The 56,050-nt window shown below is 61.2% G+C and carries 59 protein-coding genes and 1 pseudogene (2 of these 60 only partly in view); 17 read left to right on the top strand and 43 right to left on the bottom strand.

Going from position 1 to position 56,050, the window contains the following annotated elements:
- A protein-coding gene (locus tag BST28156_RS08610) for a hypothetical protein (protein ID WP_146123011.1) crosses the window boundary here: on the bottom strand, window positions 1-210 show its 5' portion. The gene continues 957 nt to the left of window position 1, outside the view; the window shows 210 of its 1,167 coding nt (coding positions 1-210); the start codon lies at window positions 208-210; its stop codon lies beyond the left edge, outside the window.
- 878 nt (window positions 211-1,088) lie between these two features.
- Here BST28156_RS08610 and BST28156_RS35165 point away from each other — a divergent pair.
- The 4 genes and pseudogenes from BST28156_RS35165 to BST28156_RS08585 all read left to right on the top strand — a co-directional run.
- Window positions 1,089-1,827 (top strand): annotated as a pseudogene (locus BST28156_RS35165) (error-prone DNA polymerase); the annotation flags it as partial.
- A gap of 60 nt (window positions 1,828-1,887) precedes the next feature.
- Window positions 1,888-2,187 carry an H-NS histone family protein gene (locus BST28156_RS08595; protein WP_038442147.1) on the top strand — a complete coding sequence of 100 codons (300 nt, stop codon included), beginning with the start codon at window positions 1,888-1,890 and terminating at the stop codon, window positions 2,185-2,187.
- A 102-nt stretch (window positions 2,188-2,289) separates the two neighbouring features.
- The gene (locus BST28156_RS08590) at window positions 2,290-2,682 is read left to right on the top strand and encodes a DUF2471 family protein (protein ID WP_038442145.1); all 393 of its coding nucleotides are present in this window, start codon (window positions 2,290-2,292) and stop codon (window positions 2,680-2,682) included.
- 149 nt (window positions 2,683-2,831) lie between these two features.
- Entirely contained in the window at window positions 2,832-3,761 is a 930-nt protein-coding gene (locus BST28156_RS08585) for a tyrosine-type recombinase/integrase (protein ID WP_038442142.1), read from the top strand.
- 110 nt (window positions 3,762-3,871) lie between these two features.
- Here the strand turns inward: BST28156_RS08585 and BST28156_RS08580 are convergent, their stop codons facing one another.
- The 10 genes from BST28156_RS08580 to BST28156_RS08535 form a co-directional block, all read right to left on the bottom strand.
- Window positions 3,872-4,132 (bottom strand): hypothetical protein, encoded by a 261-nt coding sequence (locus BST28156_RS08580; RefSeq protein WP_155633387.1) that lies wholly within the window; start codon window positions 4,130-4,132, stop codon window positions 3,872-3,874.
- A gap of 302 nt (window positions 4,133-4,434) precedes the next feature.
- Window positions 4,435-6,237 (bottom strand): phosphoadenosine phosphosulfate reductase domain-containing protein, encoded by a 1,803-nt coding sequence (locus BST28156_RS08575; protein WP_060095014.1) that lies wholly within the window; start codon window positions 6,235-6,237, stop codon window positions 4,435-4,437.
- Window positions 6,238-6,307: 70 nt separating this feature from the next.
- Window positions 6,308-6,871: a phospholipase D family nuclease gene (locus BST28156_RS08570; RefSeq protein WP_038442131.1), complete on the bottom strand. Its 564-nt coding sequence runs from the start codon at window positions 6,869-6,871 to the stop codon at window positions 6,308-6,310.
- A 290-nt stretch (window positions 6,872-7,161) separates the two neighbouring features.
- Window positions 7,162-7,338, bottom strand: coding sequence for a hypothetical protein (locus BST28156_RS08565; RefSeq protein WP_167541817.1), 177 nt, complete (start codon window positions 7,336-7,338; stop codon window positions 7,162-7,164).
- Window positions 7,339-7,417: 79 nt separating this feature from the next.
- Window positions 7,418-9,739 (bottom strand): nuclease SbcCD subunit C, encoded by a 2,322-nt coding sequence (locus tag BST28156_RS08560; protein WP_038442127.1) that lies wholly within the window; start codon window positions 9,737-9,739, stop codon window positions 7,418-7,420.
- Entirely contained in the window at window positions 9,727-10,248 is a 522-nt protein-coding gene (locus BST28156_RS08555; protein ID WP_038442125.1) for a hypothetical protein, read from the bottom strand. The genes BST28156_RS08560 and BST28156_RS08555 overlap by 13 nt, the downstream gene beginning before the upstream one ends.
- A gap of 192 nt (window positions 10,249-10,440) precedes the next feature.
- Window positions 10,441-11,811 carry a metallophosphoesterase family protein gene (locus BST28156_RS08550; RefSeq protein ID WP_038442124.1) on the bottom strand — a complete coding sequence of 457 codons (1,371 nt, stop codon included), beginning with the start codon at window positions 11,809-11,811 and terminating at the stop codon, window positions 10,441-10,443.
- Between the two features lie 79 nt (window positions 11,812-11,890).
- On the bottom strand, window positions 11,891-12,379 hold the full coding sequence (ybiA, locus tag BST28156_RS08545) for a riboflavin biosynthesis intermediates N-glycosidase (RefSeq protein WP_038442122.1): 489 nt from the start codon (window positions 12,377-12,379) through the stop codon (window positions 11,891-11,893).
- Window positions 12,380-12,547: 168 nt separating this feature from the next.
- The gene (locus tag BST28156_RS08540) at window positions 12,548-13,822 is read right to left on the bottom strand and encodes a recombination directionality factor (protein WP_060095012.1); all 1,275 of its coding nucleotides are present in this window, start codon (window positions 13,820-13,822) and stop codon (window positions 12,548-12,550) included.
- Complete coding sequence (locus BST28156_RS08535; RefSeq protein WP_038442113.1) at window positions 13,819-14,085, bottom strand: DUF7696 family protein; 267 nt, start codon at window positions 14,083-14,085, stop codon at window positions 13,819-13,821. The genes BST28156_RS08540 and BST28156_RS08535 overlap by 4 nt, the downstream gene beginning before the upstream one ends.
- Window positions 14,086-14,700: 615 nt before the next feature.
- Here BST28156_RS08535 and BST28156_RS08530 point away from each other — a divergent pair.
- The 6 genes from BST28156_RS08530 (at window position 14,701) to BST28156_RS08505 (ending at window position 17,870) form a co-directional block, all read left to right on the top strand.
- On the top strand, window positions 14,701-15,312 hold the full coding sequence (locus BST28156_RS08530) for a hypothetical protein (RefSeq protein WP_038442111.1): 612 nt from the start codon (window positions 14,701-14,703) through the stop codon (window positions 15,310-15,312).
- 120 nt (window positions 15,313-15,432) lie between these two features.
- Complete coding sequence (locus tag BST28156_RS08525; RefSeq protein WP_144245472.1) at window positions 15,433-16,242, top strand: hypothetical protein; 810 nt, start codon at window positions 15,433-15,435, stop codon at window positions 16,240-16,242.
- A 10-nt stretch (window positions 16,243-16,252) separates the two neighbouring features.
- Window positions 16,253-16,660, top strand: coding sequence for a bactofilin family protein (locus BST28156_RS08520; protein WP_038442109.1), 408 nt, complete (start codon window positions 16,253-16,255; stop codon window positions 16,658-16,660).
- Window positions 16,657-17,013, top strand: coding sequence for a hypothetical protein (locus BST28156_RS08515; RefSeq protein WP_146121646.1), 357 nt, complete (start codon window positions 16,657-16,659; stop codon window positions 17,011-17,013). The genes BST28156_RS08520 and BST28156_RS08515 overlap by 4 nt, the downstream gene beginning before the upstream one ends.
- A gap of 49 nt (window positions 17,014-17,062) precedes the next feature.
- Window positions 17,063-17,566 (top strand): immunoglobulin domain-containing protein, encoded by a 504-nt coding sequence (locus BST28156_RS08510; protein ID WP_038442108.1) that lies wholly within the window; start codon window positions 17,063-17,065, stop codon window positions 17,564-17,566.
- A gap of 109 nt (window positions 17,567-17,675) precedes the next feature.
- Window positions 17,676-17,870 carry a hypothetical protein gene (locus BST28156_RS08505; RefSeq protein WP_146121647.1) on the top strand — a complete coding sequence of 65 codons (195 nt, stop codon included), beginning with the start codon at window positions 17,676-17,678 and terminating at the stop codon, window positions 17,868-17,870.
- 32 nt (window positions 17,871-17,902) lie between these two features.
- Here the strand turns inward: BST28156_RS08505 and BST28156_RS08500 are convergent, their stop codons facing one another.
- The 31 genes from BST28156_RS08500 to BST28156_RS08355 form a co-directional block, all read right to left on the bottom strand.
- On the bottom strand, window positions 17,903-19,624 hold the full coding sequence (locus tag BST28156_RS08500; RefSeq protein WP_038442106.1) for an ATP-dependent helicase: 1,722 nt from the start codon (window positions 19,622-19,624) through the stop codon (window positions 17,903-17,905).
- A gap of 17 nt (window positions 19,625-19,641) precedes the next feature.
- Window positions 19,642-20,535 (bottom strand): hypothetical protein, encoded by an 894-nt coding sequence (locus tag BST28156_RS08495; protein ID WP_012218015.1) that lies wholly within the window; start codon window positions 20,533-20,535, stop codon window positions 19,642-19,644.
- A gap of 354 nt (window positions 20,536-20,889) precedes the next feature.
- A complete protein-coding gene (locus tag BST28156_RS08490) occupies window positions 20,890-21,495 on the bottom strand; it encodes an IncC plasmid conjugative DNA transfer DtrJ family protein (RefSeq protein ID WP_012218014.1) in 606 nt (201 codons plus the stop codon).
- A gap of 209 nt (window positions 21,496-21,704) precedes the next feature.
- Complete coding sequence (locus BST28156_RS08485) at window positions 21,705-22,220, bottom strand: hypothetical protein (RefSeq protein WP_012218012.1); 516 nt, start codon at window positions 22,218-22,220, stop codon at window positions 21,705-21,707.
- A 10-nt stretch (window positions 22,221-22,230) separates the two neighbouring features.
- Entirely contained in the window at window positions 22,231-24,099 is a 1,869-nt protein-coding gene (gene traD, locus BST28156_RS08480) for a conjugative transfer system coupling protein TraD (RefSeq protein ID WP_012218011.1), read from the bottom strand.
- A complete protein-coding gene (locus BST28156_RS08475; protein WP_012218010.1) occupies window positions 24,096-25,436 on the bottom strand; it encodes a TraI domain-containing protein in 1,341 nt (446 codons plus the stop codon). The genes traD and BST28156_RS08475 overlap by 4 nt, the downstream gene beginning before the upstream one ends.
- Window positions 25,436-26,446 carry a type IV secretion system protein gene (locus BST28156_RS08470; protein ID WP_012218009.1) on the bottom strand — a complete coding sequence of 337 codons (1,011 nt, stop codon included), beginning with the start codon at window positions 26,444-26,446 and terminating at the stop codon, window positions 25,436-25,438. The genes BST28156_RS08475 and BST28156_RS08470 overlap by 1 nt, the downstream gene beginning before the upstream one ends.
- Window positions 26,443-27,183 carry a type VI secretion protein gene (locus BST28156_RS08465; protein WP_012464924.1) on the bottom strand — a complete coding sequence of 247 codons (741 nt, stop codon included), beginning with the start codon at window positions 27,181-27,183 and terminating at the stop codon, window positions 26,443-26,445. The genes BST28156_RS08470 and BST28156_RS08465 overlap by 4 nt, the downstream gene beginning before the upstream one ends.
- Before the next feature lie 232 nt (window positions 27,184-27,415).
- Entirely contained in the window at window positions 27,416-29,893 is a 2,478-nt protein-coding gene (locus BST28156_RS08460) for a VirB4 family type IV secretion system protein (RefSeq protein WP_012218007.1), read from the bottom strand.
- Window positions 29,890-30,201: a VirB3 family type IV secretion system protein gene (locus BST28156_RS08455; RefSeq protein WP_080512404.1), complete on the bottom strand. Its 312-nt coding sequence runs from the start codon at window positions 30,199-30,201 to the stop codon at window positions 29,890-29,892. Before BST28156_RS08455 ends, BST28156_RS08460 begins: the two co-directional genes overlap by 4 nt.
- The gene (locus BST28156_RS08450; RefSeq protein ID WP_012218005.1) at window positions 30,194-30,574 is read right to left on the bottom strand and encodes a hypothetical protein; all 381 of its coding nucleotides are present in this window, start codon (window positions 30,572-30,574) and stop codon (window positions 30,194-30,196) included. The genes BST28156_RS08455 and BST28156_RS08450 overlap by 8 nt, the downstream gene beginning before the upstream one ends.
- 18 nt (window positions 30,575-30,592) lie before the next feature.
- A complete protein-coding gene (locus tag BST28156_RS08445; protein ID WP_012218004.1) occupies window positions 30,593-31,639 on the bottom strand; it encodes a TadA family conjugal transfer-associated ATPase in 1,047 nt (348 codons plus the stop codon).
- Between the two features lie 274 nt (window positions 31,640-31,913).
- Complete coding sequence (locus tag BST28156_RS08440) at window positions 31,914-33,122, bottom strand: vWA domain-containing protein (RefSeq protein WP_012218003.1); 1,209 nt, start codon at window positions 33,120-33,122, stop codon at window positions 31,914-31,916.
- Window positions 33,123-33,129: 7 nt separating this feature from the next.
- A complete protein-coding gene (locus tag BST28156_RS08435; protein WP_012218002.1) occupies window positions 33,130-34,059 on the bottom strand; it encodes a hypothetical protein in 930 nt (309 codons plus the stop codon).
- A 103-nt stretch (window positions 34,060-34,162) separates the two neighbouring features.
- The gene (locus BST28156_RS08430) at window positions 34,163-35,188 is read right to left on the bottom strand and encodes an ATP-binding protein (protein ID WP_012218001.1); all 1,026 of its coding nucleotides are present in this window, start codon (window positions 35,186-35,188) and stop codon (window positions 34,163-34,165) included.
- Between the two features lie 117 nt (window positions 35,189-35,305).
- On the bottom strand, window positions 35,306-35,557 hold the full coding sequence (locus tag BST28156_RS08425) for a DUF3717 domain-containing protein (protein WP_012218000.1): 252 nt from the start codon (window positions 35,555-35,557) through the stop codon (window positions 35,306-35,308).
- Between the two features lie 254 nt (window positions 35,558-35,811).
- Entirely contained in the window at window positions 35,812-36,279 is a 468-nt protein-coding gene (locus tag BST28156_RS08420) for a hypothetical protein (protein WP_012217999.1), read from the bottom strand.
- 14 nt (window positions 36,280-36,293) lie between these two features.
- On the bottom strand, window positions 36,294-37,814 hold the full coding sequence (locus tag BST28156_RS08415) for a hypothetical protein (protein WP_012217998.1): 1,521 nt from the start codon (window positions 37,812-37,814) through the stop codon (window positions 36,294-36,296).
- A 76-nt stretch (window positions 37,815-37,890) separates the two neighbouring features.
- The gene (locus tag BST28156_RS08410; RefSeq protein ID WP_012217997.1) at window positions 37,891-38,286 is read right to left on the bottom strand and encodes a hypothetical protein; all 396 of its coding nucleotides are present in this window, start codon (window positions 38,284-38,286) and stop codon (window positions 37,891-37,893) included.
- A gap of 215 nt (window positions 38,287-38,501) precedes the next feature.
- Complete coding sequence (locus tag BST28156_RS08405; RefSeq protein WP_012217996.1) at window positions 38,502-38,975, bottom strand: hypothetical protein; 474 nt, start codon at window positions 38,973-38,975, stop codon at window positions 38,502-38,504.
- Between the two features lie 9 nt (window positions 38,976-38,984).
- A complete protein-coding gene (locus tag BST28156_RS08400) occupies window positions 38,985-39,377 on the bottom strand; it encodes a hypothetical protein (RefSeq protein WP_012217995.1) in 393 nt (130 codons plus the stop codon).
- Window positions 39,378-39,463: 86 nt separating this feature from the next.
- Window positions 39,464-39,925, bottom strand: coding sequence for an outer membrane lipoprotein (locus BST28156_RS08395; RefSeq protein ID WP_012217994.1), 462 nt, complete (start codon window positions 39,923-39,925; stop codon window positions 39,464-39,466).
- Window positions 39,926-40,193: 268 nt separating this feature from the next.
- On the bottom strand, window positions 40,194-41,021 hold the full coding sequence (locus tag BST28156_RS08390; protein ID WP_012217993.1) for a PRTRC system ThiF family protein: 828 nt from the start codon (window positions 41,019-41,021) through the stop codon (window positions 40,194-40,196).
- On the bottom strand, window positions 41,021-41,656 hold the full coding sequence (locus BST28156_RS08385) for a PRTRC system protein A (RefSeq protein WP_012217992.1): 636 nt from the start codon (window positions 41,654-41,656) through the stop codon (window positions 41,021-41,023). Before BST28156_RS08385 ends, BST28156_RS08390 begins: the two co-directional genes overlap by 1 nt.
- Complete coding sequence (locus tag BST28156_RS08380) at window positions 41,653-42,381, bottom strand: PRTRC system protein B (RefSeq protein ID WP_012217991.1); 729 nt, start codon at window positions 42,379-42,381, stop codon at window positions 41,653-41,655. Before BST28156_RS08380 ends, BST28156_RS08385 begins: the two co-directional genes overlap by 4 nt.
- Window positions 42,382-42,393: 12 nt before the next feature.
- Entirely contained in the window at window positions 42,394-43,383 is a 990-nt protein-coding gene (locus BST28156_RS08375) for a PRTRC system protein F (RefSeq protein WP_230942993.1), read from the bottom strand.
- Window positions 43,384-43,424: 41 nt separating this feature from the next.
- Entirely contained in the window at window positions 43,425-43,643 is a 219-nt protein-coding gene (locus tag BST28156_RS34700; RefSeq protein ID WP_172965547.1) for a hypothetical protein, read from the bottom strand.
- Window positions 43,636-43,854: a PRTRC system protein C gene (locus tag BST28156_RS08370; protein WP_012217989.1), complete on the bottom strand. Its 219-nt coding sequence runs from the start codon at window positions 43,852-43,854 to the stop codon at window positions 43,636-43,638. The genes BST28156_RS34700 and BST28156_RS08370 overlap by 8 nt, the downstream gene beginning before the upstream one ends.
- An 11-nt stretch (window positions 43,855-43,865) precedes the next feature.
- Window positions 43,866-44,303: a PRTRC system protein E gene (locus BST28156_RS08365; RefSeq protein ID WP_012217988.1), complete on the bottom strand. Its 438-nt coding sequence runs from the start codon at window positions 44,301-44,303 to the stop codon at window positions 43,866-43,868.
- Window positions 44,304-44,378: 75 nt separating this feature from the next.
- Entirely contained in the window at window positions 44,379-46,058 is a 1,680-nt protein-coding gene (locus BST28156_RS08360) for a PRTRC system ParB family protein (protein ID WP_012217987.1), read from the bottom strand.
- 273 nt (window positions 46,059-46,331) lie between these two features.
- Window positions 46,332-47,333 (bottom strand): N-6 DNA methylase, encoded by a 1,002-nt coding sequence (locus BST28156_RS08355; RefSeq protein WP_012217986.1) that lies wholly within the window; start codon window positions 47,331-47,333, stop codon window positions 46,332-46,334.
- A 476-nt stretch (window positions 47,334-47,809) separates the two neighbouring features.
- Between BST28156_RS08355 and BST28156_RS08350 the strand changes: the two genes are divergently transcribed.
- The 6 genes from BST28156_RS08350 (at window position 47,810) to BST28156_RS08325 (ending at window position 52,295) form a co-directional block, all read left to right on the top strand.
- Window positions 47,810-48,265 carry a hypothetical protein gene (locus tag BST28156_RS08350; protein ID WP_044582786.1) on the top strand — a complete coding sequence of 152 codons (456 nt, stop codon included), beginning with the start codon at window positions 47,810-47,812 and terminating at the stop codon, window positions 48,263-48,265.
- Window positions 48,266-48,616: 351 nt separating this feature from the next.
- On the top strand, window positions 48,617-49,129 hold the full coding sequence (locus BST28156_RS08345; RefSeq protein WP_105796414.1) for a hypothetical protein: 513 nt from the start codon (window positions 48,617-48,619) through the stop codon (window positions 49,127-49,129).
- Window positions 49,126-50,358, top strand: coding sequence for a DUF1173 family protein (locus BST28156_RS08340; RefSeq protein WP_012217983.1), 1,233 nt, complete (start codon window positions 49,126-49,128; stop codon window positions 50,356-50,358). The genes BST28156_RS08345 and BST28156_RS08340 overlap by 4 nt, the downstream gene beginning before the upstream one ends.
- A gap of 68 nt (window positions 50,359-50,426) precedes the next feature.
- Window positions 50,427-50,846 carry a hypothetical protein gene (locus BST28156_RS08335; RefSeq protein WP_012217982.1) on the top strand — a complete coding sequence of 140 codons (420 nt, stop codon included), beginning with the start codon at window positions 50,427-50,429 and terminating at the stop codon, window positions 50,844-50,846.
- Window positions 50,847-50,956: 110 nt separating this feature from the next.
- Window positions 50,957-51,628: a Lar family restriction alleviation protein gene (locus BST28156_RS08330; protein WP_012217981.1), complete on the top strand. Its 672-nt coding sequence runs from the start codon at window positions 50,957-50,959 to the stop codon at window positions 51,626-51,628.
- Between the two features lie 85 nt (window positions 51,629-51,713).
- On the top strand, window positions 51,714-52,295 hold the full coding sequence (locus BST28156_RS08325) for a cold shock domain-containing protein (protein ID WP_012217980.1): 582 nt from the start codon (window positions 51,714-51,716) through the stop codon (window positions 52,293-52,295).
- Window positions 52,296-52,498: 203 nt separating this feature from the next.
- On the opposite strand, the gene BST28156_RS08320 is transcribed toward BST28156_RS08325, so the two are convergent.
- Window positions 52,499-53,629, bottom strand: coding sequence for a helix-turn-helix domain-containing protein (locus tag BST28156_RS08320; protein ID WP_012217978.1), 1,131 nt, complete (start codon window positions 53,627-53,629; stop codon window positions 52,499-52,501).
- 1,421 nt (window positions 53,630-55,050) lie between these two features.
- On the opposite strand from BST28156_RS08320, the gene BST28156_RS08315 reads away from it, so the two are divergent.
- Window positions 55,051-56,050, top strand: the 5' portion of a protein-coding gene (locus BST28156_RS08315) for a PRTRC system protein D (protein WP_012217976.1). The gene runs 5 nt beyond the window's last position; the window shows 1,000 of its 1,005 coding nt (coding positions 1-1,000); its start codon is at window positions 55,051-55,053; its stop codon lies beyond the right edge, outside the window.

Below are 56,050 nucleotides of genomic sequence, written 5' to 3'. Positions count from 1 at the left end.
CGCTGCGCCTCGATTGACCGTGGGTGAAAGTACTACTCGCCTGCGAGATTGCTCCCACTCCTCGCCCGAAATCGGGAACAAGTCAGCGGCATTTCTCCCAGGTCCCTTCATGTTGGCGAGAGCCGAGAGGCGTTCTGCCGAATACGTGATAGCGGGCTTCCCACTCGAGAAGGTGACCGGTTGTCCCACCCCGGTGGAAGATGGTTCCATGCCTACGTAGTGCTTCCCGGCCTTCGCAGTTGGTTGCACACCCAACATCCTTTGGGCTGGCGACTTTTGCGCGATCGGCGGCAAGGCAGATTGCATTGGCTCAGCGACGCTATGAGACCCGGTTACCATTAGACCGCTCAGGAGGACGAAACCGACGGAATTATGAAAAACGACGCGCGGCAACCTGGACATAGCATCCCCTAGATAAAAATTCATTACTTCGGATTGCAAAATAGCTAGATTCGACGCATGCAATACGTGCACTGCGTGGTGACGCAATCAGACGCTATGGGGATGTGGTGGAGACAGACGTACGGTTACCCGATGCGTCGTAGTTGTAGATAACCGTTGTGGTACTCGAGCCGTTATTGAATACGGCCTTCGTTAAACGCCCCAGTGGGTCGTATGTGTAGCTGATCGACCCGGAGCTTGCGACAGCACTGACGCCGATCAGCGCCAGAGTCAAAGTTCCTCGGATGAAAGAGTGCGCTACTCCCCTGCCCTGGCGATGGCCAAGCTGGAATTTCGGACGACGCATGTTGCCCCCGGATGCACCTGTTGTACTAATTTGTCACAAAGTGCACAAGGCAAAAGAAAGACCGTCTCCCTACGCCTGTTTTGCACCTCGGCTCTCAAGGCTCATATTCTGAAACATTTTGAAATAAACATATCAAAGCATAGCGTCTCCCGATACTTTGGGTATACGCGTACACATGGTGACTTCGATCGGCATCAATTCCATTAGCGCTCCCATGAGCCCTCGGAGTCGGCGTCCACGAGTGGCGCAGCCTCCGATTGAATTTTCTAGACCCCAAGCTGCTGCAGGAGGCGCCAATCCGCGGTGCGTAGGCGCTGCCCGTCGAAGTCAACGTGAGCAGCGCCTTGGCATCCCGAGGCTGCCAGGCATGCGCGAGGCTGTCGCAAGCATAGAGTTCGCACCCGCAGTGCGGCCATTCGTCGACGTCGCCGATCTGGCGCGCGGTGCGGCCTGATCGGCACGGCCTGTAGGTGCTCGCGCGCGAACGCAATTCGCTCACTCGCCCGCGGCAACCGGTGTGCCGCGCTTTGGCTGGCGGCCGCCGCAGTGCCCGACCGGGTTCTGCTCCGCGGCACCGAGCGCAGCGACGCGGTGCCGGCGCTGCCGCAGACCTCACAAGGCAACGAGATCGTGACTGACTACAACGCGATGGGCTTCACGCTCGGTCGGCGCCCGCTGGCCCTGCTGCGCGATCGGCTGGCGGTCGATGGCCTCCAATCGGCCGCGCAGCTGGCGACATTGCCCAGCGGCCAACTGGCCCACGCTTTGCGGACTGATCGCTGTGCGCCAGCGTCCTGGCACGGCCAACGGCGTGCTGTTCATGACGCTCGAGGACGAGACGGGCCAGGTGAACGTGATCTTGTGCCCGGGCCTCCTGGAGAAGTTTCGGAAGGAGGCGCTCGGCGCAGCGCTGCTCGCGGTCTACGGCCTATGGCAGGCAGAAGGCAAGGTGCGGCACCTGATCGCGCGAATTGCTCGGGGCGCTTCCAACATCCGCGAGAGAGTTCTGCCGAGTGATTACGGTTACCAATGGACTCGCTCGCGTGGAAGGTTCGATGTACTTCGATACGCTAACTTGATTTCACGATTCGCTCGCTAAGCTGGGCGATATTACTTCCCCAACCGCGATCGGAGAGATTATGTCGACCTACCAGGAGCTGCTCGCCCAACGTACCGCCCTCGAAGCGGAGATCGATCCGGCGAAAGGCGCGGCACGGGCAAATGCGTTGACCAACGTCCGCCAGCTCGTCAGCGAATTCAATATCAACTCACGTGAAATCTACGGTGTACATCGGAAGAGCACGCGCCGCCGCCCCAATCCGAAGTATCGCGATCCCGAAACCGGCGCAACATGGAGTGGCCGCGGGCGCCCGCCGGCGTGGATCGAAGACAAAGACCGTGTGCCCTTCGAAATCGACCAGCATGTCGCCCGCTCTTGAACTGCGCGTCAGCGCTCGATACATTCACGGTGCATTCCTCAAGCGTGTCGAGTGCGAATTTAGCGCGGCAGCTTGCTGTCCCCTCTCGTTGTTGTCTGCGATATGAATCTTGCCCCAACCAGTGGTCGCCCTGACTCGGACGTAGACCCGGTCTGGTACGCGCACGCGCTCGCCCTCGCCACCGAAGATTTGCGACGCGTCGCGACTTTGCTGACCAAACGCTACATCAGCGCGGGCCTCGCTCACGCGATTAGCTGGCCGCTATTGCTCGAGATCGAAGAGCAGGCGTTTTCCGATCTGGCCTTTCAAAGCCGCAACGATCCAGCGATCGTCGCCGCGCTCCCGCGGATCGGACCGGCTACGATGCCGGGCGTCGATTTCAGTGGCCTCATCGACTGGAACCATACCGAACCGTCGCTGCCGATCGTCTATCAGTGCGTCCGAGCGCTTCTGGTCGGTGTGTCCATTTCCGGGAACGGGCGGAACTCGGTGTGAACAGCGTGCTCGGTGCGCTAAACACGTCGATTGCCGGCTCCTGCATGCAAGCCCGGGTACACGATCGTCCGTCCCCTTTGGAGACGAGTAACGCGAATCGTAGATTCGCGTTATGCTTGGGGTAACCAATATTCAGTATATAAGATCGAATGGACGAACCGACTCTCTGGCTGTCGGCACCGACCGAGGCCTATCAGCAATGGCAGCGCACGGAAGCCGCAGGCGCCGATCGGCGCGCATTCTCGCCGCGGTCGATCGTCCAGCACGAAGCGATGTTCGAACGCTTCATGCGTCACCTCGCCGCCGCTCAGCTGTCGCTGGCCACCTTCGGGCCGGACCATCTCGAATCCTTCTTCGCCGATCTCGATCGCCGATGCAAACCCGGCACAACGACACGCCTGCGATACGAGAAACTCCTCGACCGACTCGGCCGACATCTCGTCGACATCGGCGTGCGGAAGTCCAACCCAGCGGCCGCCTATGCCCTGACGCAAACGTGGCCCGACGACGAACCCGTCCCGGTGTACCTGCCCGAGGCCGACGATTTTCGACTGCAGACGTCGATCCGGTCCATTGACGGGCTGGACGATCGCGCGTTGCGAAACCGCGCCATCGTTGCTTTGTTGCTCTCGACTGGCGTTACCGCGCAAGAAATCCGACAGGCGGCCGCCGTCGACCTTGACCTGTCGCCAGCGCGGCCGCACCTCCTTGTACCGAAGCGCGGTCCCCGCGAAGCGCGTCGGGTCAACGTCAGCGAGTTCGCCAAGCCGGCGCTCGCGCGGTGGCTCAGCCGCTCGGCGACCGCCCATAGTCCCCTACTGTTCCCATCTCCCCGTGCGGCCGGCCCGATGACGGACGAGATGCTAGGCCGAATCGTTCGCGACGAGCTTCTAGCGGTGGATATTCGTGTTCCCGATATGAGCCCGCGGACCCTACGAAACACATTCGCTCGACGCCAGCTGCTCGCCGGCAGAAGCAATGACGACGTCATGCGGATGCTTGGCCTGACTAGCCAGCGGACGGTGATCCGCATTCGGACGACCATACCGACCGGGTCGCAAGATGCCCTCAAGACTTGACTTCCCCGCAGCCTCGATAGCCTGAAGAAGCCAGCACGTTCGCTGGCTTCTTTCTTATTGGGGTATTAGATATGGACTACGTAACGAAATACGCGGACCTGGTCTGCTTCTCACACGGTCGCATATTCATCTGCCGGTACCGGTTCCTGACGCTTGCCGCGAATCCGAAGCAGCTCATCATCCAAGTCGAGAGCTACGCCGACCGAAGGGATCCTCTGATCGCCGATCACATTGTCCGCGATGGAATCCTCAATCGTATCGCCGACCGCGATCTGGTCGGCATCCCGTTCGACATGTTGTGCGTCGTATTGAGCAACGCTGGCCAACACAGCGTCGTTTTCGTCGAAGCCGACCTTGAGGACTACATTCATCGCGGCCATCCTTACCAGCGAACACCGGAGCGCGCTGCAAGGGGCCGTCATATCGAGCGAATCTCAATCGATTCACGGCATCTGGTGGTCGGGAAAGCACGCCTGCAAACCACGCACGCGACGCCAACCCCAGCGTCCGATGACCTCGTGCCAATTTTGAACCTGCCTGCGAGCGCGTAGCATGTTGACTACCGAATAAGCACAACTTGGCGCGCGGCTTGCGCGCCAACAACACCGGCGGCCCCAAAAAATATAAGCCCGACACATGAGTGTCGGGCTTTGTGGAAGATCGCTGCTTTCCTTCAGGCAGCCGGTGAGAACAAATCGACCGGCGCCAGGTTCAGCATCGTCAGGTGCTCTGAGTTCGAGATCGCGCGGTCAACGAGAAATCGATCCAGCTCCGTCGCCGTCAGGTTATGACGCTCGGCGAGATGGGCGAAATACTGCCCTCGCTTGGCCATCTCCTGATACCGTCCGGCCATCCCGCCAGGTAACCTAACGAAGCCTTCGTTCAACCAGAACCGAGCGGATTCCATACCACCGTGTTGCTGGGCCTTCACGGACCAGCCGGCGTCGAAGCTGCAGGTCACGAACGCGCAGGCCGCCTCACTGTCCACCTCGAACTGATCGCTCTCTTCGAAATAGACAATCTGCTCCCCTGATTTCGTGCGTGCATATCGGCCGAGCCGATCCGGATAGAGGTAGCGATTCCACTGTTCTGCGCCGTAGTCACGAAGGCCATCTGTCGGCACCTCGGCGTCGTACGAGCCTACGAAGAACCACCCGTGATGAGGGATGTCAACCTTCGGCAACGGCTCGAGCACCGGAACGTGGTAGCGTCGGCCGAGGCGATGCACGTCAAACCAGACCGACAGCGCCGGGAAAGCATGCGGTGCATAGTGGTGCATAGAGAGATAGAAATCGATCGCCACTAACTGCGCCGGTGTGATCATTTCGAACTGCACCTCGCTGAGAGCCCGATTCTCCGGCGTGTCTGGTATCTCGCCCGCAGCCAATGCGCCCTCATGCTGCTCGGCACGTTCTACCTCGAGCACGTCGAGCGTGAGCAGGTACTGCAGCAATCGGAGCCGTTCCCGATACGATAGGACATCAGGCTTGACCGCCAAGTACCCGGCATCGCTCAGCTTCCTGCCGACGAGCTCTCGGCGACTGAGGTCCCACTGCACCGCAACCAGATAGTTCCGGAAGCGATTCAGCCCTTCCAGATGCTGGTGGGCCGGCTCCTTCACCATCGACTCCATAGAGCGATCCCGGTCACCGGACACGCAGCAGAACGCGCAGCCGAAGCGGGAGCCGCACGCGGCACGCGCGCCGCCGTCGCCAAGAATCACGCCGCACGTCCCCTCATTTCCGGCGCGGTAGAGATCCGACAGGCGCCGAATCGACGCGGTGGAAATCGGCGAGGGAAACGGGCGGTGCGCTTCGTCAGCGAAGAGCGAGAGCATTGTCCAAACACAGTCGGTGGACCACTCGGCAATCGGCGCAAATGTGAGAAATCCGTCCGCGTTCCGGACAGGTCTCAACGCATTCTCGTCTCGGGCCGCCATGGCCGTTGCGCGACTACCGCTTTCACCGAATCTGTTGCCGAGGATAGTGACCACCTCCCTACTGCCGCCCGCGGCCGCCGAGCGCTCGAGCCCCGCCCTCAAGCGGTTCTGCGGATCGACCTTCCAGTCGGCCGCACACGCACGTATGCGCTTCCCGTTCTTCACCCCGTTTTCCGGGGTTCGGGGAAGCGTGCCGCGGCCGATCGTAGCGACGACAAACTGGGATGCCAAGGATGGTTTCGCCACGTGCACCTCCACCGGCCCGCCGGCATCGGCGTATGCGTCTCGAATCTCGTCGAGCATGACCTGGAGGTGCCAATGCATGCTTGGATTTTCGATTGTCGTGTCGGCGCTTGTCACGAAGTGCTTGCGCGCCACTTCCGCGCCGGCGCGGCGCACTGCCTCTAACATAAGGATCGCCGTGCAGGTCGAGTCCTTGCCGCCGCTCAGCGCGCTCGAAAGTGTGTACCCCTGTCGGATCAGCACAGCGAGCGCGTCGATTGCCGACTCAATCTTCACGAGAATTTCAGAAACCATGTACTGCTCCAGTAGCGCAGAACAGCCCCACGCGGGATCTGCCCCGCGTGGGTTATGAGGAAAATTGCAATCAGGGCGTGCGGTACAGATAGCCGCGAGCCGACACCGCATCCCAGTTTTTCAGGTACGCATCGGCGACACGCGTGTCGCCGCGCACCACCACAACGTTCTCCGCGTTGTACTTGGCCGCTTGCTGCGAATAGTTGTAGCTCCCAGTCTGGACGGTCGCGCCGTCGACAACAACGTACTTCGAATGCTGCGCAGGGAAAACGCTCACGGTCCGGACCGGAACGCCGGCGTACGTGAGTGCTCCCGACGCCGAACGAGCTCGTCCGCTACGGTCCTCCGAGAGGTTGCTGCGCGCGTCGACTGTGACCGCTACGTCAACTCCGCGGTGCTTCGCGGCAATAAGCGCACGCGTCACCGCCGGAGCGGTGAATGAGTACGCCAGAACGCGAATCGACTGGTGCGCTTCCCCGATCGTACGAAGCACGAGGTCCTCTGCTCCGCCATCGGGCGAAAAACCCACTTCGACGCTCGGTGGGGTCTGCGCTTGCGCTCGCCCAGAGAACACGATCGCAATGCAACAGCACAGGGACGCCAGAACCAATGCCCAACAGATTTGCTTCTTCATCAGAGCCTCCTATCGTCGATACGGAAAAGGCCCCGATCTCTTTCGAGAAGGGGGCCAGAAGTTTAGAGATTTAGATGCAGGGCTTACGCTGCCCCGCGGGAAAAGTACGGAACTTGCCATCCTTGCAGATGACCGCGTCCGTTTTCATGGGCGACCGCGTAGTCGCCGCGGTCTGTGTCGTCACCGCATAGCGGTAAGTCGGCGCAGTCGGTTGGCCGCCACCGTGCATCGCGATCAACAGCATCACCAGGTTCGTTATCCCGTTCACCGAGCATTCCTCCGTCGATGATTCAGGATGCAGCGACAGCCGTAGCCGCCACCGTCACCCACTGCCCATTTACCAGCACATCGCGCAGCCGCGAGCCGTTCAGCTCGTAGACGTGCTCCGTACCCATGCGAATAGGTTTCGGACGAATCGAGACCGTGAGGCTTCGAACACGATCAGCAGATGTCGGCTTCATTTTCATTGCGTTCCTCGAAAAAGAAAAAGGCGAGGAACGCCCCTGCGGGGAACGTTCCCCGCCTGGGTTGAAAATGTGTACTGCACTACCTCGCGAGCGCGGCCACGTCGATGACCGCATCAGCCTCGGCAATCAGGTCCGGCGTTTGCGAAATAAAGAACTCCCGCGCATAGCCGCCCTGACGCAGAACCTCGCGCTTCATACGCATGAACTGCACCTTGCGGTCGAGATCTAGCGGTCCATCCGACTCGTCGCTGAAGAGCGTCTCGTACGGTTGTCCCGCATTACCCGCGATGTACAGAGCGACGCCACGTGTCAGGCATTCGTTGATCCACACCTTCTGACCACCGGACATCACGCCGACCGCCTTGCTGCTGTCGCTTTCTGCGTCATGCACGAGGATTTCAAACCCCTCGCGCGTTTCGCCACTGGCCAACGTGCGTTGCGTCTGGATCTCGACCGTGAACCGCGTGCCGTAGCACGCAAGCAGCAGGTCATTTACCGTCTGCGTCAGCGCCGGGCCCGCGTCGTCGATCGTCAGCGCGATCACGCCATCATTGCCGAGCCCTTTCGCCAACAGCTTCCACTTCGCGATCTCGTCCGAGATCCGCTCCGCGAGTGCCTGCGTCGCCGAGAAGCCCTCGAGCTCGCGCTCGAGCGCCACAAGCGATGCTTCACCAGTAGCCTGACGCCGGATCAAGGCCTCGATCGTGGCATCCAGGCTCGTGCAGACCTCACGTTGAGCGACCAATAGGCGATCGACGTCCGCAATTGCTTGCGCCACGTCGACTGAAGCCAGACGCGACACCTCCGCATCGACCTCTCGCAACAAGCCATTGAGCCGCGTCGCCTCCGTCTCCCGACGTTTCGACGCCTCGACTCGCTCGACTTCGAGCGATTCCAGTTCGGCCTGGCCCTGTTTCATCGCGACTTCGGCTGCGTCTAGCAACGGCTTGCGCGCGGCGAGCTCCGTTGCACGTTGAAGCGCCTGCCGGTTCGCCGTGACTTCCGCATTGACGCGTTGCAGTTCGGCACGTTTCGCCGACATCGCCTCGACAGCCGGCGAGAGCTGGTCCAGCTCCGCCTTGTGGCTGCGGTAGCGGGTCCGAAGATCATTTAACGAGATGGTCTGGACAACCACCTGCTGTGCGGCGCTCCTCGCCTGCGCAAGCAATGGGCACGTCGTGTGAATGTCCAGACCGGCACACGGCACCGATCCGATTACCGACGATTGCTCCGTCAGGCTCTTAATCAGATCTGCCTTCGTCGTTCCCTCCGATTGCAGGCTGGAGAGCGTCGATCCGACCGTCGCTGCGCGAAGCCGCTTCGCATCGAGTTCGTCGATCGCGCGCTGCAACGGTTCGATTTGAGCCTCGACCTTGCCGAGACGAAGCTGAGCCTCATCGCGATCCACCGCAGCGCGAAGAATGGACTCACGTTGCCGAACAACCGCTTCATGGCCGGCGATCGTGTTACGGATCGTCGTCACACGCTGCAAGAGCCGTTGCTGCTCCGTTTGCCCATCACGCTCCAGCGCACGAAGCGAAGTCTGCAGCTCAGTGCGACGCGTGCCCAGTTCTCCGAGGCGCGCCGCCGCACCAGCGTTTTCGCTTTGCTTGGCAACGAGCACGGCACGCTGCTGCGTGAGCGTCGCAATCTCGGCCTGGACAGTCGTGCGCTTTTCGCGCGCGGCCCCGATCTGGGAAGCATCGTCGGCGATTGCCTTGCGAGTCTGATCGACGCGCTCACGCTTTCCAGAAAATGCCGTGAGATCCTGCTGCACGACGGCGAGTTGCCGACTGAGCACTTTCGCAACATCTGCCGCCTTCGTCGACATGGCACGGAGGTGATCGATCTTCAGCAGCTCGGCGAGCAATGCCTTAATCTCGCTCGCACCGTATGACGCGAGCGGCCGGCGGTTTTGCGCTGAGAACACGCTCGTGAAGAACGATTCGAGTGAACCGCAGATCGCATCGACGCATCGATCGTAGGTTTCGCCCTTGCCGTCCGACACGGTTCCGTCGGGCAGCGATACGGGCCGCCACTCGCCATCGATCGAGCGATAGAACAGGAAGTAGTCCGCCTTGCCGGTCTTGCCTGGCTTGCGGAATGTGAAGGTGGACCGATAGCGCAAGCCGTCGTGCTCCCAGTCGAATTCCTTGCGCGCCTGCACGCCGTAGATGTGATCCCAGTAGGAGAACGCATCCACCGAAAGCTTCGACGCGCGCGACGGCATGATCCGGTACGGGTGCAGGTTGTCCATGATGGTCGTCTTGCCGGCACCATTCGGCCCCGTCAACGCGATCAACCCTTTGGGCAGGGAATCCAAGTCAAGTTCGACGCTGTCGCGCTTCATCCCGTCTCGGACCCCAGTGAACCCTTCAAGCAACAGTCTCAGTGGTCGCATGACAGGATCTCCGCGAGCGAGATGGGCTGCAGATAGTCGTCGGGCAGAAACGGCACATCTTCGTCGTCGATCGTCAGCGTCGGCTCGGGCCGAGTAGCCGGCTTGCCCAACGTGCCTTCGACGGCGGCCTGCACCGTTCCACAAACTCGGCGAAACGTGTCCGACGTCTGCTTGAGCAAAGAGTCCCAATCCGAGCAACCTGTGAGGATGCGCAGCTCGCGACCCGACCACTGGCCTGAATAGCCCGAGTCGAATGACCAGAGCAGGTTCTGCAACTCAACGCCCGGTGTGACCACGATCTCGGCCTCGTCGGCGTCGACGACGTGCGTCAATACCAGCATGCCGTCGCGCTGTGCAATGACCGCGCCTCGTCGGGCGCCAAATGGTTGGTGAAAGAGCGCTGCCGTGCATCCGCCGTAATCGACGAGAAGCTTCTGCAGCGATTTGGCGTCGGTCGACGCGTTGAAGGATCGGGTCCAACGGACACCCGCAGGATAGAGACCAAACATGAGCACACTCCAGTTTGAGACGGAGTGAGCCCATGCCGGGAACACGCCCCGTCAGGGTAGAAAGAAAATGGATGCAGCGATGCTGCGTTCGATGCGCCGACAGGCGCGGGGTGAACCTCGTTTCGATAGCCGCGCGGGCTATCGGAACACGGCTTGTGTTCGAATTGGACGGAAAACCGTCGGTCGGCGGGACTAGCCCGCAAACAGGTCATCGGTGAGCCACGACGGCTCATCGGCAGCTCTCGGTGCATCGGACACTGCCGTGGCCGCAGTTGCGGCGTACGGTAGAACCGATGCAGCGGCCGACGGGCACGGATCTTCGCCTGCCGGCGCGCTGCCGTCGGCTAACCGCGCCAAAATCGAATCGGCGATCGCATCCGGGTCGCCGGTCTCGAGCATTTGCAGCCGATCAACCAGCGGCTCAGCGTCGACATCGGTCAGCTCACACCAACGAGTCAACTTCGCTTCAGCCGTCGGTGCAGTGCTGATCCCTGATGCGCGGCTGCGAATCACCGGAAGTACGCGCGGCTCGAGCTTCACGGCCGCCGCCGTCGAGAACATCGCTTCGATAGCCTTCCGATCGACGAGCTGCTTATGCTCTTCGTCGATCTGCCAGCGAATGCGCACGAACTTCCCGGCCGACGCCGCCGCGAGTGCTTGCAGCTCGGACGTGTCGGGCGGCCCGTCGAACGCAACAGAAACCATCTCGCGCGATGGTGTCGGGATCAGGACGGCCCGCGCATCCGACGCGGAGACCTCCCACGACAGGTAGCCTTTGTCGCCAAGCTCGCCGTAATGGAAACGTCCGATCGATCCCGGATATCCCACGACGCGCCCCTCGCGCTCCCATGTCTGGAACTTGTGGATGTGGCCGAGCATGAACGCCGAGCATTCCGCAGCAAACAGCCCGCCGAGACTGAATTCGTGATCGAACCCAGCCATCGTGACGCCGTGCTCAGTCTCACACCCGTTGACTGTCCCGTGCGATACACCAACCGTCGGGACGCCCGCCGCGCGGAATTTCGCATTTGTCCGGCCGGCAGCCGCCAAGAATTCCGCGAGCGTATCTGGCAGCTCCGTAGAAGCTACCAGTGCGCCCACGCGCAGCGCCAGATCGGCTTTGTTCATCGTCGGCAGGCAGGTGAAGACCACCTCGGGCTCGCATTCCATGTGATGCCGGATCTCGTCTTCATCGAAAACCGCACCGCGCGAAAACCAGAAGTTTCCGTCGTAGAGTGCGACCTGACAGATCCGATCCGCTATGGCCACTGGATACCGCGCGCCCATCAGCGCGAAGTTGTCCAGGGTCCCCGGCGGCTCGTGCGAGAACGTACCCTGCAGCATAAGCACTGGCATCGCTTGCGCGAGTCGGTGCACCTGTCTGGCCAGCGCGTTCAGCGCCGGGGCGTGGGCATCGAGATGGTGGTCTGTCGAGTCACCGCTAATCACCGCCACAACAGCCTCGCGCACGATGGCGTCACCCACCGCATGCGAGAAACACCGGTCGACCTCGTCGAGGTTTCCCGGCGAATAATGCAGGTCAGAAAAGTGCGCGATCTTCATCGACGCCTCCAGAAAAAGAAATGGCCGCCCAAGGGCAGCCAGAGATAGGTCGCGCCGGCATCCAGCGCACGAAGGGAAATTACGACGACTGAGACAGCACGTCGCGGACGCGCATGAGCGCCTTGCCGAGCAGGTTTAGCCCCCGCCAGGCCGACGGATCCCCAATGCGCGGATCGTGTTCGCCGAGCCCGATGCCCCAGATCCGGTCATACGGGCTCGCCTCGACCAGAATCGAAGTCCCGGTCGTTAGCAGCGCGTTTGCGAAGGCTTCGTTCCGTCGAAACTTCTCACGGCAGCCGACAAACATGATGGATTCGCGGACCTGCACCCAACGGACTTCGTCGAATCCGCACACCGAACGACCGAGGCGCTTCTGCTCCCGAGGTGATGCAGAGGCGAGAATCGCTGCGGCAGTCGCGTGATCGTCGAAAAGCATCGCCTTCGCGTACATCATGAACTGCTCGACACAGTTGAACGTCGCTTCGTGATACGTGAAGCTGCTTGGATGCCAATTGCTGAATACGTCAGCGGCGCCGAAAAACGCCGTGATGTTGCCGATCCGGCGCATAGGTTCCTCCGAGGGAATGGATCAAGAGATGGCCGCTCGCGCGGACGATTTCGATGCGTGGGACACGCGGTCGAAAGCACTTGAGCAAATCGGTTTGCTGAAGGACTCTCAGGATCGCGACGTAGAATAAGGACACCGGCCCCGAGGGGCCGGTGAAAGGGGTGTCATCTATGCGTTGTGGAAAGATTCGACCGCAGCGCCAATTTCGGCTTGAAGTGCGGCCGGATCGTCTAGCGCCGTCGTCAGTCGCGCGATCATCTTGTCGACGTCGGCAGGCCGCTCTGTCCAGCCGCGTCCGAATCGAAAGTGACCGTAGATGCGAAACGCCTTTCGCTGCTCTTCTTCACCGAAGCGAAGACGCTGCAGCAGATCCTGCATGCGGTGGCGCTTTTCTTCCATCGACTCGGCCGGGCCGTCAGCGGTCTCGACCTGATCAACGTGCCCGGCAGTGCTTTCGCCTTCTGCAGGGTGAAGCTGAATCACCGTGCCGCCAAGGTCGCTTTGCGTAGCAGTTTCCGACTCCTCAACCGCCAACCGCGTGTCCTCAGCGCCGTCGAGCAGTGCGCCGATGTCGATGTCCGCGTCGAGGACGGTCAGCATCTGCGGCTGCCGGACCGGTTCGCCCTGCTCGTTGATCCGCGTGATATCGAACTCGCGCTTCGAGATCCAAAATCGGGTGCCGGTCAGCTTGCCGCGGGCCAGCTGAACCGTCTTCATCGCCGCGTACGCCTTCTGCAGGACGTAGATCGAGTTGGTCGGCAATTCGATCAAGCCCAAGCCCTTGATATCGGGAATCGCGAAGACGAAGTGCGCGCCGAGATTGCACTGGCGGCCTTGATATTGCGGGCATTGCTCCGGGTTGCAGATTCCATCAGGGATCGCGTCATCCTGGCGGAAAATCACGTCTCGACCGCCGAAGTGCCGAAATGCGCGCTGTGCGCGCGGATCGCGCTCGACCTTCGCGTACGTCTTGCAGTATCGGAGGCCATCGCGCCCATACTCCGAGAAGTACTTGCGACCGCTGGTGCCCCACGCAGCCATCTCGTTGGGGATGTTCTGCATCCAGTCGTTGAATGCGAACAACACCGGGAATCGGTATAGCCTGAGACCCTGCCCCCGATCCTCGCCGTAGAGGCGAAGGATTTCGTCAGCGACATCCGGGTTGTTGAAATCCGAGCGTCGGCAGGTGAAGTAGTCGGTGTTGCGCGGCGCCAGCGCATTCCGGAGCCGGCAACGGGATTCGATCGCCTTACCGATCGTCTCGAACGAGTCGCCGGCGGCCACCATCGCATCGTACATCGCGACCGCGTCCTGATTGGCCCGGGCGGCTGCCGTCAGGACTTTGATGCCGGGCCGAATCTTCCCGATCACGGGCGGGCGCATCGCCCGCTCTTCGACGACGCTGCGCACCGGAGCGCCGACCAAACTGACAACTGCATTCATGAAGGTTTCCTCGCAAGTTTGAAGATCGCTTGGGTGCGCAACGCATCCGCCGATTGCTCGAGCGCGTTGGCAGCCGCCTCTCCGCGGCGGTGGGCGATACTGGAAAGAAAAATCCGGCGGTCCGAGTCGGTGAACATCGCGACCTGCGCCACTTCGCAACGCTCCCGCCAAGCGGGTGACGTGGTGTCGGCGGCAGACCTTTCCTCGGCGATCGTTTGACAGATCACGTCGGCAATCCGGGAATTGAGACGATTGGGAAGCACATGTACCTCCGGGGAGAAAAAGGACGAAAAAAAAGCGCGTTCCTCGGCAGAGGAACGCGCTTCGTGGATTCGGTGAAATGACCCAAGCACCACGTCCCTTCCGGGGACGTGGTGCTCAGGGAGCCACTCGGCTCATATAGAGGACGTTAGGTCGTCCTCGCGCAGCATGGTCACGCTGCGCTACAGCCCATTTTCGGAAGTGCCATTCCGACGCAGGTTCACGGCTCAGTCGACTACAGTCGTTCTACCCAGACAGAGGCCTGGAGAGAGACACCCGTTGTCCGGGCTCGAACGACGTCGCGGCGCAAATGAATGCGGCCAGCAACGAGTTTTATGACTGAAATGGGGAGCGCGGGCGAGGCGCTCATCAGAAAGGAATTCCACACTGGTTGTCAACCAGTCGGAGCATGCCCATTGGCACGGCTTGTACAAAAAATGGACTTCGGCCAGCGAAGTCAAGGTCGATGCGTCAGGGACGCGAGAAGTAGAGTCAGTATCGCGAATATCCCGATCGCGAATCCCCGAAAAGCTCACAAAAACAGCCACGCTTTTGCCGGCACGCACATCGGGTGCCTCGCTCAGAATCATCGATGAGAGAGACCACCCGAAAAAATCATGTCTGCCGTTCTCGAACCACCGCACGAAGGGCGCGGGCAATCTGACACGCCCGCGCAAAACGCTACACCCGCGGCCGATCCGGCCGTGCGCCTCGCCACATCGACCGGATTGAAGCCGATCCAGCGCCTGACGAGCGATAGCCGTATCGACAAGATCGTGCCGGACTCCGACGCCGTCACGATTCTGCACTACAGCTCCGTCTTTGCCCGCACGTTCATCCGAAGCGACTACAACTTCTGCGCAGCCAAGATCTCGGTCGCCCGCGGCGGCAAAGTCCGTGCACTCGAGATCGCGTTGAGAGATGCCGCGGACTGGATGCGCAAAGCCACGGCCTGGGTCGAACGACACAACGCACGCGCCCTGACGTTCCCGTCCGAACAGATCGAGCTCAAGGTGACGCGCCCGCTTGCCGGCCTGCTGGTCCGCTGCTTGACCCAGTACGACCGCCTATTTACGGCATCGATGGAGGCGCAGCTTGCTGAGAAGATCACGCCACAGGACCGCGCGAACATCCTGAAAAACGCCGAAGGCCGGATCTTGCACGTCAGAACCGTGTGCATCCCGGACAACGATCGGTACGACGGCGACGGCACCATTCGCGACCGATAACGTCGATTCCGAGGAAGTCCCGACCGGATCTTGACCTTGACGTCCGGCGGATAAGCTCGTCTCGAGCCTGTCGCATATGCGTAGCCTGTCGCGACATTCCGATCAAACACGGAGCACATTGTGGACATTCGAGAGATCCAGGCACTACATGCCCAATACTCGTCGCAACCGGTCGTCATCGACATCAATAGCCACGTCCGGGCGCTGCCTGCTCCTGAGCGACAGAAATCGGCGCGTGAGCGCGTCACCGCTCGACTCTCTTCTGCCAGTCGAAAACTCGGCCGGCCGGCAGCCATCGTCCTTGCTGTCGCAGCGGGCGCAGGACTCGCGGGAATCAGCGCGGCGAAGCTCTGGCACGCCCTCCATCCGCCGCAGGCCGCTGCGCACATTGAGCAGTCACCCGCACAAGCGGCAGCCACACCGCCGGCACCTGCCGCTGCATCGACGCCATCTTCGCCCCAACGGCAGCTCACCAGTGCGGACTTTGTCGAACCGCCCGATCGCCCGCCGGCGACCACGCCACGAGTCGACACACAAGCGCTCCGGACCGGCGGCTCCAGTGCATCGATGGCACCGGCAAATGCCGCGACGCCGGCGGCCGCGACTGATCTGGAAAAGGCCGCTGCATCGCCAATTCGAGCCGAGCGCGCGGCTTCGAACCAAGCCGCCGGCCAGCAACAAGCCGCCGACGCCCAGGGCGCGCTGCAGACGTGGCCCGCAATGTCGTCAGCGCCCATCGCGACGCGTCCCGCAGTGCAGCCGGCTGAACGGCCGAAACCCACATCGCATCGGATCCACCGTGCACCCGCGCATCCGCGTCAGGAAGCGAGCAACACCGAAGCCGTGCAAACGAATTCCGAGCCGGTCAAGCCCGAACACGCCCCGAAACCCGCGACGTCTGCCAAAACTGGCGATGTTCAATTGTTCTGAAAGGCTTCCCATGAAAGCACAACCGATCAACGTGACGATCCTAGCGGCCGGTCTGGTCGTCGAAGGCACCATGATTCTCGACCACGGCCTGAGCGTCTTTGCCATCGCGAACGGCGACATCGTTTCCACCGCCGGCCTGCTACACATCGGCGCCGGCGGCGTCGTTAAAGGGCAGGTGCAGGGCGAGCTCGTCCGAATTGACGGCACAGTGGAGGGTGACGTACATGCTCGCGACACACTCGAAATCAACGGCCGCGTTAACGGTAACGTCTTCTATTGCGGGACGATTCGGCTCGGTCCGAAAGCTTCGCTCAATGGCCAACTCAAGCGCGTTGCGCGAGAGATGGTCATCGAAGCACCAACGGTCGGCGCGCCACTCGCCGACAATACCAACATCACTGCACTCCAAACATCATGAATAAACCTCGCAGAAGTTTCGGTGCAATTGTCCGGCAATGCGTGCCTATGGCAATCAGCATCTCGACGATTGCGGCATCCACCACGCTTGCGTACAGCGGTCTCGCATCATTGCGGGGTTCGCCTGGCAATCTCACGACGGAATTTATCGGGACTATCGTCCATTCCTTTGCTTACTTTTTTGCGCATGGCGATGAGCGAGGCGCAAGCATCTGGCTACTTCGAGCGCCAATCGCACTCGTCACCTATCTCTTTATCTGCACGATTCCGCTCATCATCGGGTGCGTAGCAATGGATGCGTGGAGCCTTCGAGATGAAAAGACCCTAGAGAACGACGCAAACACGGCGCCGTAGAACCCCAAATCCAAGATATCCCGCAACGCAACCACACGAGGATAGCCTCTTGAAAAAACCGCTCATAACCATTGCTGCGCTGCTGGTCGCTGCGCACGCGATAGCAAGCAATGACGACCAGCCGATCGTCGCCATCACGTGGGCAAAGGATGGGCAACCCCTTGTTGTTGGCAGCCATCGCTTCGTCGATTCTACCGGTGCGCTCGTGCCGTTTGCGGCAACGATGCAGCAGCGGTTCCCCTACTCCACCTGTACCCTTGAAGGGAGTCAGCCGACGTACCAATCGAAGCAACTGGCTATCGGCCGCACGCTGATCCTGGAGCCACAGCGAACACCGCGCGGAACGATCCATCTGGATATTCAAGCCGAAGATACTGCGGTGCGCACGGTCAAAACGACGGATCACGGTACCTGTCGCTCGATGTCTCCGGTCACAGACGCGCTGTCTCTCACCAGCTTGCCGGTTGACCTTCCGGCAGAAGGCGCGATTACGGTTTCCTTCCCGGACGCGCACTACTCCTTGACACTGCGGTTCGAGAGGGATGCGCAGTAGCACCGCGGCACTCGAGCCGATGACAACCACCGTGCCCGGTTTGGTGGCACCGCCTACGGCAGAGACTCTTCCTTTAACCTACCCTACGCCTACTCCGACACAACTTCAGATGAAACCGTCGCTTTTCCTTGCCCTTTCACTGTTGGCATGCGCCGTGGGACTCGGGCTCACAGGCCTGATGATCAGCCAAGGTGATTCGCGCCTGGCGTCGATTCTCCCTGCGCGCCTTTTCTATGGCGGTGCCTGCATCGCATTCTTGGGTGCTTTGGTCTCCTTTTTCGCTTCGACAAACAAGGGCAATTGACAGTTCTTTGCTCCCGTCCGGAAACGGCCGTATCAAGCGGCCGATTTCTCGTCTACACCCGACTCAAGCACGAACCGCGAAACTGGATTCTTCTTAATCGACGAAATAGTAAGGCTGTCTCGCGCGCGCGTCATTGCGACATAAAACAGACGCCGCTCCTCGGATTCGGGGCTCTTCTCGTCAGGCACAACGCCCTCCTCCGATCGGCTTATCCAGACGTGGTCGTACTCGAGCCCCTTCGAACTGTGCATCGTCGTCAGGACGAGCACACCGTCGCCCGGCTTGTTGTTGTCACGCTTCAGGAATTCGATGCGTTCGGTAAAGGAGCCATTCAACCGGCTCACCACGTCGTAAATGCACTGGATCGCACGAATCGCGACGTCACCCTTGGCATACGTCATCATCCATTCGTAGACGCCCTCCAGCGCGAGCGAGTGGAACGATCGTTGGCACAACGCCTGCCACTCGCCCAACCGCTTCATGAAGGCCCGGTACGCAGTCGCGGTGTCCTCGCGCAGCCCGAGGCCGACCAGTTCCTGCCTCTGCATCTGGACAAAGGCAGTGTCCATGCGCTTGTGCAACGCGCTGAGATCATAGGAGCTCATGCCCATGTAGCCCAGGACGGCATCGATGCCGTTCTGCTTGTGGCCCTCGACAACTTGCAGCAGGTTGCACATCAGCGCGCCCTGCGGCTTGTTGAGCACCGATCCGCCCGACGCCCGGTAATACGGCACGCCGTGTGATCGACACACTGACTCGATCGGATCGAGGATCCGGTTGGTACGCGCAAGAATTGCGCAACTCGCGCCGGCAGACAGTTTCGGGCGAAGGGCTTCGACAGCGGCCACCGCGTCGGCATACTCGTCGTCAAAGCGCAGGGCCGCGACCGCGCCGCCGGCGCCGCGATCCGCATGGAGGATCTTCGGCATCCGATCGACGTTGTTCTGGATCACCCGGTCGGCGGCCGCCAGAATCTCCGCGCGGCATCGATAGTTGCTCCCGAGCACCACGCGTTGGGCCCCGAACGTGCTCTCGAAGCTCTCCATCCCCCGGAACCCCAATGCGGCCCGGAACCCGTAAATGCTCTGGTCGTCGTCACCTACTACCGTGACGTTTGTGCCGGCGCGCGCGTGCAGCTCGACCCACCGGAACTGCAGGGGATCGGTATCCTGGAACTCGTCGACGAGCAGATCCGTGAACCGATAGGGCTTGATGTCCCCGCTCTGCATTCGCTCGACCGAGAGACGCAGCATGTCCTGGAAGTCGATCTTGCCGTTGCGTTCGAGCGCGTCCTGGTAGGCAGCGTACAGCGTGGCCTCTGCCGAGCCCTCATCGGCTCGACCGAAGTTCGTCTTGATCCGCTCAATAATCGGTACAGCTTCCTCAACCTTCCAGTCGTACCCGAGCTCGGCAAGCACGCGGCCAAGCATCCCAAGGCGATCCCCTTCCGACGCGATATCCGGCCGGCCTCGGCCAGGCCGTTGCAGCTGCTTGTACGCGAGCGAGTGGAAAGTGCCGGCGATCAGCCGGCGTTTAGCATCCGCCGGCGCCAGCGCGAGAATGCGCTCGCGAAGTTCGACGGCCGCATCCTTGCTGAAGGTGACGGCGCCCACCACTGCCGTGGGATCCTGCAGCAAGAACGCAGCCTTCGTTGCACTCATCTTTGTCTTGCCCGCGCCTGGGCACGCGATTGCGAGGCAATGGCGGCGCAGAAGTGCCACCTCGCGCTGTTGGGGGTTCAACTCGTCGAGCATGGCAGCGAACTTCCAGATCAGTTGCCGCGAACGGTGTTCATCAGCTTCAGGTGGGTCGTGTAGCCGCGCAGGCCGACCGGGTGGAACTTGCGGAGGAAGCGCGCGGTTTCGTCGTCGACGTCGGACTGATCGCGGACTCCGTTCCAGACGAGGAAGTCGAAGTGATCCATCACCTGGTCGAATTTCAGGATCACGGACAGCAGGCGCATTGAGAACCGCGAGTAAGCCTCGACCTCGATATCGAGCGAAGGCTTCGTCACAGTGGGCTCGAATACCGTTTCGCCGCGCTCGCGCATCTCGGCCTCCGTTTTTTCCCGGAAGCCCTTTGCGACGTCGAGCTGCTCGTTGACGTAGCCTTCGAGCTGGTCGAGCTGCTTCTCGAACCACGTGCTGACGATTCCCTGCTCGTTCGCACCGTAAGTCGCACGGCCGAACCGCTGCATGTTGATCGTCATCCGGTTCAGATACGGCCACCACTGCTCGAAGAGCGGCTTCAGACGAGTGTGTTTCATCGTGACGCGGGCGGTCACGACTGCGGCGCCCGACAGCTGCTTGTTCATCAGTTCCCGACCGATCTCGCGTCGGCGTTGGACGATGCGCGCGCGCTGCTCCGGCGGCAGATCCCGGAACAGCGTGCGCGTGCGCGCCACCTCCTCCAGCTTGGTCACGGCCTCTTCGGCGCTGATCAGCCCTTCTCGCTGGAGAATGCCGGCCGATCGCTCCATCTCGTCAAGCTCTCGCTCGACGTCGCCATCGTCCGCGCCATCCGTCGTCGGGCGCCTGTCGGTCGCGGCCGAATCGCCCGTCGCTGCAAGGACAGTTTCGCCTTCCAACACGTTTGCGGCCGCGTGGACCGGTGCCACGTCCGCCGTATCGGTGCCGACGTGCGCTTCTTCGTTGATCGTGCTCATATGGATCCTTTCTGGTTGACTAACCGCACGTGCGGCTTGCGTCTATTCTTGCGGCCCTATGTCGCGATACACGTCCGAAACGTGAACGATTTCGCGCGGCTTTCGCACCGCCGCGCAGACACGGGGCAAAAAAAAGCCCCCTCCGGGGAGAAGGGGGCAAGGCTGAAAGCTCTACGGGGAGTCGAGCTTTCCGAGGACCGTAGACCATGACTCATTTTGATCCGATTGACGCAGCGAGCATCATCAAAATGTCGTCAATTTCGATAGGCTTTTCTCGGTTAGGAGACAATGCAGCGATCAACCGGTTGTGGGCCTAAAACCAGAAAGCTATACAAAAAGCCGCAGCTTTCCCGGTCATTGATACGTCGAGGCCGCCTTCCAAAGCAGCGCCCCCAAGCACGCGGCGATAGCAAGCCAGTATGGCGCGATGAGTGGAAGCGGTGCGATCAGGACGGTGAAGGTGACGCCGAACACCAGCAAAATCCCGTGGCCGGCCAAGTGGAACGACAGGGGGCTGACGTATCCGGCCGCCGCGGCCCTTACCTTGCGACGCACCGTCCCGTCGGTGAACATTGCGATGCCGAACACCAGCATACCCAGCAGCCAGTACTTCATCACCGTGATCCGATAGACCATCCGGTACACGAGACGCCAGAAATTGTGCACCCACCGGCTGGCGAAGTTCGCCACCCCACCATCCTCAATTTGGGTTTCGCCGCTAGACGCCATCGACGCCTGCACCAGACCGGTCGCGACGAAGTAGTGCTTGAACGTGCGATTCGTTGTGTCAATGGCGTCCGCGGTCCGGACCTCGCCGAGGCTGCTCGCCACAGATGCCGCCTCCGCGTCAGGGATATCGAACAGTGACGGGTCGGGTGCTGCCGGCATGAGCGCAACGGAGAGCAAGGGCACGAAGAAAAACCACATTTTGATGTGCCCGACAAACCGGCTACCTGCCATAAATTCCCCCGACAAACGTGCCGACCAGATAGATCGGCAACGCGACTAGCCCGGATAGCCCTACGTAAAAATGGACCGGCCGGCGCCCTACGAATGTCGCTAGGGCGTATGCCATCGCATGCCTGCCCTGTCGAAATTCTGCCGGCGGCGGCGCCGACGGATCGTCCTGCGCGGCCGCGGTGGACATCACGCGCCGCACGGTCTGATCGTCAAGCCGCGTCAGCGTCCGAATCAGAATATGTGTGAGCAACATCGTATTCCTCGAAGTACAGTCTGAACGTCTCGCCGGTCAGCGCGCGAGCGGCCAGCTGGAATGCCGCCGACTTCTGGCTTATGTTCTCCGGACAGCGCTCGTCCACCATCTCCGGAGCCAGCTTGAACCGCGATTCGAACGCCGTGACCGACTCGAACATCGGCGACCAGACGTGGCAACGATCGCCATCGCGCACGACAAAGCGGCGCGCATACAGCATGTGGGCAGACCCGAACAAGCCTTGCATGAACGCGACATGCGGATCGCCGGTCTTGCGCACGCGCTTGAACGCAGCAAGGCCGTCCACGAACATCTCCTTGACGAGCGGCTCCGCCTTCCCGATGAAGTGCTCACCGACAAACTCTGCGACACGCGTGCATACAAGCTCGAGCTCGGGCGCAAGGGTGAACACCGGGGTAAGGTGGGCGGAAAGTTTGTGCTCGCGAATGATTTTTTTGAATACGGCAGACATGCTTGGTTGTTTAGCCTGTAAGAATTGGAATACGTCCTTGGTACACCGCGCCGCCCGAGATCCGCATGAAGTACTGGAGATTCGGAAGGGTCTGTATCAGACGCGTCGGAATCAACGGCACTGCCTCCAGCTGCTGCGATCGCGTCACCGAACCGGTGAACTCCCCGACGTGGCCTTCGCTGGCCTTGCTCGTACTGCTCGAAACGATCAGGTTGCGAATCGCGGTATCTCCCACTTTCTTCGAGAACCACTCAGCCGTGTCGGTGTCTTCCAAGCGTAAGATGATCTGGTTGTTCAGGTTCCCCAAAACCTGAAGCATTTTTGCGGCATTCCCCAGCTTGGCTTCCAGGTCGGCGCGCGTCTGGAACGCAACGAACGCCTTGAAGCCGGCGCCACGGCCCTTGTTCAGGATCTGGATCACTTGCTCATTGATCGCCTCGGCGATCTCGTCGATGATCAGCACCACCTCGGGTGCTTTGTCGTAGAAGTTGTATATCGAGCCGCACACCGCCGACACGTCCGCCAGAATCATCGACGCGATCGCCTTCGCGACGATACTGTTGGATAGCGAATCGAGGCCGATGTGGAGCACCGCCTTTTGGCGAATGACTTTTTCGATCGTCCAGATCTCGCGTTCGTCCTCGAAGTCGTCGACCTTAGGCGCAAGCATCAGGCCGGTTTCACCCGTCGCCAGCATTTGGAGCAGCGGCAACGCCGACGCGATGATCCGCATGTAGTGCTCGCGGTCGTGCACGTGAGTGGCGATCAGCCCGTCGATCGCTTCGTGCCCGCGGTCGTTCGCCCCAAAGCGCGCCTGATAGAGCGAAATCATCGCGTCGACGCGCGTAGAACCAGGCTTGTTCGCGAACTTGACGGTATCGGCGGCGACGAGTTCTTCCCATTCGGCCATTCCGCTCTCGATGAAGAAGCGCTTGAGCGCCTTCTCCAGCAGCGGATCAATGCCGAGCTGTGCGTACTTCAGGATCGACCGAAGATTCGGCTTGTCGCCGATGTACAGTTCACCGTTCACCGATCGGCTGATGAACAGGTACGCGAAATCCCGGAACGGCCCTTCCTCCATCAGCTGCGCGATGCGGCTCGGAATTTCGGACGGCTGCGACCAGCTATCGAGCGGTTCGAGGCGAATCGACTCGGAAGGCTTGGCCTGATTGAAATAGAGGAACTTTCGACCGGTTCGCTGCGCTTCGCGCTCGGCGCGCGCCTTCCACTCTTTGTCGTTCTTCGGGTCGATGTCGATCAGCACGTCACCGCAGTGGATGACCTGCGTCGAGATGACTTCGTATGTGCGCGTCTTCCCCGAGCCGGTCGTGCCGCCCACCGCGGTATGGCCGCCCATCGCCTTGTAATGAAACGGAACGAAGCCTTTGGCCGGCTCTAGACCGTGAATCCACGAGGCGCCCTGCGGCGTCCGGTCCCGGATACTGTCCTTCGGCGCAAAGAGGTTCTCGATCATCTCCTCGAACGCACGGCCGGCCTTCGTCTTGGGCAACCACTTCGGCAGCCCAGGGATCTCGGTCGTCGGCATCCGCAAAATGTCATGAGCCATCTGGCAGTGCTTTTGCGTCCATTCGAAGCCAGTGCCGAGATACATTGCATTTACTTCGGCACGCATGCGGTTCTGAATGGCGAGCAACGTCGGCACGGCCAGCGTCGTCAGCCATTTCGTCGACAGGCCCATCCTGAACTTGAGCGCGCGCCAAGTCTGCCCCGAACGGATCGCGAACGACACGAGCGCGAACAGCGTGAAGGCCCAGCCGTACGGCATGCCCGAGAGCGGCAACGCGAGCAGCGCAATCAGCCAGCCGAATGCCGCGCGAACCTCGTAGATCGGCCGAAAGTGGTTGATGTAGCCTCTCATGCATCGCGCCCCTGGATCAGTTCACCGATGCGCGGTGCTAGCGTAACCTCGGTAGGCTCGTTCGCGAGGAGAAGGTTGCGTCGGCGCATATGCTCGATCAGCGTGTCGCTCGCTACGCCGTAGCCACCAATTGTGCGCTTCGAGACCACCAAGCCCTTTTCGGCCCACCGCACCTTGACTTTGCCGCCGGCGACGTCCTGCTGCAGTGCTACGAAGAAGTCGGAGATCATGCGCGGAGCGCCTTTCAGGATTTCGTCGAAGCGGTCCTCCGCCGGCGTAACGATGGCCCCCGGTCGCTCTTGGCGAATCTCGGCCGGATTAACCACCGCCGCCGGCGGAAGCTCAAGCGCCATCTGCCTTTGGTCAGGTGCCTTCGGCGCCGCATTCGCTGCCGCTGATAGAGCCGCCCGCGAAGACCCGTCGATTCCTGCAGTAGCGAGCGGCAACGGCGGGCTGGGAATCGAAGTCCCGACGCGGGCATCAGTCGCTGGCGCCGGAGCTGCAGTCTCGGGTTCCGCCGCCGCCGCCGGCGTCGGCGCCGCGGCAAGAGAAGTTGCTGAGGATGCTGCCGGATCGAGTTTGGGCTCCAATTCGGCGGCCACATGGATAGCCGACGGAACAGCAAACGTCACGGGCTCAAACACGGCTCGCTGCGCCTTCCGATCAAAATCCGCTGCGGTCGCGATTGCCTGCCGCACGACCTTATGCGTCAAGGTTTCCACGCCTTGGGGGCTCTGGGTCGGATTGATCGCACCGAATATCTCGGCCTGCACCTCCGCGTCCAGACCCGACAGCAACTCGGGACCGACGAGCGCATGTGCCAACATGCCCGTGCGCATTCGCTCGACAGGAAGCGGGGTCGATCGCCGCGTCATGCGATAGCGCGCGCCACCGAGCCAGGGGCCGACCGCGCCGTGGACGGAAGGGTTCCAGACCTGGCAGTCCGTCGTTCGCTCCACGTCGAAATGTCGATACGGTTCGTCAAGGCCCGAACAGATGGCGGCGAGAAACACGCCATAGTTGTACTGCGGCTCGACGCGACGCCGGCGCTCCGATGGCAAGTTCGTTCCGAATTTCAAGCCGCCCGATAGGCGCATTGCGTAGAACGCCGTTTCCACCGTCCAGCGGAACGCGCCGGCCGGCTCTCGATACAGCTCCGGACTGAGCGGAATAGACGAGTACCAGTCCGCACACCGCAGAATCACCGACATCCATTTCCGCTCGAACTCGTGCCGGGAAGATTCGTTCGCACACTGAGCGATAAGATCAATACGACGTTCGTTCCGGAGCACCAGTTCCGCGACGTCGGCCGCCTCAAAGAGCACCGTGGCCACCATTACGCCAACCCCTTGGTCGCCATCTTCGTCAGGCTCTTGAACGCCGAGCCGCTCGCGCTTGCCCCACCCCCGAACATCGACGCAAACTTCGGAATTTCAAATGCGAGGATCAGCACGAAGATTGACATGTCCAGCGTGAGCGACCCGGCATACGGCGTCGTCAGTCCCTTCGATATCGTGTCCCCGAACGACTTCGCGATGGTTGTGGTCATCAGACGCTGAAGAATTGCGGCGACGACCATATACATGCCTGCGCTGATCGTGTAATCGAGCCAGCTCTTGAACCATCCTCGCGTGAACTCCGACATGCCGAGTGCGAATGCAATCTTGCCCATCACGATCGCGACGGCCATTTGAATCGTGCCCAACGAGACATAGAAGAGAAACACGAGGGCCGCCAGCATCAGGAACAACCATGCGAATAGCAGCGGTGCAAGGTTGATCAACAGCGCGATGTAGTTCCACCAATGCTCTGCCTTCAGTGCTTCGATGACCGAGTCATAGATCGCGCCGGCCGACTTCACCATCGCCATCGGCAACGAATCCGCGTCGGTTCCTGAAATCGCGATCGCCATCTCGTTAAACCACTTGTAGAACCCGGGCGCCCATCTGTCGTACGCAATGTAGATCGCCGCAAAGATGCCCAGTATCGCGAGGTCTTCGAACAAACTCTGCCAGGCGGCGATTGGATCCTTGGTCGCACCGAACCTAAGCGACGCCAGCACGACCGTCGTGACCGATAGCCCGAACGCCATCTTGTTGGATTCCTTGTCGAGCGTCCTGGAGAGTTCGACAGCGAGATCGATCAGATCCTTCATGATCTGCCCGATCGTATCGATCGCGGCGCTGGCACCCTTCGCGACCTCACCGTTCACGTAGCTCGAGCTCCAGCCAGATGACATCGCCTCCGACAAGCCGTCGAGTAGCGCCGCACGGGCCACGATCGGAAGCGCAAGCGCGAGCAAGATTAGCCCGCCACGGAGCAACACGCGGAACGCGCTATTCCTCATTGCTGACCGACGCCGTAGGCGGCCCGTTCGGCCTGTTGTTTCGAGATAAATTTCTGGGCGTCGCCTGCCTTTTCTTTATCTTCCTCGGCCTGTTGGGCGTCCTTCTGGGCGTCCTTTTGCGCCTTCGCGGCACTGAGCTGGAGGATGTCCGCGTTCTGGCTTGTGACGATATCGAGGTAATGCGTCGTGATCTCGGCCGTTGCCTGTTGCGTTGGCGACATCGACAACTGCGATTGCAGTTCCTGACGGCGCTGCGCCATGTCGTTGGTGTGCTGCATGATGTTCGAACCCATCTGGAATAAATTCCGCGCGACCTTATCGTTCTGCTCGAACAGCGTGTTCATGTCGGCGAACCACTGCGCGTTCGACTTTCCGGACCGGCTGATCAAGCCCTGAACCTGGTTCACCCACTCACCGCCCTTCTTCAGATCGCCGTATAGGCCGTTGAGCGTTCCGACGAGATTTTTGACCTTGTTGATATCGCCCGTAATCTGGTCGTACGCGGCTTTCCATGCCGCCGGATTCAGGTTCGTCGCCTGCAGAAGTTGATTCGCCATCATCTGGTACTGATAGATGATGTTCGTGTTTTGGTAGATTTCCCCTTGAACCGCCTTGGCAGCGGTGATCACGTTTTGCGCAAAGTTCGTCGGATCAAAAACGATCATCGCGGAGGCATGCTGCGCAACGAACAGGGATGCCGCGAAGGCTGCGGCGCGGAGGGTCGGCAGAAGTTTCATCGTGAGGCCTTTCAGTCGAGGTTGCGACGTGCCGCGCGCGCGGCAAACAGCGTTTGTGTTCCGTCGGACGGGCGTTTGCGACGAGCGGCATAGCGAAGGCCGCCCCACTGGAAGATGAACCCGTGCGGGTGTATCGGTGGCGGTCTTCTTGATCTCGTCTTCCGTCAGGCCGGGCGCGCCGCGATACAGAGACTGCAGCGTCGAAATCGTAGTAGGCTTCATCGGGTTCCCATCAGTCGAGAGTCGCCATTTCAGCGAGATAGTCTTCGCGCCAAGTCGGCGAGCCGCTGGCGAGGTGCTTGTCGAGAGTCCGCTGCGCCGCGCCATCGGCGCGCAATATCGCGAGTGCTTCCTTCGGGAATTTCGCCTGCAGCATCCGGGAGTGATCCGGCGTAACCCACAGATAGTCGCGGTTGGGAACGCCATCGCTGATCATGTCGATCTGGTCGTCCGTCAGGCCAAACACATCGCGATAGAGGCGTTTGTTGTTCCGAGCGTCCCGGTTCGGGAGGAAGAAGAAGTTCGGGATGTTCTCCTTCATGATCTCGAAGTTCGGAACCCGTTCTAGCTGGCTCAGCGACTGAGTCGCCATCACTAGCGTCCCGTTCAAACCCCGGATCGTCACGACCCACATCTCCAGCCGTGCATAGAAGCGCGGATACCGGAAGAAGAACCCGCACTCCTCAACCTCAATGATCGTGACGCGCTTGCCGTCGAGCCACTGCGAGATCCGATAGAACGCGTAGTCCATAAACAGCGCCGCAGCGACCGGGTAGCTTTCGAACAATTCCCCCATCTCGATTGCCAGATCGTCAGACAGCGAGAACGCGTCCTCGACGTGGTCGAAGAACCGACCGTTCTTTTCACCTTTCGTCCAGATCTGCAAGCGGTCCCGTAGCTCGGCAGGCAGTAGCGGGGCCAGGAAAGAGAGCGTCCAGTACTCGGGACCATAGCCCTGCGCGAGCGTGACAACGCGTTCGTAGATCGTCCGCTCCTGTTGCGGGGTGCACCGGAAATCCTCACCGTCGCCCTCGATTGCCATCTGCACCCACCCCGACACGTAGGTGTAGTGCCGAGGATCGGCCAACAGAGACAGCGGGTTGACCTGCGTCGCAGCTGCAAACTTGCCGGTGACGTCGACGAACTTGCCATTGGCAAACACGGTCGGAATGCGCGTTGAACGGTTCTTGTCGAACTTGATGCGGCGCGGCCGGAAGCGTCCAGTTTGGGAAACGAGAAAGTTGAGAAAGATCGTCTTGCCGGCACCGATCGGACCGACGATCAGCGCGTGCGACTTTCCACTCGGATCGTGCAACGAGACCCGCTGCAGCGTTCGGTGCCGGGTCGGGAGAAGCGTCAAAGGGCCGATTCTCTCGCCAAGCTGCTGCGTGAGCCATGGATTAACGTCGCTGCCTTCCGCAACGCCGCGCACCGGCGCGATGTCCGAGACTACTGGCGTCTCGACGAACTGCAGGCGCTTTTGTTGATCCCAGCGCCCGGGGAGCGTCGATGCCCACGCTGCCGGCAAGTTGCGCTTCTCGACCAGTACACCGAATCCAGCGTTGCCGATGCGGCCGACAATCTCCCGCGCGTTGTCGTCACACTCGGTGACCGTGTCTCCATATACGACTACCGAGATGTTCACGAAGCCATACTGCTGGCCATCAGCGATCAGGCGAGCGAGCGCGTTTTCGGCCTCCTCTGCCAGGATCTCGCGCCCCTTCTCGTTCTCCATGTTTTCCTTCTTCTCGTCCTTCGAGAAGAACCCCTTCAGGATCTTCATTGGACTGAACGCAGCGACCTTATAGAACTTGCGCATCTTCTCGATGAACGCCTGTGCCTTGCTGGTCGAGAGGAAGCGAAACATGACGCACACGTCTAGCTCCGCGTCGACGTCAGTCAGGACGTCAAGTGCGGCCTCCTGGAAGCCCATCCACTCTTTCACCGAGATGATCTTTGCGTACCGTGTCCCATAGGCGGACTCGAACATGATGTGCTCGGCGCCGTACGTCACGAAGGTTTCGGTCAGATGGGTGTCGAGCATCGTCACGGGATACCGCACGCGCCGCGGGGGAACCGACGGATTGGCGGTCTGGTGAAGGAACGCCAAGGCGCTCTGCAGCTGGAGCCGCTTCATTTTGAGGCGCGCTACGCCGCCTTTGAACGCGTCCAGGATGCCTTCGAAGCGCTTGATATCCGACGTGATGCGTTCCATGTCGAACACGAACGCACTACGCGCAAGGACCATATCTTTGACGGTCTCGAGCAACGCGATCGGGACCGATTTTCCGCCCACCGTCATGTGGTACGCGACTTTTTCGAAGAGCTTGTTGATGCCGGTTTCAGGCGTATATGCGAGCGCGAGAGAGTGAGTATTGCGGAAGTACTTTCCGCTCCCGATACTCTTCTGGTTGATCGCATCGACGTGCCGATCCATTTCCGACGCGAACTTGCCGCCGATTTCTCCCCTTACTCGGCGGTGCGATACGCGCCACCAGGCGGTGATCCGGTGGTCGAAATTTTTGCAAGCATGGTCGAGATTGTCTCGGGCGGCCGAGATTTCGTCGGAATTGGGGCTGTCGGCGTCCACGCCCTCGAACGAGTACAGGGTCAGCAATGACCCGTCCTTGTCCAGAATAATTTCGGGCGTCACCATCGTCGCCCACGGGGCGATTTCCTGAACCGCTCGACGCTTCGGGTTGGCGCTCACAACGGAAGCTCCTGATCAAATCCATACGGCCGCCGGAATCGGGCGGCAACATCCGCTGTCGCAAGTGGCTCGTGAACGTCGGGGTACCGGTTGTAGACGACCAGCACCTCGCGCCACCACGGATCGCTCGACGACAGCCAACGAAGCACCCAATGGACGACGATTCCCACGACGAGGAAGGTCGGCGACATGCTGGTGTAGCAAAGCAATGTGGTCAGGGTTCCGTTGGCGATCGCGAGACCGCGGTCCGCGCCCCCCATTTGGCGGGGCAGGGAAAGCGACCGGCTGACCTTTTTCGGTTCACGCACAGGTGTAGTTGATCTTCAACTGGTTTTTGACGATTGGAATCGCGCACGCGGCGAGACCGATCCCGACGATCACGGAGGAAAGGAATTTCCCGATATTGCTTTCCGAATTCGCGATCGCGACCGCACCGACAATGATCAGCACCACGCCAATCGCCATGAGCCACGGGCCGCTGACGTAGGCCTGGATCAGACAAATGATGGCGGTCGCGCTACCCAGGTCGCTGAGGTCGACGGCTTTCGCGGCCGGTGCTGCGAACGTCAGCGCCAGCGCGATCAGCGTGGAGAGCCGGTGGCCACGCCCGAAGTAGTAGTGCGCGGTGTGCCGGACCTTTTTCCGGACCAGCGAACGCAACGATTGGAGGTGCTTCTTCATTGGATAAACCCCGTGTGGTTAAAAAACGCGTTCGAGAACGTAGTCCCCGTCTTTGAAGCCCTTGATCGCCAGTACTTCCGACACATGGCGCAGCTCCCCTGATCGGCGCAGGTGAATGACGTAGTGGAAACAGTCGGCGATTGCCTTGCGCATGTCGGTGAGCTCCCACCGGCTGCCGCGCGGGATGCCCAACATCGCGAGGCTCTCGAGGCGGCTCAGGCCGCCGCGCGCATCATTCGAGTGAATCGAACCCATTCCGCCGTCATGGCCGGTGCTGAGCGCCTGGATGAAGTCGAACGCTTCTCCGCCGCGGACTTCGCCGACGATGATTCTGTCGGGACGGAACCGAAGGCAAAGCGCCACCAGAACCTGCGTTGTCACGCCCTTGTCGGGGTTCGACAGAAGTCGGACCCGGTTCGGAAGGTCGACCTTCAGCTCCATCGTGTCTTCGATCGTGATGACCCGCTCCTCACTGGGAATCAGACCATTCAGCGCGTTGAGGAACGTAGTCTTGCCGGTCGATGTACCGCCGGCGACGAGCACATTGGCGCGCTGCTGAACCATCGTGGTGAACGCCTCGGCGAGCGCTTCATCCGCGACGCCGGGTGGGAAGATAGGCCGCTCAATGCTTCGCTTCGCGTGGACCAAGGAGAAGGCGCCCATGCGCGCGTAATCCTTGATCGAAAGATTGGTCTCGCGGTGCCGCCGGATCGCGAGCGCATCTCCGTCGATTGCCGTCGGCTTCATGACGGTTGCGATCCGCAGATTCTTGTGGCCGCCGTTGATAATCCCCTGGGCCGTACCAGCGTGCGCGGATTTCTCAACCGAGGCCGCGAGCGAATGAATGGCACCTGTCAGCGTCGCCGGATTGAATTCGATTTCGAGGCGGCGCATCACCCCCCGCTCCTCGACCCAGATGTTGTTCGCCGAGTTGATCATGACTTCGGCGACATTTGGTGAATCGAGGTACGGCTTGATGAGCTTCAGCGACTCGAAGAACAGCTGTACCGCGTTCTCTTCGAGTCGCGCGACCTTCAGAAAGGGATTTTCGGCAATTTCAGACATGCAGCTATTGTTCAAGCTCGCACGTCCGGTAGTCGCCCGAAAGAATGGCAAAATTGAACAGCTTTCGCGCGGCCGTGGAAACCCGCGCCGCCCCGGTCGGTTTGCGGTTTTCCGAACAACCGGTTGTGGCCGCATCCCCGAAATGCTCAAGAAAATCGTATAGCTTTCTCCCCTCTCGGACACGCAGACTCGTGGCATGCGCCCGCGATGGACAAAAAAAAGCCCGGTCACAAGGACCGGGCGGGTTTCAGAAATGGCTCCGACACGCGGCCGCTCAGCACACGACTTCGATCGTCTCGCCGAACGGCGCGCGTCGCGCGCGCTTCAGCGGTGTCGTGGACGCCCAAAGGACCGGGTATGCCGGCTCTTCGGATGGAAACGTGCCGTCCATGTCGGTCAAATACACGAGAAACGCCGGTTCGATGTCCTCACGCGCGAGCCATCGAAATGGATCGACAAACGAAGTGCCACCGCCGCCTTTCAACGGCGCGAGCTCGACCGGATCATCCGACTCGAATACCTGAACCTGGGTCACCCGCTCATCGCAATCCATCACGATCAAGCGCCGCGGGCGCACCGCCTCGGAGACAGCGAGAATCTCGGCCGCGAACTGGGCCTGCGTTTCATCCCAGACCGAGCCGCTGGCATCGCGTACGAACACCGCGTCGCCCACTGCCGGCTCGTTCAGCGACGGCAGATACATCCCGAGATGCAGATAGCGACGATTCGGCTGCGCCCACGTGTAGTCGGTCGGTGCCGCGTCCTGCGCAAAGCGATGCAGGAGCGAACGCCAGTCGACCACGGCCGCCGCGGATTGCTCCACAGCAGCCTGTAACGCGCCGCCGAGCTTGCCGCACGCCTGCGCTGCTTTGGCCGCCTGCAGCACGGCCACTTTCCACTCGGCTTCCTTTGCCGGCTTGTCGGGTCCCGCGTACTGCCGGACTTCCCCGCAGGAAGGCGCTGGTTCGGCCGCAAGGTCATCCCCCGAACCTGATGGTCGGCCATTCGGAGAGCCCGCAGATCTGCCCGGCTTGCTGCCCGGCCGCGGAGCGGAAAGCTGACTACCGGCATGTTGCTTTGCCGCCTGCCGCTTCTCATGCATGCGAATCCCGTACACCTCCTCGGCCGACATCCCTTGGAAGCGACTATCGATGAGCGCGCCAGGTGGCAGTTGCATCCCAGCGCCCTCCACGATCAGGTTGACGACGTAGTCGCACGCTTCATTCCAGCCTTCGGGATCACGAGGACCCTGACGCCAACAATGTCCGCCGGCGACGTGCCATACCTCATGCGCAAGCACCGCGCGGATCTGCAGATCCGTCAAGCCCGCTGCATACACCGGGTTGTAGCCGAGCGACTCACCGTCCGTCCAGAACGTCTTGCAACCCGGATCCTCGCGGACTTTGAGCCGTAGGGCCAACGCGCCAATGAACGGGTGATCGAGGACCAGAGCCGTACGCTGCTTCGCGATGCGTGCGTCCATGGCGACCTCATGCGGCTGCGAGGAACGACACGGCAGTCGCCGGCGGCGCCGTAACCTGGTCGGTCAGCGGCACGGCCGGCGCGCCGCCCATGAAGGCCGCCATCAGCCCCTCGATTTCGGTGGCCTTACTGGCCACCTGTGAACGCAGGACGCTCGACTCTTTGAGTTCCGCGCCGTTGTGTGCGGCGAGGTGCCGCTTCGCCTCCGAGAGGATGTGCGCGAGCTTCGGGTCGTCGCTGAAATTCAGCTTCGGGAGCAGGTCGCACAACTCCCGCACATGGTTCGCGACGTCGAGTCGAACGTTGCCGGATGCGTACAGCCGAGACGCCATCGTCGAAACGGCCTCGTAGAGCCGGCCGACCAGGTCTTTGTTCGCGGTCTGGATCGACGCCATCGCGTGCGCGTCGACCTCCGTGCGCAAAGTCGTCAGTACATCGGTCGGCAGATCGACACCGAACTGGCTGGCGTCCGGGAACGGGAGCACCGACAGCTTGACCCCGAACTTGCCCTTCAGCTCCGCCAAGCTCGGATAGTCGGCCTCGTTGTACAGGGTGTGCATCTCCGCCCTCGCCTGCTCCTTCAGGTCGAGGTAGTTCGTCAGGAAGACCGACACTGCGAGATCGAACTCGTCCTTCATTGCGCGCAACCGGTCGGCCAACTCCATGTAAACCATGGTGGGCAGCAACCGCACGCCCAACTGGTCGTACTTCAACGTCCGGCCGTAGTAGTGGGAGCGGATCCGGCTGCCGATCGACAGCACTTCGGCATAGCTCGGTGCATGCTCGGGCAACAGGCGCTTGTTGAAGCGCCCGATGCCGCGTGCGCTGTGGCTTTTCTCCACCTCCTCCGTGACTTTCCCGTCGTAGCGACGGGCAACCCACGTAGAAATCGTGAGGGACGACAACATGACCTTGGACTGCAGCTCGGTGATGTTCATGAATAGCTCCAGATAATCAGAAAAATGTCGGGACGAAAAAAAGCCACGGACCGGAATCGGCCGTGGCAACAGGGAAAAGCACTACAGAGTTTTTGGAACGCGGTCACTCGCCGCGAATGATCTTGCCAATCTCCCCGCCTTGGGCGCGAATGAACGCGTGGTGGTTTGCCAGGTCGGGCCTGCGGGCCGTGGCATCACGTACGAGCAGTGCCGTAAACTCACGGCGACCAGCATCAACGAGGCGATCCGCATATTGCAGCACGCGCTCGAAATTGCCGTCGCTCGCCTTGTGTGCGAGCGCCGCGGTGAGCGCATAAAGAATGCTCGGCTCGTCGGGGATGACGCCCAGATCGGGATTCAGGAGAATCGCGTCGACCGATGGGAGAGCCCGATAAATCGCGAGAAAGCTGAGCAGCTCGGCGCCGGCGCCTTCACCGACTGTCGCATTGATTGCGTCGGGCAAGAGATCGGCCGGAACAGCCGACATGGTCTTGGCGAGAAACCCCCATTTCCGGGGACTTGCCGACGCAACGATGTCGCGGCCGCTACGCTCCTCCCAGAGCAGGTCCGGCCGGAAGCGAAGGAACGCGATCAGCTCGGGAGGCACGTCTTGCTGAACCGCCCAAGTCGTCCAGTCGTCCACGGTCGCTTCGAGCTCGACGACCGCGGCAAACCGCGAGATCAGAGGATCGAGGATCCCGCTTACAGCGGCGTTGTCACCGCGGCGATTCGTAGCCGCGACGAATGTGACGAAATCCGGCAATTGGTGCTCGCCGATTCGACGTGCGAGCAACAGTTGCATCTTGGCCGCCTGCACTGCCGGCGATGCCTGCCCGAGATCGTCGAAGAACCAGACCAGCGGACGTGTCGCTGACAGCGCGCGCTCGAGGTCGCCGAAAGGCAGGAATCGAGCATGCTGGCCGTCGGCCGACGGGAACGGCAAGCCCTTCGAGTCGGTCGGGTCTTCGACAACGGGATGGCTGATCAGGAGATCGTGGCCGGCCGCCTCCGTGGCGGATTCGACGATGTCCGATTTGCCAATACCCGGCCGGCCAGTGATTAACACCGGAAGACGCCTCGGGATATAGGCGGAGAGCAGCTTGGCAAGGCGTGCGGGAGAGAGTTTCATGGGGTTCCTGAAATGAAAGAGCCCACGGAATCGCGCCCGACAGGGCGAGATCCTGCGGGGCAATTGAAGATGCCGCGATGCGGCGAGTCGATGCGTCTTGGGACGCCAGGTGACGTATTACGTACGTGCGCCGAGCAACGCCGCGGCCTGCGTCGCCGTCAGCGACGATCGCGGGACGCTGGTTGAGCAGCTCACAATCATGACTCCGTATACGTCCGCGAGAACGCGCGCCTCGGCGCAGAGAACGAGCAGCTCATCGGGCCCGGTCGGCGCCGGCGAACGGTTGCGCCACACGTTGATGGCCGCCTCAATCTCGGCGATCGAGACAGCATCAGGTGGCACGGGTGCCGAAGAATCAGGTTGGTTCATGGGTGCCTCGGAAGTGTCGCCCCATGAACGACGCCCTGCAGGACGTGGTCCCCTGGGGCTGAAAAGGGCCGCATTGCGGCAGGTTCGATGCGTCCAGGACGCGGTGAGTAAAGCCAGTGTAGGAGCCACCACCCTACGGACAGGGCAGAAAGATCGAAAAAATCGAGGACCTTTGAATCCGGCACACGGAGAATCGACGAAAAAAAACCGGCGCACGATGCGCCGGTTGTTCGATATCAGGTGGTTACCCAGCTTCATGTCCCAAAAAGCAGATCGCCTTGGGAACACAACCTTCGGGCAAGCCTTGCACGAAGCGCGTCGTCCTCCTCCCGTATCCGACGCCGGCGCTCCTCACCGACGCCGTTGTGCTTCTCGACGACATAGATGAAGTAGGTCGGCTTTGCCGGACCGCGCCAACTTCGCCATTCGGCCATGATGCGTGCACGGATCTCGGGATCACAGGCAAAATAAGACGCCCGCCCGGCGCGCCAGTGACGCGCATCCAGATCGCGCATCATCTGCTCGTCTTCGCGAGCCCGCATTATTCGCCGGACCTTCTCGGCCTCGATGTTCGTCTCTGGCGCCGGCACAAGCTGGTCAGCGAACAACGGGCAGTCCCGCTCGAGTTTCTGCGCGACCCGCTTGTGCCGATTCAGAAAAGCGAGCTCCTTACGGCGCGTCCAGACGTAGTCTTCGTAACGGACCTTTCGATCAAAGCGCATATTCCGCGCCTCGCTCATGCTGCCGGCGACGTGAGCCGCGAGCGCGCATATTCGAGGGTGCCGTTCTTCGCGTGGAGCGTTCGCCCCTCGGTCGAACCCGGCTTCGCCAACACGTATCGCGTGGCCGCACCACGGCGAAAGGTCCGGATCTCGGAATAGCCTTCGGCGATCGCCTGGTCGACATGCTCGACGCCCGATATCACGACATTGTCGCGCCGGCGGTATCGAGCCCGGCCGGCCTGCTCCTTCGCATCGTTGGCAGCCTCTTCGGCGAGCCGTTGTACGCGGGCAGCGTCCTGCTTTGCTTCCCATTCGGCTTGCGCCGCCTCATCGTAGCCGCAGAACGCGAAGATCACGCGCTGCCGACCGGCCGAGTTCAGCCCGCGCAACGACAGACCGAACTGCTCACGGAGTACCTGCTTGCTCTGGTCATTCGAACCCGCCGGTTGATCCAGAACCTTCAGCAGCGCCGCGACATCCCGCGCTTCCACGACGGCCGCGAATTGGTTCGGGCGCTCGAACGTTGTCCGCCCCCGATCCAGCTTCGCCATCTCGACCTGAAGACTGTACCGACGCTGCGAGATCCGCCCCTGCCGCCGTTCCGCATCGAGTCTGTCGAGCGACTTCTTCAGGACCGCGTCCCCGATCAGCTCACGCAAACGCTCCGCGACCGGAGATCTTGCCGTACCGACGTCCACGGACTGTTGATACCGCTCCGGAAGATCCGGCTTGGCCACGAGCCCTGCGGCAAAAAGCCGGTCGTCCACGTCGACGTACGTGCTGTCTGCAGGAGCAGTCCGCAACGCCTCGACGATCCGCTCGCCGAGCTCCGCGTCAATGGGCTGGTTCTCGTGACGGAAGATCGCAACCGCGGACTGCATGGCGTTATACGGAAGGGGGTTGCGCAGGACAGGGATGTCCAGTAGTACGGGGAACCACTGCAGGTCGTACTTGAAATGCTTTGCGTTGCCCCGGTAGTCCGCCAGCACCGATTCAGGAATCGGCCGATCCTGAAACAGCGCATAGGCAACATGGACCTCATGGCGGCCGTTGACGCCGCCCGAAAGCGAGAGCTGAGGTCCCTGCGAAGTGTAGCCGAACACGCCGACGGCGACCTCATCGCAAACGTCCGCAAGATGAAAGCGACGCCCAGCGGCTCGCGCAGCATCCGTCTCATTCTCGAGCTGCTCGGCCGACAGCAACCACGCCGGCTTTGTCGCGAGCTCGAACACGAACTGGAATATCTCCCAGCGCTTACGGGTAACTTGCCAAGGCAGCAGCTGCTTTCCGTCTTTGGTGAACCAACGATCGCGAAGCTCGGCAAAAAGCGCGGTGAAGATCGCATGGGCAGTACCAGGCTGGCGAACGGTCAAGATACCGTTGTAACGCAGGACCGGCAGCGCGGTATTTCCGCGCGTCAGAAAGATCTCCGCCGTTTCGTACGCGGACAGCGATGCGTCGTGAAAAAACACGTGAAACACATGCGCCAGAGTATCGACGTGGATCGCGTCTTTCGGAGTGTGAATCGTGTACATCGGTGGTTGTCCTTGCAAAATGGGCAACCACCCATCCGGGCAGTTGCCCCGGATTGGGAAAAAGGAAAGTTGACCGTCAGTCGAGGTCGAAAAGCCGTGATACGGCAGCAGCGATTGCCCAGGCGTGCGAGCGGCAACGCGCTGCGATGCGGATCGCCCGTTGGATACGCCAGCACCCGTCCACTGCTCCGACAAAGCTCACCAGCACACCCGCACCCCGATCAAACCGTAGGACGGAAACGCAGGGATACCCGGCTCGATAGGGGACTTTGGGCCACACCGACGTTCCACGGAGGCCGTGAAGTTCCTCCGGTGCATCGGCATATCCGTTCGCAGGTACCACGTACTCGGGCGCGAGGCCGGCGCTGCGTAGCGCACGGTCGATTTCCCCTGCAACCTCGCCGATCGTCTTGCCGACCGGCTCGAATGGCACATTGGCCAACTCGACCGGCAAATCCAGTACTTCAGACATGGGGAACTCCAAATAAAAAGGGCTGCACCGAAAGGTGCAGCCCTTGATAGGAAAGCGGCCGCCGAGATAGGCGGCCGTCAGTTCGATTTAATGCGTGTGTTGACGCAGAGAACGACGTTGGTCGCGCTCCGCCTTACGACCGCGTTCGCATGCGACGATGCCGTAGCCGCAGAACACCAGCGTCAGAAGCAGTGCAACAGGACCGAAGTACATATTCATTCTCCGTTCATGGAATCCATGCCTACGATGTAGGTTATCACACCGATCGCGACAAGGGCTGCGACGTTCATCGCAGCCCAGATCGAGAACTCGGAGATAGCATGCACGTAGCCGACTACACCGACGATCGAGGAGACCGTCAGCGTATGGCAAAACCGCCCGAACTGCTGGCGCTGATCCTTCGACCAAGACGCACGGACTAGCCGCGCGCCCAGTTTCGACCGCGGCTTCGCCCCAAGTTCAGTTACCGACACTACATCGAAGCTATCTGCTGTCGCCTGTATCAGCGTCGCCTCAAACCCGTCCCAAGTCGCCGTGACTGCTGGAGGCGGTTCCATTTCCTTGGCCGCATCCAGCATGGCTCGCATCGGGACAGAGATGAAGACAATCTGCTCGTCCGAATCGTAGGATCCGCGATCGGCGAGTGTCAGGCCCGACGGAAATTCGACACGTACATCAACGAATTCCATAACACCCCCCTATCGTCGGTCGCTATCGAGGCCATCCACGAGGCGAAGGCCGCCAAGCAACGCCTGGTAGCCCTCGTCCGTGTCGAGCTGCGCGAGCGGTACCACGTTGTCACCGCCTCCCGACAGGTCGCGGTGACCGCGGCGGGTCCGAAACGAAACCGCGACATGCTGGCGCGATGTCGAATCCGCAACCTCGAGCATCATCCGGCTAGTGCGCAGGGTGACACGGCAGCCGCGGCCCGCCTTCGCCGGCTCGGCTACTACCTCGTGCTCACCTGCTCGCAACCGCAGATCGCGTGCAACACGATGCAGCATCCGCGTCGCCTGGTGGGTCAGCGCAGCGTCGGACGCAACGCCACCCGCGCGGCGGTCCGCGTACAGAACTTTCGGTACCTTGAACATCTTGCCCTCGGAATAAAAAAAGCGAGGCCCCTAACGGGGACCTCGCTATGCATGAAGAAGCCGGCTGCCGCCGGCGAATGAACGGCTCAACGCGTGATGCGCATGCCGGAAGAACTGCTGACGAGCATCACGCGATCGCCAGGGGCGAAGCGCTGCTCATCGGACTGAACGACCACCAACGTGCGGCCAGACACCGTGCGCACGACGACCTCGAGCCCGGCGTGACGCGCGAGCGATTCCGACAGTCGCTGCGAAACGTAGGCCGCGCCGGCGCCGGCGAGCGCGCCGGCGATGTACCGACCGTTGCCGCCGCCGATGGTGCGGGAGCCGAGGAATGCGCTGACACCCGCGCTCAACAGTGATGCCAGACCGGAACGGTCCGACTCGTTGCTGATCGTGACGCCGCGGACGCTAACGACCGTGGCTGCCTCTATTTCTCCCGCGCGCTGTACGTCGTAGCGCTGGTAGACGTCGGGCGAACCGAAGTCGTAGGAAGCGCAGGCCGTCAAAGACGCGAGAAGCAAGGCAGAGATGAGAAGCTTGAACATGACGATTGCCTCAAAAAAGAGAGGGCAATCGCCCGTCAGGGAGATTGCCCTGACAGGGGAGCCGACACGATGTCGGTGAGAGAAATGCGCAAGGGCGAAGCCGATGCGGCTGGGTCGATGCGCAGAAGCGCGAGAAACAGGTTCAGTTTAGGGCCGCGGGCCGGCGCCGCGCGCGCGAATCATCGAGAAAACGGCCCCGCTTTCCTCTGGACGAAAAAAAAGCGCCTGCCCGATTACTCGGGAGGCGCTGGTTGCAGTTGTGTTGGATCTACCGCGGAATATGCGGGTCCATCCGGTCGAAGCGCTTACGGGACCGTGCCTTCTGCGGCTTTGGCGCGTCATACCCGAAGCGAGCCCACGCGACCGGATCGATGGGCACCGGATTCGTTCTTCCCGTTTCCAGGTTCACGAACACAGCCGAGTACGATAGCGTCCCGGTCCGGTAAAGCGTCCAAAGCAAATTGAACGCCTGCACCGAGATCGCCTGGTTGATCACCAACGATTGCTTGCGCAACGCATCCGCCATTGAGCACGACGGCGTCTCGTCGTCCTTGTCGTTCCGGGCGTTCAGCAGTTGCGGGAACAGATCGCCCACGTGGGGCAACCGGTCGCGCCGGGTCTTGCCGAACTCCCCGAGGATAACCTGACCACGATCCGTCTCATTGCCACAGTCGAGGTAGTAACGACAACTCCCCCGCTTCGCTGCCTGCACGATGGCGTGCCGCGCGCGACGCGAGTCGACGCAACCCACCACGATGTCGGCGACGATCCGAACCGACGAATCGACACGCCGCGGCTCGGCAACCCAGTTGGTTCCCATCAGGTTGTTGAGCCGATTCACGAGCAGCAGCGCCTTGTAATGCCCGACGTCATTGGGATAGAACCCCTGCCGCCCAACATTCGTCTCGCTGACCGTGTCGTCGTCGTATACCGTGCACTCGATACCGCCCGGGTGGCCGAGCTCGATCATCGCGTGATGCAGCCGCGCGAGACTGGGAAGAAATGCGCTCCCGGTCCCCCCGGCTCCCACAACCACGACGCGCCACGGCCGGCGAATCATGTCGGCCGGAATACTGTGAGTGATCACCTCGCTCATCACACCACCTCCGCCGTCAGTGCGGTCGCCCAAGACTCCGGCACGCGTTCGAATTTCTCGAAGATTCCTTTCGCGCAAAGCCGCAACACGACGGAGGGTGTGCGATCACAATGGCCCAGCACGAGCGCTAACTTCACGTCGTGCTTGTCATCCTGATTGTCCGTGCGCGAAAAGAACGCGCTGCCCGTGCCATGGGAATGGCAATCCACAACCAGCCATTCGCCGTCTGCCAATCGGGGCCGCTCATAGACCAGATGTCCCGGCCCGTGCGACACCGACGGCAATGCAACGATGCGGAACGCACCGGTCATGCTGTTCCAGACAATCCACGCGCCGACCTCGTTTGGCAACGCCGCCCGGGCCATCGCATGAAACTCCGCGACGAGCGCGGCCGGAATCTGCCCGCACGAGAACGCCGTCGTCTCTTCGACCTGCCCGTACGGGACAGCTGTCGAGACTGCGTAATGCGCGATGCGACGCACCACGCGCACCCAGGGACGCAGGACTTCGAGATAGACACCGTCGGATGTGATGAGCAGGCGCTCACCGGAACGCGTCATCGGTACAACGGCCTCCCGCGACGGGACCATCACCGACGGAAAAGATTGCTGGAGAACTGTATCGACTGCGTTCATGCGCCCATCCCAATTTGGCTGTTAACTAGCAGACCTACCGTCAACTTCGTCGGCACCATCACGGTTTGCGGAAACACCTCGCCGAACTTCCCGTCGAGCATGTCGCGCCAGAATGCGTATTCGCCGTCTTTGTATTCGATCCGTTTGCCCCCGACGTTCGGATGCGTGAAGGCCGAATCGAAGAACCCGGCTTCCCAGCCATCAATCGACGCCACATCCACACGCTTCGGAACCTGCGCGCTGCCGATACAGATCCGGCCGTGGTCCCAGGTGTTGAAGTACGGCGGTTCGAACAACGGCGTCTCGCGAACGGGGCGATCGCTGCATGCCACCGCGAACACGCGAAAGCCCTGGTTCGAGGCCTGGAACACGAGCCCCGGATGCGGCACTACTGCGCTTCGTTTACCAAGGTTCTCGCATTCGAAGAACACCCGCCGCATCGCTGCGGGACACCACCACGTGACGGCTTCGGGCGACACCCCGAGCACCGTCGCTGGCAAAAACTCCGCCCGCGGTGCGACGTGCTCAGCGAGCTGCTGAAGCGTTCGAATAAGTACCTTCCGGTCGAGCGGCCGACCGGCGCCAATGATCGGTCGGCCGCTTTTGCGGTCAGCGATGACAGCGTGGGCTGTCGCAAAATGCGCACCATCCGCGCTCGTATAGAGCAACAATGCTTGCGACAACGCGACATCAGAGCCGGTTCTGCCGGCGGAGATTCCAGACATAACGCCCCTCCTTTAAATGGGTTGACTCACCAACGCAAGTAGCCGGTCGATGTGAGTGAGAATTCGAAACGCCAGTGCCAGGTCAGCGTACTGGCGGCGGATAGCCTGCGGAGTCGACGCCAAACCGGAAAACCCGCTGTAGGTCGTCGCATCACCGGATTGGGATTCATTGTCGAAATGGCAATCGAGAAGGTCGCCGACAAAATCGTTTCCCTCAACGATCACCGAGCAAAGCGCGTAAGCCGGATTCGTGTAGTAGCTAACATGAAACAGATCTCGCGTCCGGCTACGGCGCATCAGTGCCCTCAACTTCAGCACCTCGGTGCAGACGCGCCTGGGCATACCCTTGCTGCGACCGCGCAGCGAAAGCAGCTCCGAGACCGTCAGCGCGCGTCGATCAAGCCATCTACCGCCGCTATACGAACACGGGTCAGCGTCGTCCGGACAGAGTTGTTCCCGGACAACTGACGGCAGATGCGCATTACGCGTTTCAACGTCGTCACCGAAACGCTCCTTCAGCATTCGGTCCGCCTCCTCGTCTGAAATGTTCGGATCACCGTCCCAGTACCAGCACGAAAACTCGTACATGAACCAGTCGGGCAGTCGAATGAACATCGTGCGGGACGATGCGCGGTACAACGCGGCCATCACCGTTCGGAAGAGCGATGGGTGGGTCGACCGCAGTGTCTCGATCGCCCCTTCAAGCGAGTACACCCACTCATCTTCCAGGCCGAACCCGAAGAACAGCGGCGTCGGGTCGTCGTCGTTGTTCCCGTTATCGAGGCAGTCGAGAACATCGCGAACTGCATGCGCGTCGAACAGACGCGGCACAAATTGGAGGCGGGAAAACTTCCCATACTGCCGTCCCACCCACGCATAGAACGCCTGCTGGAACGCGTCGCCGGCGTCGGCCGGATCACGAACATCACCTGCGCGCAACGGCCCGTACTGGAAATGCTTCCGAACTAGATCCGAGAGTTGCACGTCGTCGCGCCACTTCAACCGAACCTCCCCCGGTACCTCCGTCGAGAACGACGGAAGCGTCAGAAGATCAAAGGTAGGTCGACGTCGGGCAGGGGCAGCGCGTGGCGGTTGCCAGCGCGCGGCCGAGCCAGCTGCGATGCTTGAATCAGGGAGTGCAGGATCGAAGAACATTTGCGCATTTCCTCGTCATATAAAAAAACCGGCCTTTCGGCCGGTTCCTGTTTGTTGAAGCCACCGTCCGGATCGGACAGGGCTTTGAGCAGATCGTGCTTACGCATGGGCACCCTTGGCACCCGCTGCACGGACGAATTTGTAGTGCGCCACCTCGCCCTTCATGTCCGGGCCGTCGACCGCAGCGGTCGTCAGCTCCGGGTATTGAGCGGTGTACAGGTCACGAACCTGATCCGGCGAGAACGCCGGTCCAGGATCCATGAGCGCGACACCGTTGTAGGTGAACTCCCGCACCAATGCTGCAATGCTGATGGACATGATTTATCACCTCACAGAATCAACGAGGACAGATCCGTGCCAGCCGGCTTCTCAGCGGCATCCGGTGCGACATTGGGCGATGCGGCGTCCGCACCGTCCTCGTCGTCAGCGTCTTCGTCGGCGCCCGCGTTTGCGGCCGTCGGTGTCGATGCCTTCGACAAGACCTTTTGCGCCTTCTTCACCTGCGTCTGCTGCTGGGCTTCGAGGATCGCGTTGGTAGCCGCCACCTGTTCGCCGAGCGACTGGTGCGCAGTGGTAAAGCTGCCGATCGCGGACGCGAAGCCTTCGTCAAGCTCTGCGGCGGTCGCTTTCAGGATCAACGGCTGTCGCAGCATTGCGTCCTTGCCACCTGCAGGCGTCAAGAACACGACGATGTTGTCGCCGTCCATTGACAGAGACAAGACCAGCTTTTCCGCGGAGCGAAGCAGCGGTTCGAGTGCTTGAAACATGGAATCTCCAGAAAAATAAGCGCCGCTCGAAGCGGCGCACGATGGCAATGCGGTGCGGCCAATGGCCGCCGCTGCTTAGTACTTGAGAACCTTCAGCAGCTTGCCTTCGTAGGTGAACCCCTCGACTGCGAGCAATGCGGAAATGACGTCGGCCTTCGACTTCGAAAAGACCTTCTTGAAGTTGTCGCCCATCGCCGCCCGCAACCCGAGCTCGTCCGCAATCACCATCATTTCGGCCTTGGTGACAAGTTCCAGAAACTCTTTGTCGAGCTTCCAGTACTGCGTCAGATCGAGGTTGTGGTGCTTGCAGAGTTGCTTCAGATACGTGACGTCGAGACCTTCGATCGCCGCGACAAACATGCCGGTGACCAGTGTCGCAGCCTGCTCATCCGATGTGGCGCAGGCGAGAATGAGAGCCTTCGAGAGATCGGCCGCAGGAGCCTTCTCGTCGGTCACTTTTTCGTAGACGGATCGGAACACTTCGTCCTTGATCTGACGAGCGTAGCCCGCGAGGACGATTGCGATCAGGTACTGCCGAGCGAGCGCCGCGTCCTTGCCGACGTCGCGCCGCAGTGCCTTGCGCCAGAGTGCCTCCCGGTACTGCTTTACCCGATCCGATTCGGCGACCACGGTTACGGCCGTCGGCGCGGACGCATCAGAGCCCGATGCACTCTTGCCAGCTGCTTTACCAGGCACGGGCGAGCCCTCCGCGTCAGTAGTCGCGGCCTTCGCCGCCACTTTCTCAGCGGTGATACGGTCCGCGACCTTACGCATATTGCAGACCGTGTCGAAACATTGCCCACGATAGGTCTTGCCAAGCGAATCGGGCAACCCACTGACGGCAACACCGAAGTTCTGGCAGGCGTGGCAGGCCTTCGCCTGAGCCTCGCCCACGCCGTTCGGCCCGTCAACCGCGAGTTGGACCCGCGTGTGGTTGTCGCCGGCGCGTACGACGCGCACGACCGGGAACTCGTCCCGCAGCCCTTCAGCGATCGCCTCGAGCCGCTGGTCAGTCTTTCCGTTGTAGCACTGGCGATTCGTGCAATTGCCGGTCGCGATGGATTCGCCGAACATCTCCGATTGCAACGCAGAGTTGTGCGGGCACGCCGCACAATCAGCTTTGTCGAAGATCGCGGCCGACAGCGAGCATGCTGCACTCTCGACAAGTTTTCGAACCTCGGCGACGGACTTCTTCTCATCGATGATCACCGGAAGTACGCGATCCTGATTCTCCTTGGACAACGCAGCGAGCAGCTCTGCGTGCCCGAGGAGGATCCGCCGTGTGTTCAGCGCGGCGAGCACTTCATTACTGCAGTTCAGCAGCGCGAGGCGGCTGTTGAGCGTGGGAAGGCTCCAGCCGATACGCCTTGCGGCTTCTTCGCGATCCCCCTTGCACCGGCCAAGGAGGCGCGCCGCCTCAACAGCTTCATCGCCTGGAGACATGTCGTCACGCTGGATGTTTTCGATGAGGGCAATTTCCTCCGCCTCCTCATCGCTAACGTCCTTGACGTTCACCGGCATGTCGTAGTCTTCACCGCGCGTCTCGAGCGCGGCTTTGTAACGTCGGCCGCCGGCGATCAGTTCAAAGTAGCCGTCGTCGACCGGACGGACGATGACCGGCGTATCCACACCGCGTGCCGAGATCGACGCCTTCATTTCCGCCATTTTGGCGTCATCGAAATACGTGCGAGGGTTTCGGCCCAGCTTGATACGGCCGAGTTTGATAGTAGGTTGCTGAAGGAGTGCTTCTTGCATGTCAGGTTCTCCGGAGGGGAACCTGCCCCCGATCGGGAGTGGTTCCCGATGGGGTTGGAAAGGAATGCCGGTTGCGCCGGCTGAGTCGATGCGTCGGAGACGCGGTAGATGAGAAAAAGATACCGCTTGAATTCCCGATCTCTCGCCGAAAAGGCCCAAAGAACCACCCAGCTTTTAGCGGATACGCATGTTGCAGTGGCCCTCGTTAGCCGAAAAAAAGCCCGATCTGACGATCGGGCCCGAGTGCAAACGAATGTCGCGCCACCGCGCGGTCTAGAACAGCGCCAACTGATCAACGGCTTCGAAGATGCTGTCCTTCGACCGCTCGACAGCCTCGTCAAAGAGATCACTGAGACTATCGACATGATGCACGGTCGCAGCCGCCTCCACCGCGACTGGCGGCTCGACGGCGACGTCGCTGTCGCACACCATTTCGCCATTCGGATCCGGATCGGCGCCAGGATCCGTGGCGGCTATGCTTCGGTCCAACGCCAACACTTTGCGCATGGCGTCCAACTGTCTGCGCTGACGGAGCTTCGAGCGCCAACCTCCGAGAATGTGCGCGGGGGTGTACCACATACCCCACACCTCCATGGTGAGCGCGTTCCCATGCACGACAATCGCTGGGATGTGCATCATCGACAGCTGAAGGTACGTCATATGCACGCAGCGTGCGTCGATGTCGATGCAGGTTGCGTGCAAAGTCTGCTGGTAGTTTTGGCCGATCGAAAGCAGTGCATCTGCCGTCGCGATCACCATGCCACCAGCTCCGCACGCAGGCTCTTGCATGCGCATGAACCCGTCCCGCTCGACGGCTTCACTTCGATCTCCGATAGCGATCCCGGCCATCAAGCGCGAAACGGAGTATGGCGTGAAGAACTGACCGGCCCCGTCGTTGCCGATCCCCATCGTCATGTACGTCTCGCCAAGCACGTCTGTCAGGTTGCCAGGGCAAGGCAAATCGCCCGGCGCGAGACCTTCTTCGACGCCCAGCCGATGCTCGAACGAGAGTGTCAGCTCCGCGAACATCCGGGCAAACAGTTGAAGTTCCTCAGGTTTGTATTTCCGGGCGATCTCGACATAGCGCTTTTCCCGCGGTTCAAACTGAGGCTTGTCGACGCTATTGCTCAGTGCGATCGCAGCCATCTCGACGAAGTCGGCAAACACCACGCTCGGCTGGTGCGCATAGCCAAACTGCTTGATAAGTTTGACGAGCTCAGCCTGATGCGGATCGGCTTCGCGTACGAGTTTTCTCTCCGCGCTCTTTCGGCTCATACGGCTGCCTCCAGCGTACGGATCGTTGAAAGGGGCATGGTGCTCTCCAAATTGTTGACGGGAGAGCACACCCAGCGGGAGTGATCCCGTAGGGGTGAGTTGAATGGCCCGCATGCGGGCATTGGTCGATGCGTCGGAGACGCGGTAGGCGGAAGAGATAGTAAAGCGCAGGGGGAGCCGGCCGTCCCGAAATGCGACCCGGTTCGGGGAGGCTTTCGCCCCGACGACGACCCGCCGAGATACCCACATTTGCGCTGCACAAGCTTGTGGATAAGTCGCGCCGCCCCAAGTCCGGCGGCGCTCTTAGCGCGATGCCCAGATTTTAGGCAGCGCGTAGCTCATACAACCGGTTGAGCGCGCAAAGGCGAAAAGCTCCAGAAAACGGGTGCGCTTTCGCTGGCATCTCCAGTGCCGACCGCATGCATGGTTGTAGTGCATCCGCCCCGCCCATGTCACTTCAACCCCGCAACCACACAATGATCGATCTATCCAAGCGCATCTCTCATGACCGCAGCCGCCACCTCCTCGACCACGCCTTGTTCGCGGGCAAGTGGGCGTTCTACGTTTTCTTCGTGCTTCCGAGCGTGATCATAGGTGGCGTGCTGGCGCTTTACAGCAACTTCTCCTTCGGGACGATCCCACGTGAAGTTTTGCAGTTCGCCGCGCAAACAGCGACCAACCCGGCCGCGCCGCCCGGCTCGCTCTCGATCCAGGTATGCAAGGACAAAATCCCTGACCATGCGCTTCGGACTTCTCCGATCTGCCAGTCGAAAGGTTTCGAGCAACGTCCGATCGTGGCGCTGGCCAGAGAAGTCGGTGAACGGCTCTCTTGGGCGTATGCAACCGTCGTGATTTTTTCAGCAGGACTCGCGGTAGGACTCGGGTTCTTCGGTCGCGATCGCGCCGCACTTCGCCGGCGACTCCGCAGTTAAATCCGGCAGCGTCAGGTTTCGATCGTGTTCTCATCGACCTTAGCGACCTCATCGTCTGTCGCCACAGGAGTGGTCACTGAGCTCGGTGGCAGTACGGCCTGGTCACACCTCGCATTCCTCGCAGTAGCCGGGCTTCTCACAGCGGCCGCAGGGACCATACGGCTGGTAATAGCCACCATTCGGCGCTACGAGCGCGCCCGTTCCACGCGAATCATGCAGATGCGTCACCCACACTGCAACGTCAAACGACTCGCCAATGGGCAGTGGCTGCTAATCGACCAGGACACCGGCACCGTGTACGTCCCGCCGCGGCTCCCACACCCACCCATCAACGAATGGATATAACGCAGCATGACGACCTCAAACTGCCCTTTGCCAGCGGATCTCACGACACTCCGCGAACTCGCGCGGCAACTTGAACATGACTCGTCCGCGCGCACCGCTCAGACTGCGGGACTGATCCTAACGTGCCTCAGCATCGTGTCGCTGATCGTCCTCTCTGTGGCTGGTCGGAGCAACACAATTTCGACAGTGCTAATAGCAGCCGGGCTCATCACATTTTCCGTCGCGTCACGTGTCGTGCGCCGAACAGCGATCGACCGCGGCACGCTAACTGATCGAATGCTCGGCGCCATTGCCGATAGCGACTCGATTCCCGAGTGGGCGAAGTTCGAAGTCGCAGCAGAGTATTCGGGCAGAGGCGATGTCACCGTCGCGACGCTTACCGAGATCGACTCGCGCATCGTCGAGCAGCGCGCGGCGCTACGAGCTGCCGCGAATTCCACGCCAGGAGCGGACCGGCTGCTTGGCCGGTACAGCAATAGCGCCAAGACCGGCGACGCACCCGATCGGAGCGGACATTGAAAGCCAACACTTCCCCGGGGAAGGTCTCGATCTCTGGAATCGCCGTCCCACTCGACGAAGTCCAGGAGAACCCCGCGGCCTTCGTCCGTCAACTCGAGCGCGCGAAGCTCAATCCGGGGTATGCACAATGCCTTTGTCGCGGCACTGCCGCCCCGCTGCGCCTCCAGATCCGTCGATACGGCAGCCTGCTGCATCTCGCCGGTTGGCCGGATGAGGGGCCATTGCACGATCGCCAATCCTGTTCGTTTCATAAAGACCCAAACGAAGCGGGCAGCGAGACAGGTAGAACCTTGCCGGGTGTCGTGACCACCGCGGTAGGCTTGCTTGCGAAGCTCGACGTCGCTCTCACGCAACGCACAATCAACACCGTTTCCAGAGGCACGCGACAAGCTGGCGCTCCGACTTCGTCGCGCCGATCGACTCCACTCCTCGGCTTCCTGCAGGCGCTCTGGCTAGTCGCCGGCCTCAACCGCTGGTCCGCCACCGATCGAGTACGAAACTGGGGGGTCTGTAACGCGCGCATTCTCGCCGGGCTCGGTGACGCCATGATCAACGGCGAACCCGCTGAAAAGATTCTGCATGTCATGCGCAGATTCCAGGAGGCTGACCGGGTGGCAATCAACTCCGAATTCGATGCGTTCCTCGGTCGCGTCGGCCAGCGCAACGGCACGAACCATCGCGGCCTAGTCGTTGGCGAAATCTCGGAGATCGGCACGACCCCGTACGGCCGATCAATCACGTTGCGCCAGAGCGCGAAGCGCTATTATTGCAGCAACGATTTGATCGATCTCGCCGAGAAGCGGTACGCGCACGCACTACGCGCGCTCGGAGACCGTGCCGCCCGAGTTGCCGCCATTCTCGTGATCGAACGCACGGCCAAGGGTCATCACGTCATCGTCGACTTCGCCGCGATGCTCTGTTCCTCAACCTACGTCGCGTGCGATTCCATTCATGAAGTCGCGATGGCGAACCGACTCGTCGCGGAAGGGCGCAGCTTCGACAAGCCGATCCGTCTTGATACCGGCGGTGACATGCTCCCGGACTTCGTCCTCACTGACACGCCCGCGCCAACCCACGTCGAGGTCTACGGGATGAACGGCATGGCCACGTACGAGGCGCGCAAGAGAGAAAAGCAGCGTCTACGACTCTCGCGCGGGATCCCGGCCGTCGAATGGAACGTCGACGCGATCGACCTCGCCGAGATACGACTCCCGCCCGCCGGCCGCTGATCCACGGAAACTTGATTTCCACGCGCTCCCTGCATGATGAACGCATCTTCTAAACCAGGACACATTCCATGCTGGGCAAGACACTTTTCCTCCAACGCGCGGTATCCCGCACCGATCTATGGGGCCCCGGCTTCCCCACCCTCTCGATGGCATGCCGGCAGGCCGATTCAATCTCCGGCGGCCGCCAAATAACGATCGCCGTCACTGATTCGCACGGCATACGCTGCGCCGTTTTCACCAACTTCGGTGCGATCCTCGAATTTCGCGCTTCGTGGGCCGAACTTGAGCGTGCCGGCACGTGGTGGCATTACGCGCGGACGTGGCACTTCTGGATTGTCGACAGCCCCCAATCCGCGCAACGCATATTTCCGGAAGACCCCAGCCACGCAGCCATTTCGTCTTCGGGGACGGATTTCACTTCGGGCACGTCGACGGACGCACTCCTGTCCCTTATTTGCGCTGCCGAGAAGAGCGCTTCTGGCGGTTGAGTGCGCGGGGAATTAGATATTCGGAAGATGCGTCCGCGCTTTTCTCGGTATTGCCGGCCAGCAAAACCAGCAATAATGCGGGCAACTAGAAACTTACAACCTTCCGACAGATGATCGAACAGCTCTATCCATGTGAGCACTGCGGCGGCCGGCCGACCGTCGGCCGATCCCAACGACTCATTGATTGCGACGAGAACCGTCGATTCGATTTCAGCCAGTTCGGCCGATTCGGCGGGCCGCCGGAGCTGGGCGACGTGCTTCCCCGGCCGCCCGAGGCACCACTGACCGAACATTTGGTGTGCATCTACTGTACGGCTTGCGGGATATCGACTCGGTGGGAAGCGATCGGTGAAGACGAGGCAGCCGCGAAGGACCGATGCGCCGAAAGCTGGAACCGCCGCGTTGCCCGTCCGCGGACGACGCACGACGATCTACGAAGACTGATCGAACGCGAGGTCGGTGCCTGCGATTCGCAGCTCGTGCTAGACATGCTGGCCCGGGTCGAGGGAGACTGGGCCGAGATCGGCCCCATCTTCAAGTTGCTCGCGCAACGCATCGTCGATGCAACCGTCGTTACCTTCGATACGTGGCCCATAGCTCCCGTGCTCGAGGACGCAAGCCGTTACCGAAAGCTCGTGCAGTTGGCGAAGTGGATCGAGGTCGACGGCGAAGACTACATCCAGTTCCCAAAAATTCATTCCCCTGGTGAACACCGCGACTTCCTCTTTGAGGACCGAATAGCGACCGCGGTCGACGCGAAGCCGGATCGGGACCGGTGGTAGCAAGCTACAATCGCGCACGTACCAGCGCCCAGTTGCAAGCAGAACCGTTTCGGGCGATCCACTCATCAACTACAACCACACAACTATGCGAGGAACCGTCAAGTGGTTCTCGAAAGATAAGGGTCACGGCTTTATCTACGGGGAATCAGCCGTCGATTATTTTTTTCACGTGAGCGATGTCGTCGGCGCTGATGCTCCGCGCGAAGGCGACATCGTCGAGTTCGATGCGACTTCAAACAAGCGTGGCCCGCGCGCGGCGACGGTCCGGATCGTAGAGCGGCAGGTTCGAACGCCTACCCGCCAACACCGCGACGATCGCGTCGAATGCATTGCATGCAAGAAAAAGATGGTCCCGCGGATAATCACGCATCGGGGACGTCCTGAGCGTTCCGTCTGCCCATACTGCGCAGCAACGTACAAGCGCTTCGGTATGTGCTTCATTGCGTCAGCTGTCTATGGCAGCTACGACGCACCGGAAGTCGTTGCGCTACGAGCGTTCCGCGATAACGTACTCCGGGCCACAAAGGCGGGACGATGGACGATCCGGGCTTACTACCGGGCATCACCACCGTTTGCGCGTTTCCTCCATGCCCATCCGAAGCTAACGCGGCACATCAAACCAATACTCGACGTAGTAGTTCGCAGTATTCAGGCGCGCCCGCACTGACAAAAAAAGCCGGCTTGCGCCGGCTTAACAATGGTTCTAGCGGTTTCCGAGGGCTTGTGCCAGAACCTGAGAGACAAGGCTATGTTACCGAGCCCGTCTTTCATACAACCGGCGTTACACCAGGTATTTCCCGCCTCATTTCCCGGCGGCCCAAACAACCACTCCGGCAAATTGGCATCCAGTCGCGACCATCACTGACGTGGCTACGACGACGCAAGCAATCGATATAGCGCCTGTCTGGAAATCCCCAGCGCCGCCGCCGCATGGCTCTTGTTGCCGCCCGCAGCCTCGAGCGCAGCCTTCGTCTCTTCGACGGTCGGCAGCGGCTTCTTCAACGTCGCCTGTCGCGCGAACGTGGACAGGTATGCGTTCGCCTTCGATGGACGGCTATGACCAGCGGCCTCGACAACTCGTCGCTTCGCGTCTTCATGGGCGGCAGGATCGGGACGTGCCGGCGAACCTTTGATCGGCGCCGGCACCTCTGCTACCCGCTCATAGAGCGTCTGCAAATACTCGTGGCGCAGCCCGTGGCTCGTCACGCCAATACCGCTCTTCGTTACGCCATGCTTGGCGAGCACATAGTAGTACCAGTCGCGCCACTGCTTTAGTGTTCGGCCGGCGGGAATCGTGGATCCTGTGACACCGTTGCTCAGGCGCGCAGCTTCCTCGAGGATCGCGATCTTTCGCTCGATCGGCACCTCCCGCGGCCGCCCGCCCTTGGTCCCGCGCGTAACCGCGAGTATGTTGGGATTGCGCACCGCTTCTGCCGGCCGCAGCATGAAACTCTCCTCGACACGCAGGCCAAATGCCGCCTGCAGTTTGAGCTGCACAGCGGTGTAAGGACAAGTACGCGCGATCTCCTCGATCTTCGCGACCGCGTCCACCCCGTTCGCCCCCCATGACTTGTCTTCCGTCGCCACATAGCTGCGCTCAAGACCCGCTTCCCGGCGATCAACGTAGTCGCCGAGCGTACCGACGAGGTTTCCCTTGCCTAGCCACTGGGCGAGCGCTCGCAGATATGTCAGCTTGTTCTCGATCGTGCCGCCGGACTGCTGATCCTTGACCCACCGGTCAACGAGGTACGCCACGTGCTTGCTCTTCAGCGACCACGGCGACTGCAGTGCGAAACCGCCCTCGCGCAGTTCGACGAAAGCCTTGCAGATCGCCGTCGCTCTGTATTCCTGCGTCTTTATCGACAACGCACGCTTGCTAATTCGCGTCGTGCTGTGGATCTCGGCGACATGCTGGTCGAACAGCACCAGCAACGCGTCGCGAAACTCGGGCGCCAGTCGATAGCGTCCGACGACTGCTCTGACGTTGAGGATCGCAGCCAATCTTCTACTCCTTGCGGCCGATGCCGCCTACACCCGGCGGCATTCGGCCGCCTTTTCCTATCGTCATCAGATCATCCTGCGTGCGCCGCATTGTTCCGCGGCGGCAGCCCTCAGATCGCGCCCCGCGAAACGGTCGACCACGATCTCCGTGACCGATACCGACACCATTCGCAAACCATCGTACGATGCGCGGCGGTTCGGTCAACAACGCTTCGGCGCGGATCGGCCAGTCTGCAGTTGCGCCGATTTCTCGGCAAAGCCCCTTCCAACTCAGGCGACGCGCGGAGTTAGTGATTTGCTTTGAGCCCCATAGACGTTCACCTTTCTCGGCTGTCCGCCGCCCCTACCTGGCGTGGCGACCGTTGCCCCGCTTGCAATCACTTGCGCGATCGTCTTCGCCGGTTTCCGCCGGCGCGGTCCTGCTGCTTCCTGTCCTTTAGCGATTCCATCCGATCAGCCGGCTGCATCGGAAGAGCATGCCATCCGACTGTCCAACCTGCTGCCATGAACGACGCGACCCGCGCTTCGCGCAAATCGTCGCCAATCATTTCGCGTCCGCTTGGCGAACGCGCTGCGCGGATAGGCTCCGCCCAGTCCAGCTTCGTGGCTACCCTGCCAGCCTGACGCTCGCGCGTCTCGCCGTCGGCGTACCTCTCCGGTCGCCGGCGCCGGGCTATGTGCCGGGCAATTCCTGTTGCGCATTTTGGTTACGGCTGCGTCTACCGTTCGTTCTTCCAATCAGGGAATCGCGACCCGGGATATTCCGGTTCGCAAGACTTCCCCCGCCCCCAAGCACGTTCATGTCGGCCGCGGTGTATCGGGCTTCCTGAACGCACCCAGCTCATTCGCTGAAAGGGCGTGAGCAGACGCAATCGAGGCCATGGACTGTCCGGTGTCCGGTGTCCACATGTCCTCATTGCGTCCCATTGCGGCAACCTGCCGCCGATCGTATGGATATCGCACTGTCCAGGGGTCCTCAAGGTGGACCACTGTACTTGATTTGCATCAGAAAAAGGCCGCTTCAATGTGCGGCCCGGACATTTCGCTGCGTGGGAGGCCCAAGATGGGTCAGAGGGAGACGCACGCGCGCCCCGCGCTCCGGTTCGATGCGTCAGTGACGCGGTAGGTGATCTCAAGAATAGGGCGATTTGTCACGTTCGGCCGCGCGAAAGCTGCCGGGAAGTGCGCTGCTTTCTGAAACTTGACTTTGCGGCCTGCTCGATAGACTGGATCACGCAATCTCGGACTTTGTCTGGGGGTTTGAACGACACGTTCGAGCAATCTCCCACTTTACATCCGACTTCGGTAGCCGCGTTTTCAATGTCCGGCTTCATCTAGGACTTTCGCCTCGGCTATGTCCGGCCGGGTTTCGGTTCGAGCTTGCACCTTCCAATTCAAACTTTCGACCGAAGGAGTCGCCCTTGAAAACTGCAGTCTTCGCTATCGACGTCGGCTACGGCAACACGAAGTACGCTTACCGCGCAGCAACCAACGCGGTCGTATCCGGCATGTTCCCGTCGCTGGCACCGCTCGCAGCCAGTCGCTCGATCGCAGGCTACGGCGAAAGCGTCCTTACCGCGCGCAAAGTCGCGACGATCGTCATCGATCAGGTCGAATACGAGGTCGGGCCGGATGTCTCCCTCACCGCCGCGTACGGCAACACCGGCCGCGCGCTCGCGGACGACTACGTACTCTCGGCAAACTACGCCGGCCTGCTGTTCGGGGCGATCCACTTCGCCGGCGTCGACCACATCGAACGGCTCGTGCTTGGTCTGCCCGTTCATAACATGAAGAAGTACTCGGCCGAGCTCAAGGAGCGCTTCACGGGCGAGCTGAATTTCGGCGCCGGCCGGGTCACGATCGACAAAGTCATGGTGATTCCGCAGCCGCTGGGCTCGCTCGTCCTCGCCTCGAGCAACCGCCAGGGCGGGTTCGGCCGTGACGTGGAGCATCTCGTCGTCGACGTCGGCTACTTCACGACCGACTGGGTCTATGCGAACGGATTCACGATGGACGACAAGCGCAGCGGTGGCATGCCCGGCGGCGCATCGCAGATCTACCAGCGAATCGCCGCCCTTATCGCGCGAGACCAGGGCGATGAAGTGGAAGACATCGAGCGCATCGACAAGGCCCTGCGGGAGCAAACGCCGTTCTTCTTCTATGGCTCGAACATCGACCTCGCGCCCTATCTCGAAATGGCCCAGCCGTTGATTTCAGGCGTGGTGAAGGAGATGCAGAACAATGTTGGTCGCCTGGCGAACGTCCGATCGATCATCCTGTCCGGCGGCGGCGCCGCGCTCTACGCAGGGGTCATTCGGCGCGCGTTTCCTCGTGTCGTAATCGAAGTGATCGACGCACCGTGCCTTGCAAACGTGCGGGGCTTCCTGCTCGTCGGCGAGTCCAGCCTCGCGCGCGAGCGAC

This window comes from Burkholderia pseudomultivorans, assembly GCF_902499075.1.
Classification (GTDB): Bacteria; Pseudomonadota; Gammaproteobacteria; order Burkholderiales; family Burkholderiaceae; genus Burkholderia; species Burkholderia pseudomultivorans.
Note: the sequence above shows the minus strand (reverse complement) of the source record. Positions and strands in the feature narration are given on the sequence as shown.

Excerpts from the sequence above, each read along its gene's own strand:
- BST28156_RS08365 (WP_012217988.1), bottom strand. The coding sequence starts at position 44,303 with ATGTTTCAAGCACTCGAACCGCTGCTTCGCTCCGCGGAAAAGCTGGTC.
- BST28156_RS08385 (WP_012217992.1), bottom strand. The coding sequence starts at position 41,656 with ATGAACGCAGTCGATACAGTTCTCCAGCAATCTTTTCCGTCGGTGATG.
- BST28156_RS08465 (WP_012464924.1), bottom strand. The coding sequence starts at position 27,183 with ATGAAACTTCTGCCGACCCTCCGCGCCGCAGCCTTCGCGGCATCCCTG.
- BST28156_RS08350 (WP_044582786.1), top strand. The coding sequence starts at position 47,810 with ATGATCGATCTATCCAAGCGCATCTCTCATGACCGCAGCCGCCACCTC.
- BST28156_RS08415 (WP_012217998.1), bottom strand. The coding sequence starts at position 37,814 with ATGTACACGATTCACACTCCGAAAGACGCGATCCACGTCGATACTCTG.
- BST28156_RS08500 (WP_038442106.1), bottom strand. The coding sequence starts at position 19,624 with ATGCTCGACGAGTTGAACCCCCAACAGCGCGAGGTGGCACTTCTGCGC.
- BST28156_RS08430 (WP_012218001.1), bottom strand. The coding sequence starts at position 35,188 with ATGAAACTCTCTCCCGCACGCCTTGCCAAGCTGCTCTCCGCCTATATC.
- BST28156_RS08580 (WP_155633387.1), bottom strand. The coding sequence starts at position 4,132 with ATGAATGTAGTCCTCAAGGTCGGCTTCGACGAAAACGACGCTGTGTTG.
- BST28156_RS08325 (WP_012217980.1), top strand. The coding sequence starts at position 51,714 with ATGCGAGGAACCGTCAAGTGGTTCTCGAAAGATAAGGGTCACGGCTTT.
- BST28156_RS08505 (WP_146121647.1), top strand. The coding sequence starts at position 17,676 with ATGAAACCGTCGCTTTTCCTTGCCCTTTCACTGTTGGCATGCGCCGTG.
- BST28156_RS08400 (WP_012217995.1), bottom strand. The coding sequence starts at position 39,377 with ATGTTCAAGGTACCGAAAGTTCTGTACGCGGACCGCCGCGCGGGTGGC.
- BST28156_RS08435 (WP_012218002.1), bottom strand. The coding sequence starts at position 34,059 with ATGAACATCACCGAGCTGCAGTCCAAGGTCATGTTGTCGTCCCTCACG.
- BST28156_RS08390 (WP_012217993.1), bottom strand. The coding sequence starts at position 41,021 with ATGAGCGAGGTGATCACTCACAGTATTCCGGCCGACATGATTCGCCGG.
- BST28156_RS08565 (WP_167541817.1), bottom strand. The coding sequence starts at position 7,338 with ATGAAAATGAAGCCGACATCTGCTGATCGTGTTCGAAGCCTCACGGTC.
- BST28156_RS08345 (WP_105796414.1), top strand. The coding sequence starts at position 48,617 with ATGACGACCTCAAACTGCCCTTTGCCAGCGGATCTCACGACACTCCGC.
- BST28156_RS08380 (WP_012217991.1), bottom strand. The coding sequence starts at position 42,381 with ATGTCTGGAATCTCCGCCGGCAGAACCGGCTCTGATGTCGCGTTGTCG.
- BST28156_RS08555 (WP_038442125.1), bottom strand. The coding sequence starts at position 10,248 with ATGTTTGGTCTCTATCCTGCGGGTGTCCGTTGGACCCGATCCTTCAAC.
- BST28156_RS08425 (WP_012218000.1), bottom strand. The coding sequence starts at position 35,557 with ATGAACCAACCTGATTCTTCGGCACCCGTGCCACCTGATGCTGTCTCG.
- BST28156_RS08540 (WP_060095012.1), bottom strand. The coding sequence starts at position 13,822 with ATGAATGCAGTTGTCAGTTTGGTCGGCGCTCCGGTGCGCAGCGTCGTC.
- BST28156_RS08355 (WP_012217986.1), bottom strand. The coding sequence starts at position 47,333 with ATGAGCCGAAAGAGCGCGGAGAGAAAACTCGTACGCGAAGCCGATCCG.
- BST28156_RS08550 (WP_038442124.1), bottom strand. The coding sequence starts at position 11,811 with ATGAAGATCGCGCACTTTTCTGACCTGCATTATTCGCCGGGAAACCTC.
- BST28156_RS08330 (WP_012217981.1), top strand. The coding sequence starts at position 50,957 with ATGATCGAACAGCTCTATCCATGTGAGCACTGCGGCGGCCGGCCGACC.
- BST28156_RS08445 (WP_012218004.1), bottom strand. The coding sequence starts at position 31,639 with ATGTCTGAAATTGCCGAAAATCCCTTTCTGAAGGTCGCGCGACTCGAA.
- BST28156_RS08410 (WP_012217997.1), bottom strand. The coding sequence starts at position 38,286 with ATGTCTGAAGTACTGGATTTGCCGGTCGAGTTGGCCAATGTGCCATTC.
- BST28156_RS08575 (WP_060095014.1), bottom strand. The coding sequence starts at position 6,237 with ATGGTTTCTGAAATTCTCGTGAAGATTGAGTCGGCAATCGACGCGCTC.
- traD (WP_012218011.1), bottom strand. The coding sequence starts at position 24,099 with ATGAGAGGCTACATCAACCACTTTCGGCCGATCTACGAGGTTCGCGCG.
- BST28156_RS08420 (WP_012217999.1), bottom strand. The coding sequence starts at position 36,279 with ATGCGCTTTGATCGAAAGGTCCGTTACGAAGACTACGTCTGGACGCGC.
- BST28156_RS08570 (WP_038442131.1), bottom strand. The coding sequence starts at position 6,871 with ATGAAGAAGCAAATCTGTTGGGCATTGGTTCTGGCGTCCCTGTGCTGT.
- BST28156_RS08370 (WP_012217989.1), bottom strand. The coding sequence starts at position 43,854 with ATGTCCATCAGCATTGCAGCATTGGTGCGGGAGTTCACCTACAACGGT.
- BST28156_RS08475 (WP_012218010.1), bottom strand. The coding sequence starts at position 25,436 with ATGGTGGCCACGGTGCTCTTTGAGGCGGCCGACGTCGCGGAACTGGTG.
- BST28156_RS08470 (WP_012218009.1), bottom strand. The coding sequence starts at position 26,446 with ATGAGGAATAGCGCGTTCCGCGTGTTGCTCCGTGGCGGGCTAATCTTG.
- BST28156_RS08590 (WP_038442145.1), top strand. The coding sequence starts at position 2,290 with ATGAATCTTGCCCCAACCAGTGGTCGCCCTGACTCGGACGTAGACCCG.
- BST28156_RS08395 (WP_012217994.1), bottom strand. The coding sequence starts at position 39,925 with ATGTTCAAGCTTCTCATCTCTGCCTTGCTTCTCGCGTCTTTGACGGCC.
- BST28156_RS08360 (WP_012217987.1), bottom strand. The coding sequence starts at position 46,058 with ATGCAAGAAGCACTCCTTCAGCAACCTACTATCAAACTCGGCCGTATC.
- ybiA (WP_038442122.1), bottom strand. The coding sequence starts at position 12,379 with ATGCGCCGGATCGGCAACATCACGGCGTTTTTCGGCGCCGCTGACGTA.
- BST28156_RS08450 (WP_012218005.1), bottom strand. The coding sequence starts at position 30,574 with ATGAAGAAGCACCTCCAATCGTTGCGTTCGCTGGTCCGGAAAAAGGTC.
- BST28156_RS08530 (WP_038442111.1), top strand. The coding sequence starts at position 14,701 with ATGTCTGCCGTTCTCGAACCACCGCACGAAGGGCGCGGGCAATCTGAC.
- BST28156_RS08485 (WP_012218012.1), bottom strand. The coding sequence starts at position 22,220 with ATGTCTGCCGTATTCAAAAAAATCATTCGCGAGCACAAACTTTCCGCC.
- BST28156_RS08520 (WP_038442109.1), top strand. The coding sequence starts at position 16,253 with ATGAAAGCACAACCGATCAACGTGACGATCCTAGCGGCCGGTCTGGTC.
- BST28156_RS34700 (WP_172965547.1), bottom strand. The coding sequence starts at position 43,643 with ATGCGTAAGCACGATCTGCTCAAAGCCCTGTCCGATCCGGACGGTGGC.
- BST28156_RS08495 (WP_012218015.1), bottom strand. The coding sequence starts at position 20,535 with ATGAGCACGATCAACGAAGAAGCGCACGTCGGCACCGATACGGCGGAC.
- BST28156_RS08585 (WP_038442142.1), top strand. The coding sequence starts at position 2,832 with ATGGACGAACCGACTCTCTGGCTGTCGGCACCGACCGAGGCCTATCAG.
- BST28156_RS08335 (WP_012217982.1), top strand. The coding sequence starts at position 50,427 with ATGCTGGGCAAGACACTTTTCCTCCAACGCGCGGTATCCCGCACCGAT.
- BST28156_RS08515 (WP_146121646.1), top strand. The coding sequence starts at position 16,657 with ATGAATAAACCTCGCAGAAGTTTCGGTGCAATTGTCCGGCAATGCGTG.
- BST28156_RS08560 (WP_038442127.1), bottom strand. The coding sequence starts at position 9,739 with ATGCGACCACTGAGACTGTTGCTTGAAGGGTTCACTGGGGTCCGAGAC.
- BST28156_RS08405 (WP_012217996.1), bottom strand. The coding sequence starts at position 38,975 with ATGGAATTCGTTGATGTACGTGTCGAATTTCCGTCGGGCCTGACACTC.
- BST28156_RS08490 (WP_012218014.1), bottom strand. The coding sequence starts at position 21,495 with ATGGCAGGTAGCCGGTTTGTCGGGCACATCAAAATGTGGTTTTTCTTC.
- BST28156_RS08440 (WP_012218003.1), bottom strand. The coding sequence starts at position 33,122 with ATGGACGCACGCATCGCGAAGCAGCGTACGGCTCTGGTCCTCGATCAC.
- BST28156_RS08595 (WP_038442147.1), top strand. The coding sequence starts at position 1,888 with ATGTCGACCTACCAGGAGCTGCTCGCCCAACGTACCGCCCTCGAAGCG.